Consider the following 57,671-nt stretch of genomic DNA (forward strand, 5'->3'; position numbering starts at 1 on the left):
TGCGCGGCAACTGTCCATTGGTACCGGTCAGGCGCAACGACAGGCTTTTGCGATTGAGCAGCACATCCTTGTCGAAGCCCTCGCCGCCCAGGATCAGCCAGGTGTCGTGAAGACCGTTGGCGCCGCGCCTCAAGCGGGTATGAAAGTAGCGCTCGGGTGCCTCATCGCGAAGCATTCCCCCTTTGTGGCGAAAGCTGCTGAAAGGCACGTAGTCCTGACGCACGCTGTCCTTCGTTCCAGAAACTCTGTCTACTGAGTAGATCTCTGTATGACCGTCCTGCAAGCGCATTGGGCGCAGCAGGTATTCATTCTGCAACGGGTCCAAGGTGAGTGGATCCGCCTCCAGTGCAAACAGATTGATCACGGGAACCGCGTGCAGACGAATGTGCTCCTGGGTGGGCGTAAACGTATGCGACCAGGCTTCACTGAGCACGACTTCAAGCTCGAACCAATGGGCGTCAGGTGGCAACTCGAGCGAATCGAGGCCACAGAGCGTGACGAACATGAATTTCTCACGGAACGTGAAGTACTCCAGCAACAGCTGATAGCCACTGAAAGCACTGTCGCCCTTGGGCCAAAGGCGATCATCGTCGGCAAACCCCTTTGGCTTGAAATGCCCCGCAAATGCCTTGCGTTGCGCCGCGCCTGGCAAACGCACATGCAGCGCCTGCACGCTCAACGTCAGCGCTTGGTGCAGCACGCTGGCAAGCGCTGCATCGGCATTCAGATACAAGGGTATATCCGCGAGGTCGAGTTGATCCCAGTTGGCCAGTGCTCCACGCGCGAAGCGCAGGCGTAGAATTGCACGCCCATCAGGTCCATGGTCAAGCCGCACGGTCTCCAGATTGAGCGGCCGAAGCGTCAGATCCTGAGTGGTGCAGTAGCGGCACCGGGTACGATGCTGCCCCACCGGCTGTGACAGCACTTGAAAACCCCTTGCGACCGCCTCGCAGCCTTTCATCTGACTGGCATCTGGCATCAGTTCGACGATGGCCAATGATGGGATGGTGCGCAGATAGTGGGGCCACAGCAGGCTGACCAGCCCCTCCGTCAGCTCGGGAAGGTCATCGTCCAATTTCTCACGCAGGCGCCCCATCAGGAACGCGAAGCCTTCGAACAAGCGCTCGACAAAGGGGTCTTCAGCGCCGGGCTTGTCCAGGTTGAGCTGCGCCGCTCGGTCCGGAAAAGCCTGGGCAAACTCCTTGCCCGCTTCGCGCAGGTAGCGCATTTCAGCGTCGAAGTAACGCAGGGTTAGGTTGTCCGTAGTCAAAACAGATTCCTGATCAAAGTGAATTAGCTGCACAGCACTGCAGCACGCACCGGGTCAATGGATACGAGTGCTGCCAGCTGCTGTTCCATCTGCCGCGCCAACGCAGGCCGGTCAGCGTCGTTGCGCTGGGCTTTCAAACGCAGCAGCTTGAGCAAGCGCGCCTTGACCTCGAACAGCAGGTCAGGCTCCCAGTCGGCAACTGTGTGGCGTTGCGCGGCAGCGTCCAGCTCAGTGAACAAATGAATGGCCAGTTCGGCCTTGCCGCACTGCTCGGCCACCCGCGCCATCAGCAAACGCAGTAACCAGCGCTGTCGCCCGGCCTGCACATCGGGGCGGCTCGCCAACCAGGCCAGCGCTTGCTCGACTCCATCGGCATCCGCTTGCGCCAATGCCTCAGGCTCCAAGGCGAGTATTTCGCATAAGGCCGTCGACGGTGCGGGGGCCGCTGCGGGCAGCCATCGTTCTGGGCGGTTACCGCTGACCTGCTGGTTGATCCACTCACGCGTGACTTCATCGGCAAATGGCGAGCCATCGCTCCAGCACAGCAGCTCAACGCCAGGCAGACGGTGCAGCAGCATGGCCAGATCGTGTTTGACGATATCCGCCCAGCTCTTGTGAGGCTCAGCCGACTTGCTCAAGGCCTGATGGAGGCACCATTGCAAATCCAGCCAGAAGTGGTTGACGCTTTCGGTATACATTTGCTCAGCCAAGTCGATAAGCTCGCGCCAGCTTTGCTGCAGGTGCAAGCGCTTGAGCTGCGCGCGATACTCGACGCGAGGCGGTTTCAGGCGGGTAATGCGCTGTGCATCATGCGGCGGCACCTGATGCACGGTGTCCCAGCGCAGGCTCTTCATCAGCCGATGTGCCGCCAACCACCCCTCCGGTTGATCACGCAGATAGCTGGCTAGCACTCGACCACTGTCCAGCAGATCTCGCCCGGACTTGATGGGTGTCGGGCTGGGGCCTGCCGCCCTACCCTCTACGGGTGAGTCACTACCCGTCTGAGGGACGATTGCATCAACGCCTCCCGACGCGGCGAGTCGAATGTCGAGGGCGCCGTACAAGGTATCCAGTCGTGGTCGCTGGTCTTCCGGCCACTGGCTGAAGCCGTGCTCCAACCACACCAAAGCAGCCACCGTTCGTTCGGTTTCAGCCTTGACCACCTGAGGGTACAGCGACAGGCTCGCCAGAACCCTGCTGCCAGCAAGCCACTCCAAGGCCATCCTGCGGCTATTGGGCCGCACCGGCAGGATATCGGTGGCATATCGCTCCAACAGCGCCGCCAGCAGATTCAGACCATCTGCCAAGCCAGCCTCCCCGTCCCTGTGCAAGCGGGCCCAGAGGTAGTAGGTGGCAACACGGAGGTCTTTGCAGCACTGCTGGAGCAGCTTCTGCGCCAGTTGCGCCACAAGGTCCACGTCCGCCCCGGAGAGCTTGTTGACCTCTTCGCGCATGCGCTGGAAATCGTCGTCGTAGCCCGGATCCTCTCCCACCGGTGCACCACCGCTGATCGGTGTTAGCCAAGACTCCCAGCATTCGCTGTGTTTACGGGCAATGACCACTGGCTCGCTTGTGGGCAAGCAGCTCTCTACCAGTCGTTTCAGGCTCATTGATAACCCCCATTTTGCGTGTACTGCGGGGTATCCCGGCCCTCTACCAGAAAGATCTCTCGCGGCAAGCTGAACCCGCGCAACTTGATCAGGGCCAGCGGCCCTTCGCCCAACTCCGTGCGCAAGTGCCAGGTCAGGCCCAGACCATCCGGCGCGCTCAGCACGACCCTAAAGCGGCTGTCGCCGTCCTCCAGCGCGGTGACATTGGCCTGCTCCAGCAGACGAATCAGCCCCCAGGTGCCCTGGTAATGCGCAAACAAGCGTTCGCCGGCATGGACGCTGCTCCACGTCAGGCTGATGCCGGGGTGATCCCCCTGCCCGGGCCAGCGAAAGCGTTGCCAGCTCTCTCGCTGGTTGAAGTAGTGATGCTTCTCCCCATTGAGTACGAAGACGGTCTGCACTACATCACGCACAGGTTTGCCTCGCAGCTCGAAGCTCACACCCATGCCGCCATCGGTATACAGCACATCGGCCAGCTGACTGAGCTGATTGATCGCTGTCAGAAAGTCCGGGTTGAAACGCAGCCCCTGGCTTCGCCGCGAGTCGGCCACCCAGCGGCTGCCTTCTTTGCGTAGAAGCCCCGTGAGCTGCTGAGCCAGAAACTGTTCGATCCGCCCGGAGTCGGCTCGGATCATCTGCCCCAACATGGGCAATGAAGCGTCACTGCTGGTGGCGGCGAAAGGGTAACGGCCACTGAAAGCGCTCTGCCACTCATCGACAATTGCGCGCTGCCACGCCCTGTTGAGGCCTGCCGACGAGGGCTGAAGAATCTGCTGCCAGGCCTGATCCAACGGCTGCACGAACAGCGTGTTGGCCGCTGGCCCCCAGTCGGCGCCCAGGCTAGCGGCGATCAGGTTGCCATAGGTCTGGGTGTCTGTCAGGTCCACGCTCTTCCCCTGGAACACCGTTTGCGCCAGTGTCTGGATCATTGCCTCAGGGTCGGGCGCAGTGACCAGTTGCTGCAGCTTCAAGCGCACAGCGGTAACCCGCGTCAGGTAAGTTTGCAGGCTCAGGCGGTCATTACCCGCTCGGCCATCAGCGTCCTTTCCCAGAAGCGAAAGCAATGGGCCAAAAGTAGGATCAAGTGGGCCACTCGGTGTTTGGGGCAGTTGATCGACGATCGGCGCTGCTTTTTGCCCTACTAACTTCTGTGCCGATTCGATCAGGGAATCGGCCAGGGCCTGGCCACGAGCTCCGGCTTGTCCCTGGTCGCTCAGCGTGTTCATCAAGGCGATCAGTGGTGACTGACGCACGTCACTGATCAGCGTCAACTGTGCAATCACATCGCTCAGGCCATGTCCCTGCTGCCAGCGCAGGCTGTTGAGAAAGGTCAGCCAGGCACTGCTGTAATCCTGGAAGTAGCGTCTGGTCAGCCGCTCCCTGAGTTGCTCGGGGCTCAGTTCCTTGGCGATCTCGTTAGGGTTGTCGCTGAGTACCCAGTCGATCTCTTCGCGCCGCGCCTGCGCCGCCTCTTCAATGGCTGCACGAACCTGCCCTTCCCACGCTTGGCGGGTGAATACACCGGGGACCTGTTCTGCACTGGTGAACAGGGCGCTTGCATCGGTGTCGCCGACCATTTGCTGTAAATCCAACGCCGGATAGTGGTTCGCCGCGGCGTCGAGGACCTGCTGGTACAGGCTGCTTTCAGCGTTTCGCTGACCCAGTTCGCGCAGCAGCACCTGGCGTGTTTGGGCAATCAACCTGAGGTCGGCCTTGATCGCCCAGTCCGTGTGCTCGGGCAGATGCTGGCCGTAGAACGTCCACAGTGCCGGTTCGGCAGAGCCCAAGGTCTGGGCCAGGAACGCGGCATCAGCCTTTTCCGGGCGCGCCAGCATCAGATAGGCTTTGAGGTAGTTGTACGACTGCTGCGCTTGCCTGGCGCGCTGAGGGCTCGCGGGAGGCAAGTTGACCAACGCGTTGAGCCGGTTTTCCAGCTCAGAGACGGCGGGGTCACGCAGCAGCTGGTTATTGGCCTGCGTATAAAGCGGCCATACCGCTTCACGCAGGTCATGCGACCGGTTCAGGCCGAAGCGCTGGTACCACGGTGTGCCGTGTTCTGATCGGTAGTCCAGGCGGGAAAGTTCGCGGACCAACGCGTCCAGAGCCTCTTTGGTGTCGGCGTTTGCTCCGGGCTGCTGCAACGCGCTGTACGCCACCGCGATCTGACCGACCTCGGCACGGTTGCAGGCAAACGACAACAGCATGCCGATGGCCCAGATAGAAGCCAGGCCCAACGCAGAAACGTAGGCGATTTTGGCTGGATGCCAGCCCAATCGCCGGGCTCGGGCGGAGCGATCGTTGAGGATCCCTGACCATGCTGGGTCTTCGGGCCAGTGATGGCCCACGCGAGGGTTGTTCTGGTGTCGCAGTGGTAAGCTGAACCACACTCCACGCAACCAAACGTCGCGTCGCCGGAACAGCGCAGACAATGCAGCGCACCATCCGGAGACACCGTCGGTCGCAACATCGCGTGATAATCGAAGCAGGAAATCATGATCAGAGTCTTTTTGAAGCTGCGATAGACCCTGCTCACGTAAGGGTCGTGCGAGCATGCCTAAGTTATCGGCGAGCCGCACTGGCGATAATGGTACCGGAAGCATGCAGCCTACCGCTCCGATTTCGCGGGCGTGCTGCGGCCACATACTGTCGCAGACCTGCCACACATGCAGCAGCAATTGGCGGCGCAGGGTTTTGGCCAGATTCTGCAAACGACGAACGCTATCGTTCATCGCGCTCACGTTATTGCTTTGGTCTTTGTTCAACACCCAGACCACCCCATTGAGCGCACGGTTGCGGCATAGGCCGTGCCACTGCAAAAGCAACGCGTCTTGCGGTTCACCTTGGATGCTGCCGGCCCACAGCAGCACGGTGTTTTGCCCTTCCAGCCAACGCTGCTCGCTCAACCCAGGGGCAATCGCCTCGATCTGCTCAGACTCACCGACCACCAACAACAGTTGAATTTTTCGCCGCCAGAAGAAGCCGTAGCTTCCATTCAAATGCGCCCTCAACTCGCGTACGCCAAATGGATCCTCAGCATTAGAAACCACGTTACTGCCAGTCGAACGAGTCCAGTTGACTCCAAGCCTTTGTCCCATCAGAGCAATAAAATCTCTCGCGCCCAACATTCGGATAGCCAATTCGCCGACGCCATCGAGAAAGAGAAATATCAAACAGCCGATCAACAACACTGCTGACCATTGCAAGCGTGCAGTCTCACTCCTCACCTGCACGGCGGGATTATCGACCCAGATCAATACCCCACCCGCAACGAGCAAACACAGGATCACCATCCAGACGCTGATTCTCTTCTTCACGATCAATCCCTATTTCAAGATCTCATGCAGGCCGGACAATAAAAATTTGAGCAGAGGCATCGTGTAGCAGGACAACCTGCGGACCGTCCTCTGCCTGGGCACATTCACTAGCAACGATTAATGCGACATTACCTACTGCACATCCAGGCAAACCAAACGAATCATCCAATCGATGACACCTGGCCACGTTAAAAGGGAAACGTGCTGCATTCACAGCGATACTTGTCTCACGTAAAACGTCACCAGGCACCTGAGCCTGCCAACTGAAGTACGTTTCTTCTCCGGCACGCAGTTGCCCCCAAAGAAATGCATCCGTAACCGCATCCTTGATAGAGCGACCAGCGCACTCAAGTTGGACAGGGCGATGAACGAGGGCGATCGAATCAATTTTTTGCGTGTTACACCACTGCGAAGAGCCCAACAACACAGCTGTCACGGTCTCGGCCTGTTCGGCAACGGGATTTAGAAAAAGATTAATTTCGACGGACACTAACAACTGATGTCGTTCCGGCGCATCCAACCAAGTATCCAGCCACATTACGCCATCATCGTCCATCGCAAAGACCACGCTATCAGTTAAACGGGGGTTGGTGGTAACTGCAGACCAAATAGACAGAAGCTCTTCATTGCAAAGCACATGGTTATGCCTGATACGAACATCCACAGCAAGACTGCGCGCCCCGATCTCTAAATCAGTCTCCAACCCACGTACAACTTGTTGTAAAAATCCACGTAAACGCTTAGCGTATTCGGACTTTGAGTGATTTTGTACCGACGGTTTTAACTGGCTCAACCGCATTGTCAAGGCTTGCCCTTCCAGATAAATAGGCTGGAGAGGCTTACTACCCAAACGCAGGGCCTGAGCAAGTTTATTATTACCCGCCCCGGAACAATAGGATACGGCCAATACGGCAACCGTACGCTGGCCGCGCCGAATGAGTGACCGCTCCAACTCATCGCGCCTCTCATTCCAACTCTCTATATAATCTCGATGCTTCTCGTACGCCAACAAGCGCAGTGCGTAGAACAATAACCCGGTAATCAAAACGCCTAATAATGCGCAGATCCAAAACCAAAATGATGTATGCCAACTGTCCACCCGCCAAAGCAGGACCATCAACCCGCCAACGACGAGCGAACAAAGCAAGATGACCACACCCCATCGCCAGTGCCGAGGTTGCCGGGGTAGCAATCGCCTCTCGGGTAATGAGTTCAGGTCAACTACCATCTCACAGCCTACCTGCTTGAGGAAGCGACGTGATTAACTCACAACCACAGGAACAGCAATGACCGTCTAAAGCAATGGGCCGACCTTTAACTTTTGAACCTGTATCCCCCTCTGCTATTTCATTCACGCCGTGCCCAGGTATTGGACAAAAAACAGCATCACCTACGCAAGCGACATCAAGCTGCATGAATTTCAATCCTCGGGTACCGGCAAGTACCTTGCCTTCCGAAGACAGTTTATCGCCAACACGAATAACTCCGCGCATATCAATAAGCACCCAATAATAAAATCACTACCCGCCTTTCAGGCAGCCCAAATTTAAATGCTCCTGAAATATTGAGCTCACTGCTACTCAATCCGACTGTCACTATTAACAACGCACCTAGCCGTTTTATCGCCCAACACAATCATTTTATGTTCAGATGCATAACCATGCGGGTTCTTAGGGGTTCTGTGCACATTCACTCCTCCTCCCCAGCTTGGATTGGCATATGCCTGACCACGTAGAACTTTTGTATCCCGGCTATAGTAGTCCTTGCTCACTGGTGTCTCCGGCCCCTGGGGGTCAATTTCAGGGGAGTACTGATAATAATTTTCGTCATACCAATCTTTAGCCCACTCCAGCCCATTATCCGACATGGCGTAAAGGCCCAACGGATTGGAAGGAAACCTGTCTACTGGCAAGGGCGTAAGTCCGTCCGTGCTCCATCCCATTTGTCTAGCAAAATCCCGACGATCTCGAGAAGTAGAAATGTTAATTCCTTTCGGCCCTCCCCCATATTTAGTAAAACCATCATTTGTCTGCCTATAGGTACCGTCATCAGTGGCCACCATCAAAAACTGACCGCGGCTGCGTGCCGCGTACTCCCACTGGGCTTCAGTGGGTAATGAGAAAGGAAGATTGGACACTTTAGCCAGCCAGTTGCAATAGCGGTCGGCCTCATACCAGTCCATATGCGCTGGCAAATTAGGTAAAGAATGAATATTCTTCCATTCCTCCTGTATTTCCTCATTCTCAAAAGAACGCAAATTAAGACCATTGCTTTTAAGATACATCTCAAACTCTTTATTTGAGATCTTAAATCTTGCAATAGAAAAGGTGCTCAACTTGACCTTATGTACTGGCCGACTGTCTTCATCACTATCATAAGACATTTGCTCCGGCCCATACTGCAAGCCATAATCCCCCATCAAGTATTCACCACCCTCAACGAACACCAAGTCCCTTTTGACTTCTTCGATAAAATGCTTCATCTCTATCGGCGTTATCCCGAGTTCCTTATGATCAACTCCGCTCGCCAACTGGTCACAGCCTGACAAACTCACAAAAACCAAACAAAATAGAGACACCTCAAAAATTTTCACGACCACTCCAATTAGATTTACATAAGCATGCCCGCACCACAAGGACCAAACTTGCAGCGTCGCGGGTAATTCGGATTACGACCAACGTTTAGCTTATAATAGACTGCAACATTCGTAGCGAGCGCGTCACCAGAAGAACTGAACTCGCTCAAACGATCATAAATTATGGCCAATTCGCTTCGCTCATATTTTATTTCATAGAATCCTCTATCTCGATCCTCCCCTAACTTAAGAAAATCAATCAGGCTTCGCTGATGCCGCTCGACGGCGTCTAACTCATCATATCCCTCTGATGGGCCATTCCCTCGCGCATTGACACGAGGCAATACTTTATGCCACTCCGGCTTGGTCTGAATACTAAGCACACAAAGCACCGCCTTTTTTTTTCGCTCGCCGTAGCGATCGAGAGACGCTATGTTTCCTGGATCAACATTATCCCCTTACCATGACGCGTTAGAAGGTAAAGCAATATGCCCTTAGCTTCGGGGGTGTAGCGCTACAGATACAACTGTCGGGTTATAAAATTTTTAGCTAACTGGTTCCGTCGTCTCGAAGCATCAAAACTCCTCTTCGTCTCATCAGCCAATTCACCAACCTGGTTTGAGAAATCATCTGCAATTTTTTCAATGGTGTAGCTGAAGGGCTGGCTCAGCCACTCTTCGCCTTTGAATGACAGGATATCGATTTCAGCGGCAAGGCCTTGGACTTCAAGCTGGTAGTGGTTATGAGAGGAGCTAATTATTGGTCTCATCATGACAGGCTCTTTCGCATAATTTTCATCAGAAAAGCTCGAGCTGACATCGGGTGCTTTTTTCAGCGAGGACCTGGCACTTCTTCCACGCGCTCAGCGACGTCATGCGATTCGAAAAACTTGACTGTCCGAATTTTTTCTAATTAGCTGCCAGTCGAAATACGTAATGTTTTTTGCGCTCTACTTGATTCACAGGCGCTGCTAGCTCCTCGCGAAGCTCGACACTCAGAGTGCCATTTTAGGTATTCGCCCTAAGGCTTAAGGTTGCCGGCAGCTGCAGACTCTCGTTTGTGAACAACCAAGCAAAAATTTTATATCACATTGCGCTGTCAAATGATTGAAACCACATGACCGACAGTATCAACCGGAACGGCTTTCTCGCTAACCATGGCGCATTTTTTTGTCCTGCGCCAGCCCCCTCTTCAAATAAGGAAATGTCCTACAAGCTTCAGGCGGAATGACAGATAGACTTCCATACCAGCACACCGATACCTCAATAAAACCATCTAATAGGAGCAACCTGAGGAACGACATCGCATTGATTTACATCAATAAATGGAATCTTTTTAACAAAACTTCCTACAGCATGTATTGGAAAGAATATCTCCAACGACGGTCGTAATTCGAAACTCCTAAACCCCAGCAGCAAAAGCACCAACGGACACAGGCACAACGAGCTCATCATGGTGGATGTTCACCAACCAAGATCCCAGCACAAGAAAGATTGCAAACCCAGCAATAGCCATCATAACCGCAAGCATCCACGCAAATATTGCGAACATATACAGCTTTATCCCGAACCAGGAAAAACAGGCGTTACTGCACAGCTGCAGAATATAAAGCCGTCAGAGCCACCCGCATTGACAAACTGCGCCCCCGCACCCAGCTCAATACTCTCCGAAGCAAGCGAAATCGCCAACCAAGGAGCTGCACTACCTGCTGACCTAAGCAATGAGTCCAAGTCATGAAAATATTTTTCATTGGCGCCATCCTCGCCTTAGGCTTGCTAACGCCATTCGCACTAAGCTGTCGTGACATTGATCAACTCCTGATCGCCATACATGCTCAACCGAGCATACATTTATAGGAGCCCATTCCAGCGCCTGCTGCCCCGACAACCCAACTTCCGAACCAGACTCACGCAAAAATTCCGGGCGATGAAGACAAGCTATCGGGTGTAATGACGGCGTGGGATTGCAGTTCCCTAACAGCAAGCCAGCCACTACTTCAGCAGTATCTCGCGATTCGTTCGGAGCAAATTGATATGCAACAACCAAGAGCAGACAATCATCATCAATTCCTAGATCAAGCCACTTATCAATAGCCACTAACCCCGCATCGACCCGTTCGAACCACTCAATTGCAAAACCATAATCGTCCCATTTTACTGATGAGAAATCACTATCCTGCCCCTCCAGACCTGAGTTTTGGCTTGCCAGAGAGATCGAATTCAGGCAGCTACTTACCAATATACGACTACTTACTTCAGATGAATTTTTGTATAATTGAAGCCAGACTTCATTTCCAGAACCACAGAACCCATCCGGACGCATTAAGCTCGAGTCGACCACCTGAAATATGGAGAGGTAATTTTTGTCACCGACGCGATGCAGCTCCCCCTCAAAATAGCCCCCCTTTTAATCCAACAGGAACGCCAACTAGATATTCGTCTCCGTTTTGGACCACCAACACTACTTGTCCGCCCTTGGCATCAACCCAACGAGTTTCGCCGGCGTACGCCCCGACCACGCAAAAGGCATGGAGAAAAAGCCCAATCAATCCCACAAGCTGCCTATTCATCAAGAACGTGCTCCGCATAACAGACCCCACTGAAGCGACGTGATCAACTCACAACCACAGGAACAGCAATGACCGTCTAAAGCAATGGGCCGACCTTTAACTTGTGAACCTGTATCCCCCTCTGCTATTTCATACACGCCGTGCCCAGGTATTGGACAAAAAACAGCATCACCTACACAAGCGACATCAAGCTGCATGAATTTCAATCCATGGGTGCCGGCAAGCACCATGCCTCCCGAAGACAGTTTGTCGCCAACACGAATAACTCCGCTCAAATCATTAAGCACCTAATAATAAAATCATTGCCGCCTTCCAGGCATCCTATATCTAAATGCTCCCTGAAATAGAGAGCTCGCCGCTACTCAATCCGATTGTGACTATCAACAACACACCGAGCCGTTTTATCGCCCAACACAATCATTTTATCTTCGGATGCATAACCATGCGGATTCTCAGGGGTTCTGTGCACATTCACTCCTCCTCCCCAGCTTGGATTGGCATATGCCTGACCACGTGTAACTTTTGTATCCCGGCCATAGTAGTCCTTGGTCACTGGTGTTTCCGGCCCCTGGGGGTCAATTTCAGGGGAGTACTGATAATAATTTTCGTCATACCAATCCTTAACCCACTCCAGCCCATTATCCGACATGGCATAAAGGCCCAACGGATTGGGGGGAAACCTGTCCACCGGCAAGGGCGTAAGCCCCTCCGTGCTCCACCCCATTTGTCTAGCAAAATCCCGACGATCTCGTGAAGTAGAAATGTTAATTCCTTTTGGTCCTCCCCCATATTTAGTAAAACCATCATTGGTCTGCTTATAAGTACCGTCATCAGTGGCCACCATCAAAAACTGCCCGCGGCTGCGTGCCGCGTACTCCCACTGGGCCTCCGTGGGTAATGAGAAAGGAAGATTGGACACTTTAGCCAGCCAGTTGCAATAGCGTTCGGCTTCATACCAGTCCATATGCGCTGGCAAATTAGGTAAAGAATTAATGTTCTTCCACTTCTCCTGTATCCCCCCCACTTCAAAAGAACGCAACTTAAGACCACTGCTCTTAAGATACATCTCAAACTCTTTATTTGAGATCTTAAATCTTGCAATAGAAAAGGCGCTCAACTTGACCTTATGTGCTGGCCGGCTGTCTCCATCACTATCATAAGACATTTGCTCCGGCCCATACTCTAAGCCATAATCCCCCATCAAATATTCACCTCCCTCAACAAACACCAAGTCCCTTTTTACTTCTTCGATAAAATGGTTCATCTCGATCGACGTTATCTCGAGCCCCTTATTATCTACTTCACTCGCCAACTGGTCACAGCCTGACAAACTCAAAAAAACCAGCAAAAATATAGACATTTTAAAAATTTTCACGATCACTCCAACTGAGCTTACTCAGACAACATCCGCATCACAAGGACCAAACTTGCAGCGTCGCGGGTAATTTGGATTAAGACCAACGCTTAGCTTATAATAAACCGTATCATTCATAGCGAGCGCATAACCAGAAGAACTAAACTCCTTCAACCGATCATAAATTATGGCTAATTCGCTTCGCTCATATTTTATCTCATAGAATTCTCTATCTCGATCCTTCCCTAACTTAAGAAAGTCTACCAAGCTTCGTTCATGCCGCTCGACGGCGTCCAGCTCAGCGTATCCTTCTGATGGGCCATTCCCTTCCGCATTGACACGAGACAATACTTTACGCCACTCCGGCTTGCTCTGAATACTTCTAAGCACACAAAGCACCGCCTCTTTTCGTTCGCCGTAGCGATCCAGAAACTCTATATTTCCTGGATCTACATTATCCCACTTACCATGACGCGTCAGGAGGTAAAGCAATATACCCTTAGCCTCAGGTGTGTGGCGCAACAGATCCAACTTTCGAGTGATAACATTTTTAGCTAACTGATTCCGTCGTCTCGAAGCATCAACACTTTTCTTCGTCTCATCAGCCAATTCATCAACCTGTTTTGTGAAATCATTTACGATTTTTTCAATCGGTTTTTTTGCGAATGAGTAATACTCATACACATCGCCTCCAAGGAGCTCCATCTGCATAACACAATACTTCGTATACACACTAAATGCATCAATATCCATGACTCTAAAAAAACCATAATCCCTTTGATTCAGTTGATAAATCAACCAAGCACCAAACTCTAGAAAAGTATTGCCATTCACTTCACAAACAAAACCACCTTTGGCACCTGCCCCTTTGCATAGAGAGGCTGCAAAATGAAAACAAAACTTCCCATTAATAAAAGTACAATGAAAACTCAATCCGGCACCCACCCCCGCTAACCCTGCAATACTGGGTCCTATTTTACAAAAATCGACGTACTCTCCACTGGTCTCCAGTATACCGCCATTTGTTTCCCCTGCCGCTGTCGGCTTTAACCATTGCAGTGATCCCGTCAGTGTTCCTTCCGCCCTCGCACCCGCAAAAGCTTCTGCCGAAAGTTTTATCCCTTCATCTTCACTGCTCATCTGCTTATGAAAATCGTAAGCTCGGCTTCTTCTTTCACTGAAACGTCTCAAACGACCAGGTTGACCCATGACGGTTTGCTGGTCACCACTCCTGACCACCTGGAATTGAGTCTCCACCTGAAGCGTCGCTCCAATAAATGCGGCCAAGCGAACGTTCAAACTCAGGCGCATCATCCCTAAATCAAACGGGACCTCGTTCTCATCAGAGGGATTAACTGTAAGCGCCCATCCGATGCGATCCGGGGCGTAAATTGAAAAGGACGCTATGCCGGCAGCCGCAGTCAAGCTGCCGCCACCCTCTCCTTTGATGGAGAATTGTTGCTTACGTGGATCAATTTCAACATTTGCTCCGAAATTGGAAACAAAGCGCATAAACTGTGCTCCGCCTTCAAAGTCAATATGATCCCCCCACTTTGCCTCACCTTGTGCGGCAGCATTCCAGCTATCCGCCCAGTCAAAAAGTGAACAATCCATACTCAGCGCCTCAGGATCAAAACCAAGGCCTGTCCATTTAACAACATCCTTCAGATCAATTTTTATTTTTGGCCAATTCAATCCGGCAAGTTGCCTCTTAAGCTTCTTGTCGTCTATACGTCGAATTTTTCCATCACTGCGTCGTTCAAAGATACTTTCAGCGCCGCCTTTTTTGTCACTACTTTTCAACGACACAGTATGGAGTTTTCTGCCATCCTTGCCTTCACTGTAGTAACCTTTTTTTACATAAACTACAGGCGCTCGTTTCTCACCCGCTTTTCTTTTAGCAGACTGACCACTAACAGGAATAAGCTCCACAACATCATTATATTTCATGTCTTGGGTAGAAAACTCACCAATTTTTTCTTTTAACTCTTTTCGCTTCAACTCCAATTTTTCCTCCGCTCGCACTACAGCATCATGAAATGACGCCTCAGGCGCTGCTGTGGTTTCTGCAGCAATTCCATATTTTTCAATTGCAACGGAGTAATTAATTTTTTCCTGATGAAAATCATTTACGCACTGCTGCATTTCCTTCCAATGCGCCTCAAACGCTGCAGCCTCACTATCAGCAATAAAGACCAACTCTTCGGCTTCCGGACAAAAATAACACTGCGCCGATTGATGATGAGCTACTACAACGGGTTTACTTTTGCAAATCCTATTCTCTGCTACTGAGATATCCGCACCGCTCATTTCCTATCACCCCGACGTTACTCAAAGAATAACTTTATGCTTTGAAGATCAACTCCATAGTGGGATTGTGTATAACCATTTCCATCTGTCATGCCTCTCAGCACGCTGCCATCAGCAGCTTCAATTCGATACCGTACATGAGGTTTTGGCTTGCCACTGACTTTATCTCTAACTTGAAAGCCACCTTGCATGGGATTGCTGTAAACGGGATCTTCCAGAATCATCGGTGCCAGGGCCTTCTCCAATGAGGCAGCGCCTCCCCAAGCGATATTGTCATTCTTGATATGCAGTTCACCCGGGGCGCCGATCTCAACAGATCCGTCTTTTATCTTGATATAGGCACCTCTGCTGACCAGAGTGATGCCGTGCTGCGCATTGAGAACGATCTCGCCGTTACTGCTATTTAAAGCAAGTTCCTTGTCCGCTTGTAACGTCATCGCATCGCTTTGTGCCTGAATGTCCACAGGGCCACGAGCCGCAATTAATCTGAGCCCTAACTTTTGAGCGAACAGACTGATTGCCTCACCTGCGGCCACGCTAAAACGTTTGAATAGGCTGAAGTCAGCACTGTCACCAGCCGTAGCTGTAATAGAGTTTTCTGCCGATAGTTGGATGTTTGCAGGTGTAACCATAGCTATCCCGGCAGGTGCCGAGGCAAGCAGTCCCGCATCTTTGAGCCGCGCCAAAGCCTCCCGTAGGCTCTGTTGGGCCTGATTATCAGCTGGCAATGCTCCCGACACAGCTGCGCTTTGCGCCAGTGCGTTCACCAATGCCAGAGCGTTATTGAGCTGAGCCAACGCTGCTCCCATCTCCAGCATTGTCCCTTGGGCTTGAGGCTGAGCATCAGCACTGATGAAGATGCCGCTGCCACCGCGCATGGCGACATGCCCATCAGTGCGCAGTTCTGCCCCCGCCCCTCGGGGTTTGCGCTCAGCGTCAACTACATGCCCCAGATTGAGCTGGCTCTTGCCACTGTGCTCGGTACTGAGCTTGATGTGTTCCTGCCCACGCGTATCGTCCATGCGCAACTTGTTGTTGGCCGGTGTCCGCAGCACGTTGCGTTTGTAGTTGCGCAGCGTCACGTGGTCGGGGTGTTCACTGTCGTGCAAGGCATGAGCGATGTAGGGCCGGTCTGGATCCCCTTGCTCGAACGCCACCGCCACTTCGGTACCGCAGATCAACGGCAAATGCAGGCCATGGGTGTCACCGGCGTAGGGGCGTGCCAGACGTAGCCAGACGCTTTCCTCGCCTGCTCGCCAGGTGTCCCGGTCGAACAGGAAGTTGACTCGGTAACGTCCCTCCATATCGATATGGCCGTAAGGATCGTTCTTCTGAGTACTGGTGACCCGCGCCGGCACCGTCCCGGAAATTTGTGGTTTGCCTTTGAAGTTCGGCCGAAAGCCTATCGATTCCGAGTAAGGAATCGCGTCGAACTTGGCCTCCAGGCTGCGATCGCGTGCTGCTTCGACGGTCATATGGGTAATGACCACCCCAGGTTCGAAGGCCTGTGGCGCGCCGCCAGAGACCGTCAACACGTGTCCTGGGGTAAGCGTCACGCTACTGCTGATGCCACTGCAACGCGTCTGGTCGTTGAGGTAGCGTTCATGATTCAGGCGCGCGTAGAAGTAGCCGCTTTCGCTGAGCAGATCCTCGTCCTGGTCAAGGGCATCGCCCAGCGCGGTGTACGGCTCGCCATAGTGGTAGCCCTCGCCATAAGTGGTGCTCGCACCACCGCTGTGGTCAACCTCGCCGTCCAGATAAGCGGCCGCCTCTCGGTGATGATAGGCACGCACGTTCACATGCTGCTCCACGACCTGATGTTCGACCTGCAGCGCCCACACGCCGTCCTGCGTATTACCGCTCAAACCCGACAACGGACGGTATGGCAACGTAACGCCGAACTGGTAATACCGTTGATGATCGTGAAACGTGACCACATCGATGGCGAGGCGATCATCGTGAGTGAAGCGGTACCAGATGCCGACCTCGGCCAGTAATCGGTCAATGAACACCAGATCGCTTTCACCGTACTGCATGACCTGTTCGCGCTTTGGATACTCGCGCGCCAGGTCGAACAAAAAGTGTTGCCCTTCGAACCGGTGGCGATTACGCAGGACACTTTCAACGATCTCCGGTACCGATTGATGCTGGTAGATCCGGTACTGCTTGCCCCGTCCGAGCAATGCCAGATGCGCTTCGAGCGTAACCTGGTAGCGCGCCTCATCGCGGGAGCCGGAGACGCGTTTGAAACCGGTGATCACGCCATGCAAGGTATGGGAAGCCGCGTTGACCATTAAATGCTGAGCGCTGGGATGTGACTTGCCCAGGTAGAAGCTCGCGTCCTTTGCAAGGATGTGCGCGGCCTCGATATCCTGCTCTGGAGAGGTGAACGCAATGGTGTAGCTGAAGGGCTGGCTCAGCCACTCTTCGCCTTTGAATGACAGGATATCGATTTCAGCGGCAAGGCCTTGGACTTCAAGCTGGTAGTGATTATGGGTCGAACCCGTTAGCGCGCTCGTCATGATCAAGCCCTCTGAGCAGCCAGCACTGCTGGCTGATGAGCATCTGCAAAGCTCAAGCTGATGCCAGTATCCTCGCAGTATCCAAGCGTCACGGCCTGGATGGGCTGGCCGAGCGCTTGCCGCTGGAGTAACTGCTGACTCAGCACCGGCAAAATCTGTTGATTGAGCAAACTATCGATGTTGCGGGCGCCGCTGTCGGGCAAAAGGCAGGCGTTGACCAGCGCATCGTAGAGCGATTCATCGATCTCACAGGGCAGGCCGTAATGACGCAGCAAGCGCTTGGCCACGTGATCGAGTTTGATGGCGACGATGCGCTTGAGTGCATTGGCCCCGAGTGGGCGGAAGATCAACGTCTGGAAGCGCGCCAACAGCGCAGGCTGGAAGTGCTCGCGTAACACGGGGCGCAATAATTCGTGCAGCGTCGTTTGCTCAATGTCTGGCTGGCGCTCGACACTGCTTTGCAGCAAGTCGCTGCCCAGATTCGACGTCATGAGGATGACCGTGTTGCGAAAGTCGATCTCCCTTCCTTCTGCGTCGCGCATGAAGCCGCGATCGAATACTTGATAGAACAGGTTGAGCACGTCGCGGTGGGCTTTCTCGACTTCGTCGAGCAACACAACGCTATAGGGACGCTGGCGGACGGCCTCGGTGAGTACGCCGCCTTGGCCGAAACCCACATAACCGGGTGGCGATCCCTTGAGTTGGCTGACGGTATGCGCCTCTTGGTACTCAGACATATTGAGCGTGATCAGCGACTTCTCACCACCGAACAGGCAATTGGCTAATGCATGTGCAGTCTCTGTCTTGCCAACGCCACTGGTGCCTACCAGCAGGAATGTACCCATCGGTGCCTTGTCGTCAGTAAGGCCTGTCCGAGCGGCGCGCAATCGTTGAGCGATTGCACGAAGCGCCAAGTCTTGCCCGATGACACGCTCGGCCAACTGATCTTCCAGGTTCAACAGGCTGGCCTGTTCGTCCTTCAGCAGACAGCCCAGAGGCACGCCCGTCCAGTCTGCGATCACCTCCGCCACGCTGCGGGCGCACACGTCGAGGGCCAGCAGGGGCCGACTCCCTTGTACGTCGCTGAGGTCTTGTTGAAGCTGAGCGCACGCAGCCGCATCGATCTGCTCGGCCTGACGAGCATTGAGCAGCTGGTGGGTCAGATCGAGCTCTTGCTGGTGCTGCACCGCCAATGCCCGTTGCTGACTTTCAAGTTGCCCCCGCTGTGCATCGATCTTGGCCAGGCGCGGCTCTGCCACCTTGCCAGCCAGCTGCGAGTCTTTTTCAATCGCCAAGCGCTCGGCGGCCAGCGCCGCCAGTTGCGTCTTCAACTGCACCAGTGCGTGGGGCTCACAATCCAGACTCATGCGAACTCGCGCACAGGCGGTATCAATGAGATCTACCGCTTTGTCAGGTAACCGGCGCCCGGTCAGAAAGCGTCGAGACAAGGTAACCGCCGCTTGCACTGCGGCGTCTTGAACATGCACGCCGTGAAAGCTGGCATAGCGTGCCTGGAGTCCTCGCAGCATCACACACGCATTGGCATCATCCGGCTCGTCGACCTTGATCATCTGGAAGCGCCGCTCCAGAGCTGCATCGCGCTCGAAGTACTGCTTGTATTCACTCCAGGAGGTAGCAGCAACAGTGCGCAACTCACCACGCGCCAACGCCGGCTTTAGCAGATTTGCCGCATCCGCACCGCCTGCCTGATTGCCTGCGCCAATCAACGTGTGCGCTTCATCGATAAAGAGCAGCACGGGCGTATCCGAGCATTGAACGGCGCCAATGACGTTCTTCAGGCGTTGCTCGAACTCACCTTTGACTCCTGCGCCCGCTTGCAGCAAGCCGAGGTCCAAGGTACGGATACGCACCGGCTTCAAGCTATCGGGTACATCCCCGCCGGCGATGCGCAAAGCCAGGCCCTCGACCAGCGCGGTTTTGCCAACCCCTGGATCGCCCACGAGGATGGGATTGTTCTTGCGCCGACGACTGAGTACATCGATCATCTGACGGATTTCATCGTCACGGCCAAATATCGGGTCAATCTGCCCTGCTGCTGCCTTGGCAGTCACGTCATGGCTGAACTGATCCAGTACAGCGACCGATGCTGCAGCACTGCCTGGGACGACCGCATCATTGGCCTTTCTTGGCTCTTCTGGCTGAGACATTGGAGACGGTTGAAGGCGACCCTCTTCGGAATGGCATTCAAGCAGCGTTTTGACTTGTTCGAATTGTGTAGGACCGACGCTCCATAACGGCCAAGCGGCTGCACACTTGAGTAAGTTGGGTGTTTCGAATAGCGCGGCCAGCAGGTGAACAGAACGCAACTGCTCACTGTCGAGATTCAGGGATGCCAACAGCCAGGCATCTGTGATCAGCTGCTGTACTTCACTGCTCAACTGAGGTTTACCAAGGGCACTGCGTGGCAGCGTATCGAAATGCTCGAGCAGCCCTTGCCAGATAGCATCTTTATCCCATTCATATCGGCGTGCAATGACGGCGAGATCACCCTCGCCTTGCTCAAACAGTTTCAACAGCCAATGCTCAACTGTGATATGACGGTGCCCACGTGCCTGGCATAGAGCCGCGGCCGCCGTAAGTGCTTGCGTACAATAGGCGTTAAGCCGACGTAGCAAGCGAGTGGGATCATGTGCCATACAGGGCATCCTTGTCGTCAATGACCAGCATGTGGCCACAGGTGCGAAGCGCATCTGTTTTATCTGAGGTGTACTCAGCTGAACGTCCGCGCACGGACGTTCAACCCAAGAGCCTGGAGGCCGTCAATGAAACGGAAGCGACGTTCCTTTATCATCCAGCCGCAGCGGCGCCAGGGCGTTCATTCCAGGAGTCCGAGTGGATGATGTTTCCATCCTTGAAAGCCCACGTGATTTTTTCGTAGCGCAGCTCGACCAACTCCAAGTGATTGTGTTTCTCTTTGGCGGGGTCTTTGACGTCATGCATTTTCGGCGCAACTTTTACGACCTTTACGTTTTCCAGCTTGGTATTGAAGTATTCAACCTCCTGGCCGGCATCGTTGATCCTGTACCATTTGAATTCCGCTACTTTAAGTGTTTGTCCAGTCGTCACAGCCTTGTAGAGATAAGGCGAAGAGCCGTCGATCTCTTTAGTGAATACGAACGGCGTATGAATGCGCGTACCGGTCAATTTGCCGGTGTTGTTATCAGTGGGGATATAAAGGGTGTGATCTTGACCGACCACTTCAATACTGCCCTCACGATCTTTTACATCCACCGAGCCTTTGATATCGGCTCCGCCATCGTCTTTCAGCCACAGATAAACAGGGATAGCCATTTAGAAGTTCCTCATTTCAAGCGTTGGGAGTCGCGGAGTGCGACAGGGGTTGCAATCCCGATGCCGTAGTCGAGGACTGACAAGCCCCCGCCTCCGGCACCAGGCGAATTTCGACTCGGCGATTGGCCGACCGTCCTTGTTCCGTGTCATTGCTTGCAACGGGCTCGCTTGCGCCCAAGCCTTGTACTGCGAAGCAGTTGCCCGGTATGTCACCCATGTGTTGAATCCAGTCATGAACCGCAGCGGCGCGTGCTCGCGACAAGCGCAGGTTCTGTTCATCACTACCGGTCGCATCCGTGTGGCCCGTGATCACGATTAGCCACCCTGGCTGGGCCTTGATCCCCGCAAACGCATTCACCAGGAACTTGGTCGACTCTGGCTTCAACTGCGCGCTGCCACTGTTGAACAGCGCCAAGCTGTCCAGACGAATCGTGCGCGGCTTGTCAGGGGGGCCTTGAGGCATCACCGGGATGCGGTGCCCGTTGATCGTAGCCAGCACTGAAGGCCGTAATCTTTCGCCTTGATAAAGCCCGATTCCCATCGACCACGGCTCTCCCTGGCGATAATAGTGATCCAGGCGATGTGCATCCCGGCGCAGGACTATCAGAGCTCCCTGACGCTGCGACCCTTTTTCCGCATCGGCGCTGCGCGAAGCGCTGGTGTAGCGCCGCAGATCATCGGTGACCTCACGCACCAAGAGCGTGTTCTGCCTCGCCGAGCTGATCAACGCGACGCAAGCCGCCAGTGCGAACAACCAGACCCCTATCACCACAGCCCTACTGCGCGGGCTGTGTTTGATTCTCCCGGGCAGCAAATGGAGCAATGCATCAGGAAAAGGCAACGACGCCTTGCCATGATCAGCCCCACCACTGAAGGACAGGCCTGTCCGCTCTGCTAGCCAGCGTTGCCAGAGGTCGTTGCCACGCGCCCCCTCAGGCCTGGGAACGAATGCAACCGCGACAGCTAATGCAGTTGCGATCCCGTGATAGGTATTTCGCAGGCGCATTTCCGGCAAGCACACTGCGTTCAGCCAACCGATGGCAGCGTTCAACTGCACCGTAATCCGTAGTCGATCAGCTTGGCGCTCGGGACCTTTGCCCCTGCGCTGCCATTCTGGCAGGCTCAGGCATTCACCCCCCTCTCGTACTCGCACACTCGACGCTTTAGCCTCCCAGCTGAACCAGGGCGAGGCCCCCATTGCACTCTGGAAATAGCTCACAACCAGCAGCGGCATAACCTGTTTGCCCGATATCGTGACCTGGTGGCGCAAGCTTTGTATCTGGCTCGCAAGCACTGCGCCGTCAGAATGGGCGCTGGGATTGACGAGCCACATGACGCTGAGCTGCCCGTGCCACTCTGGCCGCTCGAGCAAGAGATCGGCCACGGTTGCGGGCAACTGCAAAAGGTCGGGCACTGGCACATAACACCCCTCACCTGTAACCCGCAGCGCCAACTGTTCAGCAGACGAGGTTCCAAACAGTTCGGCCAAGAAATCGCCGACCACTAGAACTACGGGATGACGATAGGACCCAGCAGGCAGGCTTACAGAACCGATCCTTTGCTGCGCTGTACGTCTTCCTGCAGCACGCGAAATCCGCCGCCAAGCCAACACCACCAAAGCAGCGACTGCCAGAACAGCGAAGGCTTGAACTTCTACAGGCAGCGGCAACGTGGCAATTACCAACAAGGACAGTACACCGGCCCATAGCCAAAGCCTTTGTTTGTGTATCTGCGGCATTACGCTCACTCCTGCACCGGCAAGAGTGAGTCCACTGCCTGGCTTAACGCGTAATCCAGCCCCCACCAGGCACCCACTACCAGGGCAGCGGCCATGACGATGTGGATCAGAGGAGCGCGCAGCCATCCGAAGATAGGCATCCGCGGGCCAGTGCCTGACGGGATGACCAGCGAGTGGCTAATGCCCATAGGTGGCACCGCGGCAGAGATGGCGGTAGACAACTGCTGTCGCTCTGGGTGATTGACATCTCGGTAGCGGCCGAGAAAGCCGAGCATCAGTACCCGGTGAAAGACCGTGAGTACATGAGGGTGCACCGTCGCGTCACTTAGCGCAGCGCGCATATCTTCATAAAGCGATTCCCCCGCCTGGTGGCTGCTGAAGAACTTCGCCTGCAAGGTCTCCATCACCCAGCCCTCATGGGCTTGCCCCTCGGCGCAAGCAAGCACCGTCTCATCCAGCAGGGCACATTGCGCATGACTGATCAGCTCAATGCTACGGTGATCCATACCGCCCTGTTGAAGCATGGCTCGCACATGTTCTATATCAGCAACGCAACGTGACCACAGCGCTGGATTGGCGTGCGCCTCTTTACCGTGTCGCAGCTCGACCACCAACAGATAGGTGTCCTGTAGCAGTGCATCGATGTCCACTTCGGCTGCGATGGTCTTCTGCCTTGCACGATTCATGAGCGAAGCACCGCGAACAATTCGAGTTGGACATCCTGAAATACACTCGGGACATACACCGCACAGTTCCCATCGGCCAGCATGGCGCGACCTTTTGCATGGCTGAGGTCAACCGCGAAGTACTGATTCTCCAGGCGCAGCGGTATTGCGGCGGGCACGTGGCTCAAAGGTGTCAGAGGGACGCCATCGAGCGCAGCATTGACCAAGTGGTCGACATCATCCGGGCAGCCGATTTTGCAAAGCCGTGGGAACTGGCTTTGAACTTGAACGGCAGGCAGCCGGCAGCGGACCGACAAATAGAAGTCGGCACCTCCAGGTTCCCGCAGACGCGGATCGTTCAAAGCAACCTGCCAGCGGTTTGCGCTACGCGATTCCAGGACCAACGCCAACATACGAGACGGAAGACTTGCCTCTAGCAAGCTGTAAAGGATGCGCATCAACGGTGGGAAAACCGCCTCGAGATTCGCGTGCTGGTAGGCAGGAATGTCTTCCACGTGCTGGTCGAGCGAGAAGGTCATCAGGCCGCCAGCGAACTTCACCAGTTGCTGGTAAACCTGCTCGGGATGTCGACCAGGCTGCGCCTTCAGGTCAGCGAAAACAGGCTGGTACGTATTCAAGGCATTGAGCAACCAGAACAACGTGACATCCGCAACGGCGAAGTCGGCCATGCGCTCATTGCTCTCCCGTCGCATACCCATCAAGCGCTCACGCTTGGCGCACAGTTGGGTCAGCAGGTTGTCGAGTTGAAGCAGCAATCCAGCATGCGCATCAAACTTCAGCAATGGCGGGATGTAGGTAACGTCGACGGCCCATCCATCCTTGCTATCACGCAGCAAACGAGCCACCGGGCAAGTCAGGTAATCCGCGTTATCGTCATCAGCCAGACGCAAGCTCAACGCCTGTTCGAGCACGCTGATCGACTGCGACTCACCGGTGTAGAGATCCTTGATTTCACGCCATGTCTGGTGATACCGGATGGGCCGCTGCGCGCAGATCCCTTCGAACAGGCAGTTGTTACCATTGGCCTGCTCCAGTGGCAAAGCGAGCACAACCGTTACCGTCTGGATATCAGCGGGCATTACCCGAGAGAGGTCCAGGGCACTGGGCAGTCGATCCAACCGATCGGTGTCAATCAAAGTACCGTCCGGCAGACACAGCTGAAGCCGAGTAGCCATCAGCTTGCCCAACCTCAGTGCATCGGCATCGAATGCCACATTTCGGATGCCCCACGGATGGACCAAGGTCAGTGAGGCAATACTTTGATTGGCCCACGATTCATAGCGTGCCTGCTGTTGAAACTGCTGCGCAGACAACACCACGCCGGACGCCCATAGAGGTCGATCGATCTTCACGCCATAAACTCCTGCAACCGCCGTCAAGATGTTGCTTTGGGCATCTGCGAAACCAGTGAGAGATTGATGTCCATACCTTCAACCTGGAAATGCGGTACAGCGAACAACTTGACCCTGAAGAAGCCGGGATTGTCGTCGATGTCCTCGACAATCACCTTTGCTTCCCTCAGTGGATGCGAGGCTTGCAAATCATCTCCAGGGTCCGTCATCTCGGTAACCAATCCACTCACCCATCGATTGAGTTCCAACTCCAACAGGCGCCGGTCTTTGGTGGTGCCAATGTTCTCGCGCTGGATCAATTTCAAATAATGAGCAATACGCGAGAGCAGGAACACATAAGGCAGGCGCGCATTGATACGGCTATTCGCCGTGGCCTCGGCCGTGTCGTACAGCGCCGGCTTGTGGGCTGAGTTAGCAGAAAAGAAACAGGCGTAATCACGATTTTTGTAGTAGGACAGCGGGATCAAACCCATATTGGCAAATTCGAACTCCCGGGTTTCGGGGATCATCACTTCCGAAGGAATCTTGACTTGACTACCGGTTCCCATGTCGTACAAGTGGATCGGTAAGTTCGTGACTGCCCCTCCGGACTGCGGCCCTCGAATCTGCACGCACCAACCATTGGCGATGAAACTCTTGACCATGTTGGCCGCAAACGCGAATGTTGAATTTACCCACAGGTATTTGCTGTGGTCCGGCCCTTTGACGCGCTCTACGTAGTTGAAAGAACGCACGGGGTTCGTGTCGGGCCCATAAGGCAGGCGACCTAAGACACGGGGCATGGTCGGCCCGACGTAACGCGCGTCGTCACTTTGGGCAAAGGCGTGCCACTTGATGTACTCAGCGCGATCCATGTAGTTCCCGATGTCTTTGATCGCGGCAACTTCCTCCATGGTGCGCTTTCCGAAGAACGCCGGGCCAACCGAGCACAAGAACGGCATATGCGCGGCAGCGGCCACCTTGGAAACATTGCGCAGCAGCGCGATATCTTGCGGACCTCGTCCAAACTCGTAGTTCGAAACAGCGGCTGCGATCGGCTCACCACCAGGTGTATCGTATTCCTGGGTATAGGTGTGCAGATACAGCCCGCTTTGCGAAATTTCTGGCGCGTCCTCGAAGTCTTGCGCCAGATGGTCCTTACTGATATCGAGCAGCTCAATACGAACGTTTTGACGAAAGTCCGTCTGGTCAATCAACGACTTCGCGCCGCGCCAGAGTCCTTCGACCTTCTGGAAATCCGGGTGATGCATGACCGCGTCCAACTGCCCGCTGATCTGTGCATCAATCGAAGCGATGTGCGCATCGAGCAAGGCCCTGTCGAGTTTCTCCACCTTGGGAGAAACCTGCTTGAGGCGTTCCAGAAAGACACTCACTGACGCCGTCACACGCTCGTTGACGGTTGCCTCCGACAAGGCATCCACACTCTGGTAGACCTCAATACCGCCCATCTGATCAAGTGGCTCAAGGTTTATTCTTTCGAATAGCGCGTGATAGACGCTTTGCTGTTCTTCCACCTGCACAGCCGTGCCACGCGATTGCGCAGAAGATTGTTCTTCGGACATTGTTAGCTTCCCGCCTGTCGAGATGATGGTTTTCTAGTAGCCGCTTTGCGGTGCAAGAGCAGCGAGTTCCTTGCGGAGCTCGTTACTCAGCGCTTCATCTTTAAGAATGCGCTCCAGTTCGGCTCGGAACGTTGCATTGTCGAGAAGATTGGCCTTCAACTCACGCAGCAAGTTTCGCATCGCCAGCAGCGCACGCAACTGGGGAATCTGTCGAGCAACCTGCTCTGGCTCGAAGTCCCTCATGCGCTGAAAAGTCAGTTCGACCGGGGTCTCGGCACCGTCGCCCGACAGCGTATCTTCAACAACAAGCTTGAGACGCGGAGAAAGATCGGACAGCACGCTATCAAAATTTTGCTTGTTGATATTTACCTTCGGCCGCTCTGACAGCGGGCGCTGCTCCTTGCCATTGCTGTAGTCCCCCATCAGCATGAGTTTGAGCGGAAGTTCCACCTTGCGCTGAGCACCGCCCGTATGCAGATCAAGCTTGATGTTCACGCGTGCCTTGGGCACTTCGTTCTGAAAACTGTTTGACGCCATACCGCCTCCTGCGAATACCTGGCGGCAACCGACGTTATCTATAAACGCCGCCGCCCCCTGAACTATAGGATGAAACTTTGAATACGGGTATATGAACGCCAGTACAGCCGGAAGCCTTTCCCTCGACCACAATGACGGATCTTTTCAGGTGACGCCAGCCCTTTAGAGAAATAAGGAAGCTTCCTACAAGCTGCGCCCAAAAACGACCACAAAGTCCTCATGCCACCCCACCACCGCGTTTCAATAAAAGCAACTTGAACTGCATCGACGCATTGACCTAAATCAAAAAGTGGTCATTTCGACGATATATTCACTCGCAGAAAAAATAAACACAGTGTTTGCAATTGCACATTTGAAGTCAGAGACTTCCTCATTACGTGAGCAAGCCCAACTTACCGAGGTGTCCCTACTAGGCACCCGCATCAACCCGACCCGGCAACTAAACCGTTACTTAAAGTTATTGCGATCACGGTTACTTCTTCCAAGCTCGCCTCAATGACGAGTTGCCACTTCCAACGCGAAACTTGGCGCCAACCTGACCATTTTCCGACGTCAGGTACTGAACCTGCCCCGAAAATCGCGGTCTGTCCCTGACGGTCAAACAACCGACCAGTTCGCCGGCCCGTGGCTGCCTTCCCAGCCCCCGCGCCTATATTTCCCGTTCCAGCGAAGACCCGACATGCCTGAATCCCGCCCAGCCTCCCCCGCCTTCCCTGCCCTGCGCATCAGCCTGCTCGCCACCTTGCTGGCCCTCGCCGTCCCGGTCCATGCCGAACAAGCGCCCGCCAGCGACGCCCGCTGGGTCAGCGACAGCCTGAGCACCTACGTGCGCAGTGGTCCGACCGACGGTCACCGCATCGTCGGCACGCTCAAGTCCGGCCAACCGGTGACTCTGGTTGGCAGCCAAGGTAACTACAGCCAGGTGCGTGGACAGAACGGCGATCTGGTCTGGATTCTCACCAGCGACCTGCAATCGGTACCCGGCCAGAACGAGCGCCTGCCGCAACTCGACGCCCAGGTTGCCGAGCTTTCCGGACAGCTCAAGAACATCGACGACAGCTGGAAGAACCGCGTGCAGGGCATGCAGGAAACCTTGGACTCACGCAAGCAACTGATCGACGAACTGCAAGCGCGCAATCAGGCGCTGAACGAACAGCTTGACCAGAGCCAGTCGAGCTTGCGCGACACCCAGGCGCGGTTGGGCGACGAGAACAAGCAAGTGATGATGCGCTACATGGTCTACGGCGGCAGCATCGCTGGTGCCGGCCTGCTGGCAGGCTTGATCCTGCCGGCGCTGACCCGTGGACGTAAGAAGAACGACCGTTGGTTCTGAACGCTTAGCCAAGCCGGCATGACGGCTTCTTCGTGATCAAGCCGGGAAGAAGCCGCCGAGCCGACCCTCTACTTGCCGCGTGCCTTGTTGTAAATGGTCTTGGCCCGATCGGCCGACGCTTGGCATTTTTCCATGTCGCCTGCTTTCTGGCCGTCTTTGGCCTGCTTCAATAGCGCTTTGAAGTCATGCGCCATGCCGCCATGCAGCCCCGGACCATCGGCCTTGTGGATGTCTTCCAGCTCTTTGATCTTGGCCGCGCAGTTGCTCGCGGGATCGGCGTGAGCGGTGAAACTCAGTACAGACGCAATCACCAGCAGAGGCACATATTTCATGGGTTTCATGGAGCGTTCTCCTGGAAATCAAATGGATCGTGTTGGTGCATCGAGCTCAATGCAAACAGCAGCATAGCTGAGCCCAGCAAGCTCGCTGCCGGGCTATTGCCGCACGCCCTGCAATGCCTCCAGCACGCGCGCGGTGGCTTGTTCGATTGGCCCCTCCCGGCAAGCGATACCCAGCTGACGCCATAAACCTGGGCGCAGCGGGCGACGCACGATACGCCGGTCCAATTGCGCTGCCTCGCCCTCCTGGGGTAATAACGTGGCGCCGTAGCCCGCGCCGACCAGGCTTTTGATGGCATCGTTGTAGTTCAACTCGATGCGCGGCTCAGGGAACAACCCTGCCGCTGCGAACCACTCGCCCGTCACGCGCGACAGTTGCGTGCTGCTGTCATTGAGAATCAATGCACGCTGGCCGAGCCATGCCGGTGTGATCCTGGCGGGTGGCTGCCAATCGGCCGGCACGTAGGCAAGGATCGGATCGCGCCGCCAAGGCGTGAGGGCAATACCTTTACCCGCAACCTGGGGCAGCGCTACCAGGGCGATGTCCAACACGCCTTCGCGCAGGTGCGCCAACGACGCCTGGGAGGTGAGTACCTGCACCTGCACATCGATGCCGGGATGGGTAAGGCGCAGTTGCTCAAGCGCTTGTGGCAACAGATGCGCGATAGCGCCGGTCGACGCCCCCAGGCGCACGCGACCGCTGCGGCCCTCGACCTGGCTGCGGACCTCGTCCAGCGCCAGGTCGGCATCGGCCAGCAGGCGGCGCGCACGGGCCAGCAGGGTTTCACCGATAGCCGTGGGCCGCACCTGCTGGCGATTGCGGGTCAGAAGCGTGGCACCGACCCGCGACTCCAATTCCGCCACATGCAGGCTGATGGTTGGCGGCGCCAGATTGAGCTGGCGTGCCGCCTGGGCAAAGGAGCCCAGGTCGGCTATCGCCACCAACGTGCGCAGGCGGTCAAGGCTGAGTTCTCGCATTGGTGTGGCGTCCGGGGGTCGGGGATTGCATACGATTCAGAAAATATGAACGTGCGCTTCACGATATTCAAATTTTCTTTATATCGAAGGCAAGCGAGCATAGGTCACATCTCTACGAGCGGAATCGACAATGCATACCCCACTGGTTTTCATCGATGGCGACCAAGGCACCACCGGCCTGCAAATCCACGCTCGCCTGCACGGCCGCGAGGATGTACGCCTGCTCACCCTGCCTGCCGACGAGCGCAAGAACCCGCAGCGCCGCGCCGAGGCCATCAACAGTGCCGACATCGCCCTGCTGTGCCTGCCGGACGATGCTGCCCGGCAAGCTGTACAGGCCATCCACAATCCAGCGGTGCGGGTCATCGACGCCAGCTCTGCGCACCGCACCACGCCGGGCTGGGTCTACGGCCTGGCGGAACTCGACAGCGGCCAGGCCGAACGCATCGCCCAGGCCAAGCGTGTGAGCAATCCCGGCTGTTACCCGACCGGCGCCATCGCCCTGCTACGCCCGTTGATCCATGCAGGCCTGCTGCCGGCTGACTATCCATTGAGCATTCATGCCGTCTCCGGCTACTCAGGGGGCGGTCGCGCGGCGGTGGAGCGGCACGAAGGCTCGAGCGCGCAGCAGGCGCCACAATTGCAAATGTACGGCCTGGAACTGGCCCACAAGCACGTTCCGGAGATTCAGTTGCACAGCGGGCTGGCGGCGCGCCCGATGTTTCTGCCTGGCTACGCGGCGTATCGCCAGGGCATCGTGCTCAGCATCCCACTGCAACTGCGGCTGCTGCCTGGTCAAGCCAGCGCCGAACAGGTGCAGGCTTGCCTCGAACGGCACTACCAAGGTGCTCGCCATGTGCAGGTCATGCCCCTGCACCAGCACGGTCCAGCGGCACTGCTTGACCCTCAGGCCCTGAATGACAGCAATGACCTGCGCCTGGCGCTATTCGCCAACCCGGAGCACGGCCAGGTCGTGCTGACCGCCGTGTTCGACAACCTGGGCAAGGGCGCCTCGGGCGCGGCGGTGCAGAACCTCGACCTCATGCTCGCGGCGATGCGCGACTAAAAAGGGGTTAGACTGTGCCCCCCACGCCAGTCAGGTATGGGGTGATCCAACCGCAGCCGGAGTCCTTGCACCGATGTTCATTCTCAGCCGCCTCGACAGCGTGGTGCCCGAAACCTTCCAGAACCAGATCCGCGAACTGGTGATTCACAATGTCGGCGAATTGAGCAGCGTTGCCATCCAGGCGAACAACCCGCTCTACCCGCTGTACCAATACGGTGTGGGCATGGAAGTGCATCATTACCTGGACGCCATGGGCGCCAGCGGCGGCCTGGCAGTGGAGGTGCTGTTGGCCCTGGATGCCGACGCCCCGGATCAGTTGCTTGGTTTTGCCCTGGCATTGCCGGCGCAGGATAATCCCCAGGCCTGCGCCCTGGCGTTTCTGGCCGTGGCTGCAAGCCACCGTCGTCGAGGCATCGCCCGGGCATTGCTGGGCGATCTGCAGGCACGCTACGCCAGCGTCGAGCTCAATGCCTTTGCGCACCAGGTGGCGTGGTTCGAAAACATGGGCATGCAAGTGCTAGCTGCCAGCGGACCGCAAGTGCTGATGAGCAGCACCGGCCACGCCAGCGGCGCGCTGATCGGACGCGTGGACATCGCGCCGATCTACCAGAGCGCCGAAGTGCTGCAAATTCACACCTACCTGCTCAACCAGCAAGGTGAGGATGCCATGCTCGAAGCCGAGCAGCAGCGTGATGAAAGGCTCGATGCGCTGACCGCGCAAGCCAATGCCTGCGTTCAGGCGCGAAGGTCCGTGCAGTGAACCCGGTCAGGCGTGTACCCAACGCCTGTGCAGCGCGCGCGCCAGGGCATCGAGCATGAAGCCCAGCACACCGATCAGCAGCACCATGGCCATCAGCTCCGAGTAGGCCAGGCGATCGCGGGTATCGAGGATGAAATAACCTAGCCCAGCGCTGACACCGAGCATTTCACACGGCACCAGCACGATCCACAGGATGCCGATGGCCAGGCGCACACCGGTCAGCACATGGCCGATGACGCCAGGAACGATCACCTTGCATAGGGTTTCCCAGCGCGTGGCGCTCAGGCTGCGGCTGAGCTGCAGCCAACGCGGATCGAGCTGCCGCACGCCGGCTGCGGTGTTCAACAGGATCGGCCAGAGCGCCGCGAATGCCAGCAGGAAGTAGATCGGCTGGTCGCCCACGCCCATCAGCATCACCACCACCGGCATCCACGACAGCGGCGAGATCATCCGCAGAAACTGAAACGCCGGCGTGGTGGCCGCTTCCAGATGCCGATAACTGCCCACCAGCAGGCCCAGCGGCACGCCGATCAGCAACGCCAGCAGCAGGCCGACGAGAATACGCTTGAGGCTGACCCAGATATGCCCGTAGACCTCGGCCTGGCCGAGCAACTCGACCAGGCTTGCCAGGGTCGCCTGCGGCGCGAAGCGTGCCGATAGGCCGTCGGCCTCGCCGAACAGCTGCACCCCAGCCCACCACAGCAGCAACAAGCCCAGCAAACCGACAAGGCCAAGGCCTGCGTGTATCACGTGCGTGCGCATCAGACCGCAAACTCCTCGCTGCGCCGCAAGTCCTCGGCAATGCCGAACACCGACGGCCCGCCTACGGCGGCAATGGCGTTGCGCACGAAACGCTCATCCACCAAGTCGCGCGCGGCATGGGCCGGATCCAGACCTGCGAGAAACGCACTGTCACCCTCGATCAGCGTGTGCTTCAGTCGCTTGACCAGCTCCTCGGTGTAGCTGGGGTACGGATAGGGCTGGAAGTCGATGCGCTGTTCGTCCCACTGCTGGTGCACGATCGCGCCGCTGGCGAGATAAGCGGCGCGGTCCTCGGCGGGCGGGGCCAGGACTTTGCTGAGCACGGCCGGCTCATGCGGGGTGTATTTGTTCGGCCCGGCCTTGGACAGCAAAGCCGCCGCCTCTGCGCGGTGCTCGCGGGTCCATTGCTGTGCCTTGACGATGGCGTTGACCACCTTCTGTGACCACTCAGGGCGATTGTTCAGGTCATGCTCGTGCATGAATACCACGCAGCAGGCATGATTGCGCCAGACATCTCCGGTGAAGCGCTGAACCCGCCCGACCTTGAGGTTCTCGGCCAGGGCGTTGAACGGTTCGGCGACGATATAGCCGGCAATGCGTTTGCTCGCCAGCGCCGGCGGCATGTCCGACGGCGGTAGCACCAGCAGGTTGACCTCGTTGGCGGCCAACTGCGCGTTGGCCGCTTTGGACACCGGGGTCAGACCATTGTCGTTGAGCATCTGCTGCAGCACCACGTTGTGGATCGAATACCAGAACGGAATCGCCACGGTCTTGCCGCCGAGTTGCTTGATGTCGGCGATATCCGGGGCCACGGTCAGGCCGGAGCCGCCGACGTGGTTCCAGGCTACGACCTTGGCCGGCACCTTGCTGGCATAGCGCGCCCAAACGGTCATTGGCGACAGCAGGTGGATGACGTTGACCTGGCCTGAGATGAACGCTTCGATCACCTGTGCCCAGCTGCGCAGCAGAACCGGTCGCTCCGCCTTGATGCCCTCGGCCTCGAACAGTCCGTTGTTGTGCGCCACCAGCAACGGCGTGGCGTCGGTGATCGGCAGGTAGCCGATGCGCACCGGTGCGTCCGGCTCGGCGGCGGCGCGGGCCTGCAAGCTGGACAGTAGCGGCACGGCACCGGCGGCGGTGAGCATGGCGCTGAGCTTGAGAAAATCACGACGCGAGGTAGAGGAACAGCAGTCATCCATGCACATGTGCAGGCTCCAAAGGCAACGAGCAGGGGCGGGGCTCAGCGTTGCCGCTGGCCTGCCGCAGGGTTTTCAGAATGTCGATACGCAGCGCGCCGAGCTCCTCGACCCGCTGCGCCCGCGGTTGCGGCAGGTCGATGGACCATTGGCCGAGCACACGCGCCGGCTGATCGCCCAGCAACAGCACGCGGTCGGACAACAGCAGGGCTTCGTCGATATCGTGGGTAATCAGCACCGCAGCGGTGTTGTGAGTGGCGATCAACTGCAAAAGCAGTTGCTGCATGTCGGCACGGGTGACCTCATCCAGGGCACCGAAGGGCTCATCGAGCAGCAGCACTTGCGGCTGGCGTGCCAGGCAGCGGGCCAGTGCCGTGCGCTGGGCCATGCCGCCGGACAACTGGGCGGGATATTGGCCACGTGCGCGATCCAGGCCCACGGCGCTGATGGCATGGTCGATGCGGGCGCGACGTTCGGCCGGCGCCAGCTTGGGTTGCCGGGCGAAGTCCAGGCCGAAGGCGACGTTTTTCTCCAGGCTCAGCCAGGGCAGCAGGCTGGGGTCTTGAAAGGCCACCGCCAGGCGCGGGTGCGGGCCTTGCAGTGGCAGCCCATGCAGGCTCACGCTGCCGCTGCAGGGCTGTTGCAGGCCGGCCAGCACCCGCAGCAAGCTGGACTTGCCTACCCCACTGGGGCCAAGAATGCTCACCACCTCACCGGGCACCAATTGCAGATCGAACTGCGCCAGCACCGCTTGCCACCCCCCTTCACGCGGATAACCCAGGCTGATGCCCTGGGCATGCAGCAACGCCTGGCTCATGCGCTGGCAGCCTGGCGGTGCAGTTCGGCGCGGAGCTGGACCAGGCTAGGCGTGACGATCGGCACGAACGCCGACTCGCGCCAGCGTCGGGCGAAGCCTGCGCCGAACTCATCCAGGTAGGCCTTGCCGCCACTGGCCTGCAGTTCGAGCTGAACGGCATCGGCGGCGCTTTCGGCCAGGGTGATGCGCAGTTTGAACAGCGCCGCCGGCTGGCCTTCGAAGCGACCTTCGAGCAAGCCCTGCTTAAGCTCGGCCACGGTGTTTTCCAAACGCTCCTTGAGCACCTGGCGGTGCTCCTCAAGGAACGACAAGCGCCCATGCAGGTGCTCGTGGACTTCCTGCAGCGAGCGCCGCGCCAGGCCAATTGCCATACCGCACTGCAACGCCAGAAACGCAGGCCGCACCTTGGGCAGAAACTGGCGGGCATTGTCGTGCAACAGCCAGTCGCGGCCCAGTTCCACCTCATGGAACGCCAGCGCGGCGGTATTGCTCGATTGCAGCCCCATCAGCTGCAGGTCGTCGGAGCGCTCAAGGCCAGGGCTGGTGGAGGGGATGGCTGTGACGAACGGCGCCCCGCCGGCTTCGTCTTCGATCGCGGCGGCGACGACGAAGCCACTTTTGCGCAAGTTGGTCACCCAATGCAGGCGGCCGTCCAGGGTCCAGCCCGTTGCGCTTGGGCGAGCGCGCACTTGCAGCGACTCGATGCCCGAGAGGAATTTCATGGCATTTGACAGCCCGGTGGCACCGGCCAGCTCGCCGGTCAGCAGACCGGGCAGCAAGCGCTCGCGCAGGGTTTGATTGGGGCTTTGCAGCAGGTATTCGATGAACGCGCGCTGGCCCCAGCAGACGAACGCTGCGGCCAATGAACGGCTGGCGATGGCAGCGATGGCCTCGACCGCATGGGAGACCGCGCCGCCGCTGCCGCCCATGGCCGGATCCACGCCGATGCGCAGCAGCTGTGATTCGGCGATGTGCGCGAGCACCTGCTGCGGCTCGCACTGCCCCTGGTCGATGGCTTCGGCATGGGCATCCAGCCACTGACGAAATGCATTATCAAGCATGTCCCTACTCCTTGTTTGATCGCAGGCGCTACCGGCGCCAGGCCGACATCATGCGGTTGGCTGCCAGCGGTACTTGCTCAGCTCGTCATTGAGCGGCGTCTGGGCGAACACATTAGCAAAGTTGCACAAGGTTGCGAGGCTCACGCCCAGAATCACTTCCAAGGCGTTGCCCTCGGTGAAGCCGGCGTCGCGCAGTGCTTGATAAGTAGCGGCGCTGACATTGCCGCGGGTGGCGATGACTTCGCGGGTGAAGGCGGCCAGGGTTTCGTAGCGGGCGTCAGGCAATTGGCCACGTGCGCGCAGCGCCTCGACCACCTCAGCAGGCAACTTGGCCTTGTTCAGCGCAACGGCGGTGTGCCCGGCGACGCAGAAATCGCAGCCATGCTCGGTGGCAGCGATCAGCTGCACCACCTCACGCTCGGCCAGGGTGAGTTCGGACTTGCCGTTCAACGCCGATACCGTGACGTAGGTTTCCAACGCCGCTGGCGCATTGGCCAGCACGCCAAGCAAGTTGGGGATGAAACCGGAGTTCTTCTGCGCGCTTTCAAGGAATGGGCGAGCCGCTTCCGGGGCGCTCTGCAGAGTGTGTAGAGTAATGCGCGAGGTCATGGAGAGGTGTCCTTGAGTGAGAAGTGGCTATAGTCTGTTGGTTATAAGAACCGCTCTCCATATTCATCAGTCGCTTTTTCTTGCTCCTGAGTCTTTGCATTAGATGATTTCATCCAGCCATCTCGTCGATTGGTTATTAGAAAGCCTGGAGCTCGACACCAGTTTGTTTCACGTGGGCCGCTACTGCGGTGCCTGGCATGCCAGCACCCACGGCATGGGCCGTGCCAGCTTTCATCTGGTGGTTCAAGGACACTGCTGGCTGCATGTCGACGGCCACGATCAGCCCGAACGGTTGGAAGCTGGCGATGCGGTGTTTCTGTTGCGAGACCTGGGATATCGGCTTTCCAGCGATCAGGATCCCGCCACAGCCTGTGCACAGCCGCGGCAAACCATGCAGGCGCTGGCCCCCGCTGCAAGCGATGGCGTAGGCCTGGTGTGCGGTTTTTTCGACTTTCGCCCGGGCTTGTCGTCGCTGATCGTCGAGGGACTGGCCGACTGGATCGTGCTGCGCGCCAATGAGCCGGCCGGACATGCGGCCAGGACCCTGTTCGGCCTGATTCTGGACGAGTGCCAAGGCACTGCGTCCCAGACCTTGCTAGAGCGCCTGACGCACCTGCTGTTTCTTTACGTCCTGCGCCAGCAGGTGAATGCCGGCACGCCGCTGCGCGGGCTCGTGGCCCTGGCGCGCCAGCCTGGTTTCAGTGCCCTGCTGGAGCAGCTGATCGATCAGCCTGGACAGGCCTGGAGCCTGGAAACCATGGCGGCGCTGACCGGACTTTCGCGCTCGGCGTTCTTCAAGCGTTTCGTCGACTGCGCCGGGCAGTCGCCGGGCCAAGTGCTTCTGGCCCTGCGCATGCGCCATGCCCGTCGCTTGCTGCAAGCGGGCAACACGGTAGAGCAAGTCGGTGCGCAGGTCGGTTATCAATCGGTAGCTGCCTTCACCCGCGCCTTCGCCAAGGCCATTGGCGTGCAACCGGGGGCGTACCGACGCCAGCATGAACAGCGCTGAGGGGCAACTCAGGCCGGATCAGGCCGGTGTAAAGCAGATTACCTCGAGCGTATCTCCCTGCCCCAGTGTCCGTGCACCGCTCGCTGATCCAGCGACTGACCTGTTGCTTCAATTCGGCCGATAAGAATCGGCTAATTGCCATCGTTTAACGACCATTTCCTGACAGATCCATCAGAAAACGACGATTTACCAGGCATTGTTTTTACATTGAATGACTGGTCAATATTAGTGGCCATATGGCATCATCGAAATCAAAAACGCATTCGCGAGGGTGAGGCACACATCTAAATCCGCAGCGCATCGAGAGCTTGGCACCACCCCGGTGACCCGGCCTTTCGTCCATGCTCTTGACGCCTGCACGCCAACGTCAAGGAGCAATCGATGCACTTAAGGAATATGAAGATCGGCACCCGTGCCACCAGCGTGTTCGCCCTCTTGGGCCTGCTGGTCTTGGCCATGGGCCTGATCGCGCTCTATGAAACCCGGCAGATGGACGAAGCCACGGACGAAATCCGCGTGACCTGGATGCCCGCGGTGGTGTCGCTCAGCGAAATCAGCACCAACCTCGGCCGAGCCCGCGCCGTCACGTTGCGCGCCGCGCTCGATGAGAGCCCCAGCGAACGCGCGCGCAGCATCGACATGGTCAAGACCATCAACGATCAGCTCAAGGCCGGGCTCAAAGCCTACGATGACACGATCATCGACGCCGATGACCGTGCGTTGTTCACGACCTTCCAGGGTGCCTATCAGCAATACCTCGATTTGCAACTGCTGGTGCTGCAAGATATCGCGGCCGGCCGCATGCTCGAAGCCAAGCAACAGATCGGCGGACCCCTGTCGCAATACGCCGACACCATGATGAAAACCCTGGGCGCGCTGATCGCCTACAACGGCAAGGGCGCTGAAGATGCATCGCAACGCAGCAGCGATGTGGCCGACCAGGCCTTTACTGCGGTGCTGGTGGCACTGGCGGTGATCCTGCTGGCCCTGGCTGGCGTGGCGACCCTGCTTACACGCAGTATCGTGGTGCCGCTGGGCGAGGCCGTCGCCGTCGCGGAACGTGTGGCCACTGGCGACCTCACCCAGCAAATTCAAGCCACCGGTCGAGACGAACCAGCACTGCTGCTCGGCGCCTTGAATCGTATGCAGACCAGCCTGCGTGACACCATTCGGCAGATCGCTGCGTCTTCCGACCAACTGGCGTCGGCTTCCGAAGAGCTGCACAGCGTGACCGAGGACACCAGCCGTGGCCTGCATCAGCAAAGCGCGGAGATTGACCAGGCGGCCACCGCCGTCAACCAGATGACCGCGGCCGTCGAAGAGGTGGCCAACAATGCGGTGAGCACCGCGGACGCGTCCAAAGGCGCCGACCAGACCACCCGCGACGGTCGCGATCAGGTCAACCAGGCGCTGGCGTCCATCGAGCAATTGGTCAACGACGTGACCGGTACTTCGGTTGAGATTGAGCAGTTGGCCAACAATGCCAACGAGATCAGCCGGGTGCTGGATGTGATTGGCGCCATCGCCGGGCAAACCAACCTGCTGGCGCTCAACGCCGCCATCGAAGCGGCCCGCGCCGGCGAGGCCGGACGTGGCTTTGCCGTGGTTGCCGACGAGGTTCGCGCACTGGCCCACCGCACCCAACAGTCGACGGCCGAGATCGAGCAGATGATCGCCGGCATCCAGACCGGCACCGAACGCGCAGTTGCGGCGATGCACAACAGCCGCAGCCGCGCCAATGGCACCCTGGAAGTGGCACAAGGCGCGGGCGGTGCGCTGCAAGTGATCGCCGAGGCGATCGCCTCGATCAACCAGCGCAACCTGGTGATTGCCAGCGCTTCGGAGGAGCAGGCGCAGGTGGCCCGGGAAGTGGACCGTAACCTGGTGAACATTCGCGACCTGTCGATGCAGACCTCGGCCGGGGCCAACCAGACCAGCGCGGCGGCTCAGGACCTGTCGCGCCTGGCGGTAGACCTCAACGCCATGGTCGCGCAGTTCAAGGTCTGAGCAGAAACGATCGGGGCCGCAGCGCGGCCCCTTCGTACAGCTACCCGGCGCTCATTCGTTGACGCTGACCACCCGCCCTGCCTTGTCGGCAGCCTTGCCACGGGTCGCCAGGCAATAGTACAGCGGCACCGTCACCAGCAAACCGAACAACCACGACAAGTCAGCCCCTTCGACGAGGTTCGAATAAGGCCCGACATACAGCGAAGTGTTGGCGAACGGCAGCTGCACCAGGATGCCGCAGGCGTAGGCGATGATCGCGTGGTGATTGAAGCGGCCATAGATGCCGCCGTCGGCACGGAAGATCGAAGCGATGTCGTATTGGCCCTTCTTGATCAGATAGAAGTCGATCAGGTTGATCGAAGCCCACGGCACCAGGACCAGCAACAGCGCCAGAATCAGGCCGATGAACTGGCCGATGAAGTCCGCCGAGGCGTTCAGCGCCACCAGCGCGCAACCGACCAGGATGATCGAGGCGAGCACCACGCGGACCTTGACGCTCGGGGTCCACTCGGCGATGAAGGTCTGGATCGCCGTGACGATGGATAGCACCGCGCCATACAGGTTGAGCGCGTTGTGGCTGATGATGTTGAGCAGAAACAGCACCATCAGGATCGGACCCAGCCAGCCGGTAGCCTGCTTCACTGCGTCCATTGCATCAGTGCCCTGGGGGACGCACAAGACAGCGATGGCGCCAAAGCTGAAGCACAGGATAGTACCCAGCGTCGCGCCGAAATAGGTCGCCCAGAAAGGTTTGGCGATGCCTACTTCGCGCGGCAGGTACCGCGAATAGTCCGAGGTGTAGGGCGAGAAGCTGATCTGCCAGATGATGCCCAGCGATACCGTGGCGATGAAGCCCGACAGGTTGAAAGCGCCGCGGCTGAAGAAGTCGGCGGGCAGTTCCTGGACGAACATCATGATGAAGCCGGCCAAAAGCGCCGAGCCCATGACCCAGGTGCCGATGCGATTGAGGATATGGATGAAGCGGTAGCCGATCACGCCGATGGCCGTGGCGCTCAACGCGCCGATCACAATGGCACTGGGCATCGGCACGCCTGGGGCGATGCCGTGAATGGTCTTGCCCGCCAGCACGATGTTGGAAATGAAGAAGCCGACATAGATCAGCGCAGTGAAGAACACGATCAGCAAGGCGCCATAGCGGCCGAACTGGCCACGGCTCTGCACCATCTGCGGAATGCCCAGCTGCGGTCCCTGCGCAGAGGCCAGGGCGATGAACACGCCCCCGATCAGATGACCCATGACGATGGCGACCAGCCCCCACAGCAGGTTCAGCTGAAACACCTGGACCACCATGGCGCCGGTGACGATTGGCAGTGGCGCGATGTTGGTACTGAACCAGAGGGTGAACAGGTCGCGCGCCTTCCCATGGCGCTCGGCAGGTGGAACGTAATCGACCGTGTGATTCTCGACAAACTGGTGTTGCGACGACGGTTGGGACATAGGATTCAGCTCGAAAGGTCGTTTTTATCGTTGTAAGGAAACCGCATCTAGGCGGCCTCTCAGCTGCGGACCATATTATGGTATTCCAAGCTTTTGACAACACTGCTCCGCAGGAAAAAACCGCCACTGATCTGCTTTGAACGCCCCTGCGACAAACCGACTCACCGCTTAAAGCCACGGAATTCAGTGCTTACAGCCATTCATCGTGAAAAATCAGCGGTGAAAATTCTGCTTGCAAAATAGGTATTACGGTATACCATCAGACACATCAACGATAAAAACCGCGGACCACCGCAGCCTTTTCAGAGGTACCTTTGATGATCGACGCAACCGTCTACAAGCACGTCCTGGGCTCCTTTCCCTCCGGCGTTACCGTCATCACCACGCTGGACGACGACGGCTCGGTCGTCGGACTGACTGCCAGCGCTTTTTCCTCCCTGTCGATGGACCCTCCGCTGGTGCTGTTCTGCCCCAACTACAGCTCCGACTCCTACCCTGTACTGATCAAGCAAAAGCGCTTCGCCATCCATCTGCTTTCTGGTGAACAGCAGGCTGAAGCCTATGCTTTCGCAAAAAAAGGCAAGGACAAGGCCACGGGTATCGAGTGGACACTGAGCGCGCTGGGCAACCCGATCCTGGCTGGCGCCACCGCCGTCATCGAGTGCGAACTGTGGCGTGAATATGAAGGTGGCGACCACGCCATCATGGTCGGCAAGGTGCACAACCTGATCGTGCCCGAGCAGGCGCCACGGCCGATGATCTATTGCCGCGGCAAGATGGCCTGCCTGCCGGCCTTTGCCTGAAGCCCATTGTCAATCGAGACACCTGGTGCCGCCTGCACGGTACCAGACACTTTCAAGCGTTGAGGAAAAGCCCCATGAAATTTTCGTTGTTCGTGCACATGGAACGTTGGGATGAACAGGTCAGCCACCGCCAGCTGTTCGAAGACCTGACCGAACTGACCCTGATGGCCGAGAACGGTGGTTTCAGCACGGTATGGATCGGCGAACACCACGCCATGGAATACACCATCTCGCCAAGCCCGATGCCGCTGCTGGCGTACCTCGCCGCCCGCACCGAGAAGATCCGCCTGGGCGCCGGGACGATCATCGCCCCCTTCTGGAACCCCATCCGGGTGGCCGGCGAGTGCGCCCTGCTCGATGTAATCAGTAACGGCCGCATGGAAGTAGGCCTGGCCCGTGGCGCCTATCAATTCGAATTCGACCGCATGGCTGGCGGCATGCCGGCAACCGACGGCGGCAAGGCTCTGCGCGAGATGGTGCCGGTGGTGCGCAAGTTGTGGGAAGGCGATTACGCCCATGAAGGCGAGGTCTATAAATTCCCGACCTCGACGAGTGTGCCGAAGCCGTTCAACGCCACTCCACCGATGTGGATCGCCGCGCGCGATCCGGATTCGCACAACTTTGCCGTGGCCAACGGCTGCAATGTGATGGTCACGCCGCTGATGAAGGGCGACGAAGAAGTGCTGGATTTGAAAAACAAGTTCCAGGCCGCCTGCGACAACAACCCCGACGTGCCGCGCCCGCAACTGATGGTGCTGCGTCACACGCATGTGCACAGCCCGGCCGAGCCTGAAGGCTGGAAGGTCGGCGCCCAGGCGATTTCGCGCTTCTACCGCACCTTCGATGCCTGGTTCGGCAACAAGACCGTGCCGGTCAATGGCTTCCTCGAACCGAGTCCCGAGTCGAAGTTCGCTGAAGTGCCGGCGTTCCAGCTGGAGAACATCCGCAAGAACACCATGATTGGCACGCCCGAAGAAATCATCGCGCGGATCAAGTACTACCAGGAGCTGGGCGTCGACGAATTCAGCTTCTGGTGCGACAACAGCCTGCCGCACGCCGAGAAGAAAAAGTCGCTGGAGCTGTTCATCAAGGAAGTGGTGCCAGCGTTCGCGTGAGACGGTATCGCTCCAAAGCCCGCGCAAGCGGGCTTTTTTTTCGCTGCAAGGCGCGAATGCCAGGCGCCTGAAAAAGCCTTCGTCCTGGCTTGCAGCTCGCTGAGAGAGGCCCTTTCGTCTTTGCCGAGAGAGAAATTTTCGGCCACCTCTTGCACAACAAATATTATGGTATACCATCAGACAACAAGAGCTGATAACCCTCACCAGGAGCCATCCATGAGTTTCGAAATCCGCAAGATCGTCACCTACTCCGAAGAGACCCGCATCGAAGGCGGCAAGGCGACCGACAAGCCAGTGACCATGGTCGGCCTGGCTGTGGTCATCAAGAACCCTTGGGCTGGTCGCGGTTTCGTTGACGACCTCAAGCCGGAGATCCGTGCCAACTGCTCCGCGCTCGGTGCCTTGATGGTCGAACGCCTGACCGCCGCCATCGGCGGTGCCGACAAGATCGAAGCCTACGGCAAGGCTGCCGTGGTCGGTGCCGACGGCGAGATCGAACACGCCTCGGCCGTGATCCACACCCTGCGTTTCGGCAACCACTACCGTGAAGCGGTCCAGGCCAAGAGCTACCTGAGCTTCACCAACAAGCGCGGCGGCCCGGGTACCTCGATCCAGATCCCGATGATGCAGAAAGACGACGAAGGCCTGCGCTCGCACTACATCACCCTGGAAATGCAGATCGAAGACGCACCGCGTGCCGATGAAATCGTCGTCGTGCTCGGCGCTGCCGACGGCGGCCGTCTGCACCCGCGTATTGGCAACCGCTACATCGACCTGGAAGAACTGGCTGCCGAAAAAGCCAACGCTCAATAACAACAACCAAGACGGGCCGGGGCGTGGCGTGCTTACCCGCCGCGCCCGACCTTCAAGGAGCGCCCTTCATGATTCAGCCTGTCGCTGAACGTACACCCGCCGGCACCAGCTACCTGTCTGTCGGCCAGGGCCAACCCGTGGTACTGATCCACGGCGTGGGCCTGAACAAGGAAATGTGGGGCGGTCAGATCGTTGGCCTGGCCAGCGGCTACCGCGTCATCGCCTACGATATGCTCGGCCATGGCCAGAGCGCCCTGCCCGCCGCCGATATCGGCCTGGAGGGGTACGCCGCGCAGCTCGCCGAATTGCTCGACCACCTGCAGATCAGCCAAGCCAACGTGATTGGCTTCTCCATGGGCGGCCTGGTCGCACGGGCCTTTGCCCTGCACTATCCGCAGCGCCTGTCGGCCCTGGTGGTGCTCAACAGCGTGTTCAACCGCACCCCCGAGCAGAGCGCCGGGGTCATCGCCCGCGCCGCCCAGGCCGCCGAGCTCGGCCCCGATGCCAATGTCGATGCAGCCCTGGATCGCTGGTTCAGCCGCGAGTACAAGGCCGCCAACCCTGCCCAGGTCGCCGCCATTCGCCAGGTGCTGGCCAGCAACGACCCGCAGGGCTACCACACCACCTACTCGCTGTTCGCCACCCAGGACATGTATCGCGCCGCCGACCTTGGCAACATCCAGGTGCCGACGCTGATCGCCACCGGTGAACTCGATTCCGGCTCCACCCCGGCCATGACCCGCCAGCTCGCTGCCTGCATTCCTGGCGCGCGCAGTGTGGTCCTCGCCGAGCAAAGGCATATGATGCCCGTGGAAGCCCCGCGTGAAGTCAACAAGATGCTGCTGGACTTCCTCGCCCAAGCTCGCAGCCTTTCCGAATCTGCCAAGGGGATTGTTGCATGACCCTCGTTCGTTTCCAGATGTGCATCGATGGCCAGTGGCTCGATGCCCAGAGCGGCAAGACCTTCGATAGTCTCAATCCGGCCACGGCCCAGGCCTGGGCGCAACTGCCCGATGCCGACGAAGCCGATGTCGAGCTGGCCGTACAGGCTGCGCAGCGCGCCTTCGACAGCGCCCAATGGCGCAGCATCAGCGCGACTGCACGCGGCAAGCTGCTGCGCCGCCTGGGTGATCTGATTGCCGAGAACAAGGAACACCTGGCCCAGCTGGAGAGCCGCGACAACGGCAAGCTGATCCGCGAAACCCGCGGCCAGGTTGGCTACCTGCCAGAATTCTTCCATTACACCGCAGGCCTTGCCGACAAGCTCGAAGGCGGCACCCTGCCGCTGGACAAGCCTGATCTGTTCGCCTACACCGTGCACGAGCCGATCGGCGTGGTCGCCGGGATCATCCCGTGGAACAGCCCGCTGTACCTGACCGCGATCAAGCTGGCCCCTGCTCTGGCTGCAGGTAACACCATCGTGCTCAAGCCATCCGAGCACGCCTCGGCTACCATTCTCGAGCTGGCCCGCCTGGCCCTGGAAGCCGGCTTCCCGCCTGGGGTGGTCAACGTGGTGACTGGCTACGGTCCAAGTACCGGTGCTGCGCTCACCCGCCACCCATTGGTACGCAAGATCGCCTTCACCGGCGGCGCCGCCACCGCCCGTCACGTGGTGCGCAGCAGTGCCGAGAACTTCGCCAAGCTGTCGCTGGAACTGGGCGGCAAGTCGCCGAACATCATCTTTGCCGATGCCGACCTGGACAGCGCCATCAACGGCGCGGTAGCGGGCATCTACGCCGCCTCCGGGCAAAGCTGCGTGGCCGGCTCGCGCCTGCTGGTGCAGGATGAGATCTTCGATGAGTTCGTCGAGCGCCTGATCGCCCGCGCCAAGCGCATCCGCATCGGTAGCCCGCAAGACGACGCCAGCGAAATGGGCCCGATGGCCACGGCCCAGCAACTGGCCGTGGTCGAAGGGCTGGTCGCAGCGGCCAAGGCCGAAGGTGCCAAGCTGCACATGGGCGGCAAGCGTGCCGAGGTCGAGGGCGACGGCTGGTTCTACGAGCCGACGCTGTTCGAATGCGACAGCAATTCGATGACCATCATGCAGGAAGAAGTCTTCGGCCCGGTCGCCGCGGTGATCCGCTTCAAGACCGAAGAGCAGGCCCTGGCCATTGCCAACGACTCGCAGTTCGGTCTGGCCGCCGGTATCTGGACCCGCGACCTGGGCCGCGCCCACCGCCTGGCCCGCGACGTGCGTTCCGGGATCATATGGGTCAACACCTACCGCGCCGTGTCGGCCATGGCGCCGATCGGTGGCTTCAAGAACAGCGGCTACGGCCGTGAAAGCGGCATCGATTCGGTGCTGGCCTATACCGAGCTGAAGACCGTGTGGATCAACCTGTCCACCGCGCCGATGCCCGACCCGTTTGTGATGCGTTGAGAGGTAGCACGAGATGATCGAACCAGGCATCTACAAAGACGTGATGGGCTCGTTCCCGTCCGGCGTCACCGTGGTCACCACCCTGGATGCCGACGGCGGCATCGTCGGCATCACCGCCAGCGCGTTCAGCGCTCTGTCGATCGACCCGGCGCTGGTGCTGTTCTGCCCCAACTACGCCTCCGACACCTACCCGATCCTGCGTGACAGCAAGCAGTTCGCCATTCACCTGTTGTCGGCCGAGCAAACCGCCGAAGCCTACGCCTTTGCCGGCAAGGGCAAGGACAAGGCCAAGGGCGTGGAGTGGCACCTGAGCGAGCTGGGCAACCCGTTGCTGGCCAAGGCCACCGCGATCATCGAATGCGAGCTGTGGCGCGAGTACGACGGTGGCGATCATGCGATCATCGTCGGCGCCGTGAAGAACCTGGTGCTGCCGGCCGAGCCGGTGACGCCGATGGTCTACCACAAAGGCAAGCTGGGCGCCCTGCCCCCGTTGGGCTGACGGCACCCACCCACCTTTTTTGGGGGCTGCGCACATCGTCTCACCCTCGGTTGCGGCCCCTGTTTTATTGCGGAGTACTGCGCATGAGCAACGAGAAGTACGACAAAGGCCTGGAGATTCGCACTCAGGTGCTGGGCGAGGACTACGTCAACCGTTCGATTCAGAACGCCGACGACTTCACCAAGCCGCTGCAGGAGCTGGTTACCGAATACTGCTGGGGTCATGTCTGGGGCCGTGAAGGCTTGTCGCTCAAAGAGCGCAGCATGATAAACTTGGCCATGATTTCCGCGCTCAACCGGCCCCACGAGCTCAAGCTGCATATTCGCGGCGCCTTGCGCAATGGCCTGAGCCGTGAGCAAATTCGCGAGATCCTGCTCCAGGTCGGCATTTATTGCGGCGTACCGGCGGCGGTGGACAGTTTCCGCCTGGCCCGCGAAGCGTTCGCCGAAGCCGATGCGGAGTCAACCCGTTAACAGCGGGCTGTTCGAACCCACGCAAGGAGCACCCGCGGTTCGTGGTGTTGCATGACGTGGGCGCAGACAGCCTCATTCAGAGCGCCTTCGATGAAACGCCAGCCCCTCGACGACAGCTTCAAGGTCAACCGCAACCCCGTTACCCTGCGTGAAATCGTGCTCGACAAGCTGCGCGGCGCGATCATGAATTTCCACCTGCTGCCAGGCGACCGCCTGGTCGAGCGCGACCTCTGCGACCGCCTCGGCGTCAGCCGTACGTCGGTGCGCGAGGCCTTGCGCCATCTGGAGTCCGAAGGGCTGGTGGAATTCGCCGACGCCAAGGGCCCGCGGGTGGCCATCATCACCCTGGAAGATGCCCGCGATATCTACGAATTGCGCTGCGTGCTCGAAGGCTTGATCGTCCAGCTGTTCACCCTCAACGCCAAAGCCAAGGACATCCGTGCCCTGGAACGCGCCCTTGAAGTCAACCGCGAAGCGCTTGAAGAAGGCGAACTGCAACAGGTGCTGGATTCGGTGCAAGGCTTCTACGACGTGTTGCTCGAAGGCTCGGGCAACCAGGTGGCGGCGCAGCAGCTGCGCCAGCTGCAAGCACGCATCAGCTACCTGCGCGCCACCTCGGTGTCGCAGCAGAACCGTCGCGGTGCCAGCAACCGGGAAATGGAAAAGATGGTCGAGGCGATCAAAGGTGGCGACCCGCTGGTAGCGCACCAGGCCTCGGTCGACCATGTGCGTGCCGCCGCCAAGGTCGCGCTCGATTACCTGCGCCAGAAGCAGGATGACAACCCCAAGGTGCGCGACATGGTCGAGCCTTTGGCCCTGAAGGATCCACGCATCTGAACCCCGCATAGGCCCTGACATGCCCAACGTCCCGCGCTACTGCCCGCACTGCACCACGCAACTGGCCCGGGGCGTGCCGCCTGGCGATACCCACGAACGCCTGCACTGCACCGGCTGCGGTTACGTGCACTACATCAACCCGAAGATCATCGCTGGCTGCATCATCGAGCGCGACGGCAAGTACCTGCTGTGCCAGCGCGCCATCGCCCCGCGCCCAGGCACCTGGACGCTGCCGGCCGGGTTCATGGAAGCCGGTGAAACCACCGAGCAGGCGGCCCTGCGCGAGGTCTGGGAAGAAAGCGGGGTGCGCGGCGACATCGTCTCGCCCTACTCGATCTTCAGCGTGCCGACGATCAGCGAGGTGTACATCATCTTCCGCGCCGTGGTCATCGAAGAAACCGGGCAATACGGCCCGGAAACCTCCGCTTACAAATTCTTCGAACCGGATGAAATCCCCTGGGACGAAATCTATTATCCAGCGATCCGGCAGATTCTCGAACGCTATATCCTCGAGCGCCAGGCTGGGGTATACGGCATTTACATGGGCAATGACGACACCGGCAAGGTGCACTTCATGCGTTGATCCGGGCCATCGCCTGATTGGCCAGTCATCGCTGCGTCAGTGAGCGCACAAATGTCTCGCCAAGCTGCCATTCTCGGTGCACCCTTAACGCATTTTTGGGTAGGGGCTGGTTGGGCACATGGCTAAATGGCTAGACGGCGGCGGCATGATGGCTGAGCTCATCCGCAACCATGACTGGGACGCAACGTCCTTGGGCCCGCTCGACGCTTGGCCCGATCCATTGAAAACCACCGTGGCCCAGTGCCTGGCCTCGCGCTTTCCGCAGGCGGTGCTATGGGGACCGAAGCTGCTGACGTTCCACAACGATGCCTTCCTGCCGATCCTGGGGCAGAAACCCTCGGCCCTGGGCAAACCCTTCAGCGAGGTCTGGGCCGAGGCCTGGGACGATATCGGTGCCATGGCGGACCGCGCCATGGCCGGCGAAGCGGTGTTCATCGAGGATTTTCCGCTGATGATCTCCCGTAACGGCGCACCCGAGCGGGCCTACTTCACGTTCTGCTACAGCCCCATACGCGACCACCAAGGCACCATCGTCGGCATGGTCGATACCGTTGTCGAGACTACTCACGGCGTAGTGGTCAACCAGCGCCTGAAGTTTCTCGATGACCTCAACCGCACCGTCACCGATGCCACCGACCCCGATCGGATACTTGCCATCACCACCGGCATGATGGTCGAGCACCTGCAATTGTCGAGCTGCGCCTATGCGGTCATGGAACCGGATCAGGACGGCTTCGTGATCTGTGGCGATGCGGTGGCGCCAGGCTCGCAGCGACTGCTCGGCCGCTATTCGCTGCATGATTTCGGTCGCCTGGCGGTGAGCCGTCTACGCAGCGGCCTGCCCTTGGTGATCAACGACAACCTGCGCGAATTGGCCCCTGAAGAGGCCGCCACGTTCCAGGCCATCGGCATCACTGCGACCATCTGCATGCCGTTGATCAAGGGAGGCCGGCTGACCGCGCTGATGGCCATCCATGACAAGGCGCCGCGGCACTGGACGCAGTACGAACAGGCATTGATCAGTGAGGTGACGGAACGGTCGTGGGCGCACATTCAGCGCGTCCAAGCCCATGCCGAGGTGCGTGCGGCGATGGCGGCGCTGGAAGCGCTCAACGCCAACCTGGAGCATCGCGTCGAAGAACGCACCAGCCAGTTGCTGCACACCGAAGCGGTGCTGCGTCAAACCCAGAAGCTCGAGGCCATCGGCCAGTTGACCGGCGGTGTGGCCCACGACTTCAACAACCTGCTGACCATCATCCGTTCATCCCTGCACTTTCTGCAGCGCCCTGCCCTCGATCAGCAGCGCCGCGAACGTTACTTCAAAACCATTGCCGATTCCGTCGACCGGGGCGCCAAGCTGACCGCTCAGCTGCTGGCCTTCGCCCGGCGCCAGGCCCTTAGCCCACAGTTGTTCGAAGCCGGTTCCAGGCTCGAGGCCATGGCCGACATGCTCGACACGGCCACCGGTGCGCGGGTGCAGGTAGAACTGCAACTGCCGGCAGCGCCCTGCTACATCCGCGCTGACCTGAGCCAACTGGAAACCGCGGTCATCAACCTCATGCTCAATGGCCGTGACGCCATGGGCGGCGAAGGCACCTTGCGCCTGTGCCTGCTGGCCGACCAGCAGATGCCAGGCCAACCCGGCACCTTCGCCGCGATCACCGTGCGTGACAGCGGTGTCGGCATCGCTCCAGAGCTGCTGGAGCGTATCTTCGATCCGTTCTTCACCACCAAGGCACCCGGCGAGGGCACCGGGCTGGGCCTGTCCCAGGTGTTCGGTTTCGCCAAGCAGTCGGGCGGCGATGTCAAGGTCAGTAGCGTGCCTGGGCAAGGTACGTGCTTCACCCTGTATCTGCCTGAGGAGTCCGCACCGCCGACGGAATCAGCGGCAGACCTTGAGCCCACGGATGCGCCGCCGCCACGCTTCACCCGGCCACGGCGCATCTTGATCGTCGAGGATAATCCGGACGTCGGCAGCTTCACCGCGCAGATCCTGGAAGACCACGGCTACTGCATCAGCTGGGCCAGCTCGGGCGAAGACGCGCTCGCGCATCTGGAACACGCTGACGAAGCCTTCGATGCGGTGTTTTCCGATGTGGTGATGCCCGGCATGGGCGGTTTGGCCTTGGCCAAGGCATTGCGCGAGCAGCATCCTCACCTGCCGGTCATTCTCACGTCCGGGTATAGCGAGGCGTTCGCCGAAGGCGGGCATCTGGGCTACGGTTTTCTGGCCAAGCCGTATTCGGCCACCCAGCTGTGCCAGATGCTGGCCAAGCTGCTCAGTTGATCAGTGGGCTGAGGCCAGCAGCTGCGCCACGCTCTGGGCCAGTTCGGCCTGGCGAAACGGCTTGCGCAAGACCTCGAAACCATTGAGTTCGCGCGGCGTCAGGTTGGCATAGCCGGTAATGATCAGCACCGGAAGTTCTGCACGCTGTGCGCGCATCTGCTGTGCCAGGCGCACCCCGGTCATTTCAGCCATGACATGATCGGTCACCAGCACATCCGGCAGCCAGCCTTGGCTGACCAGGTGCAGCGCGGCCGCCGCGTTACCGGCCTCAGTCACTTCGTATCCCAGGTCGCGCAACTGCGAAGCGGTGGCTTGGCGCACCAGCTCCTCGTCATCGACCAGCAACACCCGACACGCACGCTCGGCATGCGGCGCATCGGCCAAATCGGCATGCTTGCAGGTTACCGCGGCATTGCTGGCAGGCAGCCACAAGGTCGCAGTAGTACCAAGTCCGGGCTGTGAGTCGATGGCAAAACCTCCGCCGGACTGCACCGCCAGCCCTTGGACCATCGGCAAGCCCAGACCAGTACCCTTGCCCACGCCCTTGGTCGAATAGAACGGTTCAAGGCAACGCCGCAGTTGTTCTTCGCTCATGCCGCAGCCGCGGTCGCGCACCTGAATCCACAGCAACTGATCAGCAACGATATCGGCCGGCCGCACCGGGCCTTCGCCCTCGCGGCCAGCGGCGATTTCCAGGGTGCCGCCCTCGGGCATGGCATCGCGGGCATTGACCGCCAGATTCAGCAAGGCCAATTCCAGTTGATGGGGGTCCGCTATGACCGCCGGCAGCGTCGGGTCGATGTGCGTCTGCACCGCAATCGCCGGGCCCAGCGAGCGCGCCATCAGCTCGCGCATATCAGCGACCAAGGCGGCAAGTGACACCGGCTGGGGCTTGAGGGTCTGGCGCCTGGCGAAACTGAGCAACCGACCGACCAGATTGCGCGCGCGCTCCGCCGCTTGTAACCCACCGTCGATCAAGCGCGGCGCGCGTTCAGTCTGGGGATGTCGATGCAGCAGCTCGAACGAGGCGATGATCGGCGTCAGCATGTTGTTCAGGTCGTGGGCGATGCCGCCGGTCAACTGGCCGATCATTTCCAGCTTATGCGCCTCGTGCAGTTGCAGCATGGCCGCTTCACGTTCGGCCAAGGCAGCGGCCACTCGCTCTTCCAGACTTTGATTGAGCAGGTGCAAGGCCCGCTCGGCGCGCGCGTGGGTGATGGCCGCCCACGCCTGCTTGGCGGTTTCCTCGATCAGCTGGCATTCGTCTTCGAAGCACTGGCGGGGCGTATTGAAGTGCACCCCAAGCATCGCTTCCAGCCGCCCGGCGCGCACCACCGGTGCGTGAAGAACGGTGTTGACGCCGTCGCGCTGGTTTTCGTAGATCTCCTGCACCAGTTGACCCGCCGCCAGCTGTTCGCGCAGGGAGGCGCCGAATGTGGCGTAGTCGTGCTGGCCGACCAGCGAAGGCAGACCGTCTACCCAATTGTGCGCCACGCGAAAGCCGCGGCCGTTGCCTTCATCTTCGCCAAAGCAGACCCGCGCCGCCCCCAGCTCCTTGGCCAGGCGCTGCACGGCGTAGGCTTCGATTCGATCCGCTTCGCCCAAACCCGGTAGCGTCTGGCCCAGCTCCAGCAAAAACGCCTGGCGCTGTTGGAAGCGTACTCGGTCGGTGGTCTCGGCGACCAGGCACAGCACTCCGCCGACGCTGCCATCGGCCTCGCGCACGGCGGAATAGGACACATCGAAGTAAACGGTTTCGCCCAAGCCTCGGCGCTCAATGTAGAACGGTCGATCCTTGGCCGAGAACGTCTCGCCCGTCTCGCGCACAGCGCGCAACAGCGGTTCGAGATCGTCCCACAGTTCGCTCCAATAGGTTTGCGCAGGCTGGCCCAAGGCGTGCGGGTGCTTCAGGCCGATGGTCGGCGCATAGGCGTCGTTGTAAAGCGCGACGTACGCCTCTCCCCAGAACAGCACGAATTGCGCCTGGGCAGGCAGCAACGTGGCCATCACCGCCTGCAGGTGCGGCGACCAGCCCTGCGGCGCCCCCAGAGGCGAGCTGCTCCAGTCTAGCGATTGCAGCAAGCTGCCGACGTGGCCACCGTTTAGCAGAAAGTGCGCTGGCGGATGGGCAGGTTTTTTGGAATTTTGCTGAAGCGGTGTCATGTCTGGGAAATCCCGGGCACGTGGTGATCCATCTGTTGATAGGAGACCAACTCCAAACAGATTGTTCCGCCGAATTATGCTGGATGATCAACGGTGTATCCATTCAGCGCCGTGACACGGTGTCGATCCTGTGGATCAGGCCCGAATCCATACATCACCTGATCGCAGAGGCTGGCGGTTCGCTGCACCCTTTCCAGGCGCACCGCACCTTGCTGGCGCAGCAGGCGTCGCTGCTACACGTGCCGCCTGCTCTACCACGGGGCCTGCGTCCGGCTGGCACTGCCCTTGCACAGAGCTACCGCTTAAACTTTTGTCAGCCTTAGGTTTTTTAAGGTTTATGGGTACATATTTACTAATTTCTCGTTATCCGCGTGCGCCGCATCATCCCTCCAACAAGAACGCGTGGCCCTTCGCCGGCACGCACCTGGGCAGCACCCGATGCCCCACCTTGCCTTGGAGTCAATCATGACCAGTGCAGCCAATTCGGCACCCCTCATAGAAAAACACACGATCGGCTACGTACCGCCGGAAGATCGCCATGGAAAGGTCAGGGATTTGTTCACATTGTGGTTCGGCGGCAATATCGCACCGCTGCCGATCGTCACTGGCGCCTTGGGCGTGCAGCTGTTTCACTTGAACCTGCTGTGGGGCATCGTCGCCATTCTGGTCGGCCATTTGCTCGGCGGCGTGCTGATGGCACTGCACTCGGCCCAAGGCCCGCAGATGGGCATCCCGCAGATGATCCAGAGCCGCGCCCAGTTCGGTACCCTCGGCGCACTGCTGGTGGTGGTGATCGCCGGGGTCATGTACATCGGCTTCTTCGCCTCCAACATCGTGCTCGCGGGCAAGTCGCTGCATGGCGTGGTCGACGCCGTGCCAGTACCGGTCGGTATCGTCATCGGCGCGCTGGGGTCGGGGATCATCGGCATCATTGGCTACCGGTTCATCCATGTGCTCAACCGTATCGGCACCTGGGTACTGGGCATCGGTATCGTCGTCGGCTTTGGCTACATCTTTACCCACGTGCAGAGCCACGACTTCCTCAGCCGTGGCAGTTTCAACCTCGCCGGCTGGCTGGCGACGGTGTCGCTGGCTGCGCTCTGGCAGATCGCCTTCGCGCCCTATGTATCGGACTACTCGCGCTACCTGCCGGCCGATGTGAAGGTCAGCTCGACGTTCTGGACCACCTACCTGGGCTCTGCCTTGGGTTCGAGTCTGTCATTCATCTTCGGCGCGGTGGCCGTGCTGGCGATTCCGGCCGGCATGGATACCATGGACGCCGTCAAGCTCGCCACCGGCACGCTCGGCCCGCTGATGCTGGTGCTGTTCCTGCTCAGCGTGATCAGCCACAACGCGCTCAACCTGTACGGCGCGGTGCTGTCGATCATCACCCTGGTACAGACCTTCGCCTACCGCTGGATCCCTACGGCCAGAAGCCGTGCAGTGCTGTCGCTGATCGTGCTGGCGGCCTGCTGCGTGGTGGCGGTATTCGCCTCGGCCGACTTCATCGGCCACTTCGTCGACATGGTGCTGGTGCTGCTGGTGGTGTTGGTGCCATGGACCGCGATCAACCTGATCGATTTCTACGCCATTCATAAAGGCGACTACGACATCCAATCCATTTTCAAGGTCGATGGTGGCATCTACGGGCGGTACAACCCGCAAGCACTGATCGCCTATGGGGTGGGGATCGTGGTGCAGATACCGTTCATGAACACGCCGCTGTATGTCGGGCCGATCTCGGCGCATATCAATGGCGCTGATCTTTCCTGGTTGGTGGGCCTGGCCGTCACCTCGCCGCTGTACTGGTGGCTGGCCAGTCGTGACAGCGCATATCGTCGTCGGCAGACCAGCGCCAAGCTGGCAATGGGTCACTGAGGCCAGGGACGAAGCAGCATTGCACGCAGCGCCAGGCCGAGGCGCACGCGGCACCACAGTGCTATAACGTAACGTTTAAGTTTATACTGCGCCGGCCTATCCAAGCCGGTGGGTATGAATACGTCGCGTATGCCCTCCACGCCAGGCGAGGGACCGAAACCTGTGGATCACGAATATGAGTGCAGCACTTCCCGACATCTGCGTCACCGATACCGCACCGACCCTTGGGCCTCTGGCCTGGGTCGGCATGCAGGGCATCGACCTTGCCGTCACGCTCAGCGAGCCGGGCTATCACCGCGAGCTGCATGCCAAGGCCGATGTGCAAGTCGACCTGCCCGCCGCGCATGTCAAAGGCATCCATATGTCGCGGCTGTATCGGCTCCTGGACAGTTGGGCAGATGCAGCGCCCCTTGCACCTGCGCAGGTGCATGGCCTGTTGCGCGAGATGGTTGCCAGCCACCAGGATTGTGACAGCCAGAGCGCGAGGCTGTGCCTGGTGTTCGACTTGCTCGTACGCCGCCCGGCATTGGTCACCCAAGGGCTGTCGGGCTGGAAAGCCTACCGCGTGCAGCTGGACGCCACCCTGCGCGCGGGGGCGTTGGCGCTCAGCGTCGAATGCCTGATCGGCTATTCATCGACCTGCCCTTGTTCAGCGGCGCTGTCGCGTCAGCTGGTCGAGGCGCGTTTTCGCCAAGCATTCACCGAACCGTCTCAGCTCGATTCCGATCGCGTCGCCGACTGGCTGGCCGCCAACGCTTCACTGGCAACACCTCACAGCCAGCGCAGCGAAGCCCGGGTGCGGGTAGCGGTCGAGCCTGAAGCACCCAGCCTGGGGCTACTGGGGTTGATCGAAACGGTGGAAAGCGCCTTGGGCACGCCAGTCCAGACCGCGGTCAAGCGGGCCGATGAACAAGCCTTCGCCGCGCTCAACGGCCAGAATCTGATGTTCGTGGAGGACGCTGCGCGGCGCATCCGCGCAGCGCTTGACGGCAGGCGCGACGTGCAGGTTCACGTTCGCCATCTGGAAAGCCTGCACCCGCATGACGCGGCGGCTTGGGCATGACCGTTGGCCCGCAGGCGCGTTGCCTGCGGCTCAGACGCCTTCTGGCGCCAGGCTACGGTCGAACATGAAGGCCCGTTCGCCGGGCGGCGTGTATTGGTACAACTGCTGCGGCCTGCCCAGCCTCGGCTGATGCTTCTCGCCAGTGTCACGTACCCACCCCAGTTCGCGCAGGCGCTCGAGCCGCTTGCGCAGCGAAGTGGCATTGACCGCCTGGCCCAAGCACGCCTGTACCGCGCCCAGCGCCTCCAGCACGGTGAATGTGTCCGCCAGCAGGTACAGCGGCAGGCTGCTGTAGACGGTCTTCGCCGCCAAGCGCTCACGCGCGCGTTCGACCAACAGGTTGTGATCGAACGGCAATAGCAATTTGCGCGTCACCAGGCTGTCCAGGTCAACGAACGTTAGTTGCTCGTGCTCTACAGTCGAGCTCGGATCGAGCAGTGCCAGGTAATAGGTGCTCAGCGACCAGCCGCGCGGGTCGCGAAACGCATTACCTTCGGTGCCCACCTGTTCGAAGTAGCGCGGCACGAACTGGGCCTTTTCCCGCAGCGCGCGCTCAGCGGCCGCTTCAAGGTTGTTATCGGGCGTGCTGCCATTGACGATCACGCCCGGCAGCGCCCACTGCCCCAGGTGCGGCTCGCGCGCGCGGCGATGCAGAAGCACTTGCAGATGCTGGGCATCAGGCGCAAGGCGCAGGGCGACGATGTCGACACTGGCCAGGACTTCGGCTCTACTCAACAGACCCACTCCTTTTCAAATCACGCAATAATCCACCAGGTCTGCTAAGTAAGGCAAATAAAGAACCCATTTTAGTTCGGTATTGACACACTTACGACACCAGGTGGATTATGTTACCAGATCCAGCCAGGAGAATTGCAGATGAAAATCGCCAGCTTCGATGTCGACGCCCAAAACGGCTTCACCGGCAACGCGCCGCACGAGCTGCCTGTTCCGCAGGGCGAGGAAATTACCCCCGACCTCAATGCCATGGCCCTGCGCGCCGACCTGCGCCTGGGCAGCAAGGACGCTCACCCTGCCAACGCCGCCTGGGTGGTTGGCGACCCTGGGCAAATGCTGCAGCCCTTGCAACTGGCCAACGCCGACCTGACCTGGGTGAGCCACTGCGTGCCCGGCACACCGGGCTTCGAATTGCTGCCAGGCCTGCCCGCCCCTATCGACTACGACTACTTCGTGTGGAAAGGCGTCGAACCCGATCTGCACCCCTACGGCGCCTGCTACCACGACCTGGCCGAGCGACGCTCCACCGGCGTCATCGAATACCTCACGGTGCAGCAGGTGGGCGCGGTGATCGTCGGTGGCCTGGCGTTGGATTACTGCGTCAAGACCACCGCCCAGCAGCTGCGCCGGGCCGGCTTTCAGGTGCTGCTGTACTTGCCCGCCTGCCGTGCACTGACCCAATCGGGTGCAATCGAAGCCTGCGGCGCCCTGGCCGCCGAAGGGGTGATCCTGTGCGGTGACGAGGCCGCACTTGACCATCAGCTCGCCCTGATCAAGGAGGACCGCCCATGAGCGAGAGCGTATTTGCCCCGCGTATCATCCAGAACCTGCTGGACACCGACTTCTACAAGCTGACCATGATGCAAGCGGTGCTGCACAACTATCCCAACGCCGAGGTGGAATGGGAGTTTCGCTGCCGCAACAGTGAAGACCTGGCACCCTACCTGGCGGAAATCCGTTACCAGATCGAGCAATTGGCTGAAGTCAGCGTAACCCACGACCAGCTCGCCTATCTGGAAAAAATCCCCTTTCTCAAACCCGATTTCATCCGGTTCCTCAGCTTGTTCCGCTTCAACCTGCGCTATCTGCAGGTCGGCCTGGACGATGCCGGGCAACTGGCGATTCGCATCCGCGGCCCTTGGTTGCACGTGATCCTCTATGAAATCCCGCTGCTGGCGATCATCAGCGAAGTCCGCAACCGCTACCGTTACCGCGAGGTGGTGCTCGAGCAGGTCGGCGAGCGGCTGTACCAGAAGCTCGACTGGCTCAAGCGCGAAGCCAGTGCCGAGGAGCTCGCCGGTTTCCAGCTTGCCGATTTTGGCACCCGGCGGCGTTTTTCCTACCGGGTGCAAGAAGAAGTGGTGAACATCCTCAAGCACGATTTCCCCGGTCGCTTCGTCGGCACCAGCAATGTCCACCTCGCCCGCGAGCTGGAACTCAAGCCGCTGGGCACCATGGCCCACGAATGGTTCATGGCTCACCAGCAGCTCGGCCCGCGCCTGGTCGACAGCCAGGCTGCGGCGTTGGAATGCTGGGTCCGCGAATACCGCGGGCTGCTCGGCATCGCCTTGACCGATTGCATCACCATGGATGCGTTTCTGGGCGACTTCGACCTGTACTTCGCCAAGCTGTTCGACGGCTTGCGCCACGACTCGGGCGACCCCCTGGCCTGGGCGCGCAAGGCCATCGCGCACTATGAGCGGCTGGGCATCGACCCGCAGAGCAAGACGCTGATCTTCTCCGACGGCCTGGACTTTGCCAAGGCGCTGGAGCTGTACCGGGCCTTGCACACGCAGATCAACGTGAGTTTCGGCATCGGCACGCGGCTGACCTGTGACATTCCAGGCGTGGAGCCGATGAACATGGTGATCAAGATGACCGCCTGCAACGGCGCCCCGGTGGCGAAAATCTCCGACAGTCCGGGCAAGACCCAATGC

47 protein-coding genes and 1 pseudogene (2 of these 48 only partly in view) are annotated in these 57,671 nt (G+C 59.0%); 19 read left to right on the plus strand and 29 right to left on the minus strand.

Going from position 1 to position 57,671, the window contains the following annotated elements:
* The 19 genes from tssF to tssB all read right to left on the minus strand — a co-directional run.
* Positions 1-1,270, minus strand: the 5' portion of a protein-coding gene (tssF, locus tag ACLEJW_RS04080; protein WP_440777021.1) for a type VI secretion system baseplate subunit TssF. Its footprint begins 500 nt before the window's first position; only the first 1,270 of its 1,770 coding nucleotides appear in the window; its start codon is at positions 1,268-1,270; its stop codon lies off the left edge, out of view.
* Positions 1,271-1,293: 23 nt separating this feature from the next.
* On the minus strand, positions 1,294-2,880 hold the full coding sequence (gene tssA, locus ACLEJW_RS04085; RefSeq protein WP_440777022.1) for a type VI secretion system protein TssA: 1,587 nt from the start codon (positions 2,878-2,880) through the stop codon (positions 1,294-1,296).
* Positions 2,877-6,170 (minus strand): ImcF-related family protein, encoded by a 3,294-nt coding sequence (locus ACLEJW_RS04090; protein ID WP_313294936.1) that lies wholly within the window; start codon positions 6,168-6,170, stop codon positions 2,877-2,879. Before ACLEJW_RS04090 ends, tssA begins: the two co-directional genes overlap by 4 nt.
* 46 nt (positions 6,171-6,216) lie before the next feature.
* The gene (locus tag ACLEJW_RS04095) at positions 6,217-7,350 is read right to left on the minus strand and encodes a hypothetical protein (protein WP_313294841.1); all 1,134 of its coding nucleotides are present in this window, start codon (positions 7,348-7,350) and stop codon (positions 6,217-6,219) included.
* Between the two features lie 73 nt (positions 7,351-7,423).
* Entirely contained in the window at positions 7,424-7,687 is a 264-nt protein-coding gene (locus ACLEJW_RS04100) for a PAAR domain-containing protein (protein WP_440777023.1), read from the minus strand.
* An 83-nt stretch (positions 7,688-7,770) separates the two neighbouring features.
* Positions 7,771-8,787 carry a formylglycine-generating enzyme family protein gene (locus ACLEJW_RS04105; protein ID WP_440777024.1) on the minus strand — a complete coding sequence of 339 codons (1,017 nt, stop codon included), beginning with the start codon at positions 8,785-8,787 and terminating at the stop codon, positions 7,771-7,773.
* Positions 8,788-9,283: 496 nt separating this feature from the next.
* On the minus strand, positions 9,284-9,541 hold the full coding sequence (locus ACLEJW_RS04110) for a hypothetical protein (RefSeq protein ID WP_313294838.1): 258 nt from the start codon (positions 9,539-9,541) through the stop codon (positions 9,284-9,286).
* A 974-nt stretch (positions 9,542-10,515) separates the two neighbouring features.
* The gene (locus tag ACLEJW_RS04115) at positions 10,516-11,091 is read right to left on the minus strand and encodes a hypothetical protein (RefSeq protein WP_313294837.1); all 576 of its coding nucleotides are present in this window, start codon (positions 11,089-11,091) and stop codon (positions 10,516-10,518) included.
* A 246-nt stretch (positions 11,092-11,337) separates the two neighbouring features.
* Entirely contained in the window at positions 11,338-11,625 is a 288-nt protein-coding gene (locus ACLEJW_RS04120) for a PAAR domain-containing protein (protein ID WP_313294836.1), read from the minus strand.
* 71 nt (positions 11,626-11,696) lie between these two features.
* Positions 11,697-12,713 carry a formylglycine-generating enzyme family protein gene (locus tag ACLEJW_RS04125; protein WP_313294835.1) on the minus strand — a complete coding sequence of 339 codons (1,017 nt, stop codon included), beginning with the start codon at positions 12,711-12,713 and terminating at the stop codon, positions 11,697-11,699.
* A 21-nt stretch (positions 12,714-12,734) separates the two neighbouring features.
* The gene (locus ACLEJW_RS04130) at positions 12,735-15,002 is read right to left on the minus strand and encodes a hypothetical protein (protein ID WP_440777025.1); all 2,268 of its coding nucleotides are present in this window, start codon (positions 15,000-15,002) and stop codon (positions 12,735-12,737) included.
* A gap of 17 nt (positions 15,003-15,019) precedes the next feature.
* Positions 15,020-17,527 (minus strand): type VI secretion system Vgr family protein, encoded by a 2,508-nt coding sequence (locus ACLEJW_RS04135; RefSeq protein ID WP_440777205.1) that lies wholly within the window; start codon positions 17,525-17,527, stop codon positions 15,020-15,022.
* Positions 17,527-20,181, minus strand: a complete 2,655-nt coding sequence (gene tssH, locus ACLEJW_RS04140; protein WP_313294832.1) for a type VI secretion system ATPase TssH — start codon at positions 20,179-20,181, stop codon at positions 17,527-17,529. The genes ACLEJW_RS04135 and tssH overlap by 1 nt, the downstream gene beginning before the upstream one ends.
* 151 nt (positions 20,182-20,332) lie before the next feature.
* On the minus strand, positions 20,333-20,836 hold the full coding sequence (locus ACLEJW_RS04145) for an Hcp family type VI secretion system effector (RefSeq protein WP_145186821.1): 504 nt from the start codon (positions 20,834-20,836) through the stop codon (positions 20,333-20,335).
* 16 nt (positions 20,837-20,852) lie between these two features.
* Positions 20,853-22,574: an OmpA family protein gene (locus ACLEJW_RS04150; RefSeq protein WP_313294830.1), complete on the minus strand. Its 1,722-nt coding sequence runs from the start codon at positions 22,572-22,574 to the stop codon at positions 20,853-20,855.
* 5 nt (positions 22,575-22,579) lie between these two features.
* Positions 22,580-23,260, minus strand: coding sequence for a type VI secretion system protein TssL, short form (tssL, locus tag ACLEJW_RS04155; protein WP_313294828.1), 681 nt, complete (start codon positions 23,258-23,260; stop codon positions 22,580-22,582).
* On the minus strand, positions 23,257-24,612 hold the full coding sequence (tssK, locus tag ACLEJW_RS04160; RefSeq protein WP_313294827.1) for a type VI secretion system baseplate subunit TssK: 1,356 nt from the start codon (positions 24,610-24,612) through the stop codon (positions 23,257-23,259). The genes tssL and tssK overlap by 4 nt, the downstream gene beginning before the upstream one ends.
* Positions 24,613-24,635: 23 nt before the next feature.
* The gene (gene tssC / locus ACLEJW_RS04165; RefSeq protein ID WP_440777026.1) at positions 24,636-26,174 is read right to left on the minus strand and encodes a type VI secretion system contractile sheath large subunit; all 1,539 of its coding nucleotides are present in this window, start codon (positions 26,172-26,174) and stop codon (positions 24,636-24,638) included.
* A 33-nt stretch (positions 26,175-26,207) separates the two neighbouring features.
* A complete protein-coding gene (tssB, locus tag ACLEJW_RS04170; RefSeq protein ID WP_313455360.1) occupies positions 26,208-26,711 on the minus strand; it encodes a type VI secretion system contractile sheath small subunit in 504 nt (167 codons plus the stop codon).
* A gap of 679 nt (positions 26,712-27,390) precedes the next feature.
* Between tssB and ACLEJW_RS04175 the strand changes: the two genes are divergently transcribed.
* Entirely contained in the window at positions 27,391-28,044 is a 654-nt protein-coding gene (locus ACLEJW_RS04175; RefSeq protein WP_313294822.1) for a TIGR04211 family SH3 domain-containing protein, read from the plus strand.
* Positions 28,045-28,112: 68 nt separating this feature from the next.
* Here the strand turns inward: ACLEJW_RS04175 and ACLEJW_RS04180 are convergent, their stop codons facing one another.
* Both ACLEJW_RS04180 and ACLEJW_RS04185 read right to left on the minus strand, forming a co-directional pair.
* A complete protein-coding gene (locus ACLEJW_RS04180; RefSeq protein WP_145186841.1) occupies positions 28,113-28,385 on the minus strand; it encodes a hypothetical protein in 273 nt (90 codons plus the stop codon).
* Positions 28,386-28,478: 93 nt separating this feature from the next.
* Positions 28,479-29,360, minus strand: a complete 882-nt coding sequence (locus tag ACLEJW_RS04185; RefSeq protein ID WP_440777027.1) for a LysR family transcriptional regulator — start codon at positions 29,358-29,360, stop codon at positions 28,479-28,481.
* Positions 29,361-29,490: 130 nt separating this feature from the next.
* Here ACLEJW_RS04185 and argC point away from each other — a divergent pair, with 130 nt between their 5' ends.
* Both argC and ACLEJW_RS04195 read left to right on the plus strand, forming a co-directional pair.
* Positions 29,491-30,426, plus strand: coding sequence for an N-acetyl-gamma-glutamyl-phosphate reductase (gene argC, locus ACLEJW_RS04190; protein WP_440777028.1), 936 nt, complete (start codon positions 29,491-29,493; stop codon positions 30,424-30,426).
* Positions 30,427-30,499: 73 nt separating this feature from the next.
* On the plus strand, positions 30,500-31,186 hold the full coding sequence (locus ACLEJW_RS04195) for a GNAT family N-acetyltransferase (RefSeq protein ID WP_313294814.1): 687 nt from the start codon (positions 30,500-30,502) through the stop codon (positions 31,184-31,186).
* A 6-nt stretch (positions 31,187-31,192) separates the two neighbouring features.
* Here ACLEJW_RS04195 and ACLEJW_RS04200 read toward each other — a convergent pair whose 3' ends face one another.
* The 5 genes and pseudogenes from ACLEJW_RS04200 to ACLEJW_RS04220 form a co-directional block, all read right to left on the minus strand.
* Positions 31,193-31,948, minus strand: a complete 756-nt coding sequence (locus tag ACLEJW_RS04200) for an ABC transporter permease (RefSeq protein WP_145186854.1) — start codon at positions 31,946-31,948, stop codon at positions 31,193-31,195.
* The gene (locus ACLEJW_RS04205; protein WP_145186857.1) at positions 31,948-33,153 is read right to left on the minus strand and encodes an ABC transporter substrate-binding protein; all 1,206 of its coding nucleotides are present in this window, start codon (positions 33,151-33,153) and stop codon (positions 31,948-31,950) included. The genes ACLEJW_RS04200 and ACLEJW_RS04205 overlap by 1 nt, the downstream gene beginning before the upstream one ends.
* Positions 33,140-33,961 carry an ABC transporter ATP-binding protein gene (locus ACLEJW_RS04210; RefSeq protein WP_145186860.1) on the minus strand — a complete coding sequence of 274 codons (822 nt, stop codon included), beginning with the start codon at positions 33,959-33,961 and terminating at the stop codon, positions 33,140-33,142. The genes ACLEJW_RS04205 and ACLEJW_RS04210 overlap by 14 nt, the downstream gene beginning before the upstream one ends.
* A pseudogene (locus ACLEJW_RS04215) lies at positions 33,958-35,028 on the minus strand (acyl-CoA dehydrogenase family protein); the annotation flags it as partial. The pseudogene ACLEJW_RS04215 and the gene ACLEJW_RS04210, both read right to left, overlap by 4 nt.
* Positions 35,029-35,070: 42 nt before the next feature.
* Positions 35,071-35,631: a carboxymuconolactone decarboxylase family protein gene (locus tag ACLEJW_RS04220; protein ID WP_313294813.1), complete on the minus strand. Its 561-nt coding sequence runs from the start codon at positions 35,629-35,631 to the stop codon at positions 35,071-35,073.
* A 103-nt stretch (positions 35,632-35,734) separates the two neighbouring features.
* Between ACLEJW_RS04220 and ACLEJW_RS04225 the strand changes: the two genes are divergently transcribed.
* Positions 35,735-36,640, plus strand: coding sequence for an AraC family transcriptional regulator (locus ACLEJW_RS04225; RefSeq protein ID WP_313294812.1), 906 nt, complete (start codon positions 35,735-35,737; stop codon positions 36,638-36,640).
* Positions 36,641-37,036: 396 nt separating this feature from the next.
* Positions 37,037-38,647 carry a methyl-accepting chemotaxis protein gene (locus tag ACLEJW_RS04230; protein ID WP_440777206.1) on the plus strand — a complete coding sequence of 537 codons (1,611 nt, stop codon included), beginning with the start codon at positions 37,037-37,039 and terminating at the stop codon, positions 38,645-38,647.
* Between the two features lie 51 nt (positions 38,648-38,698).
* Here the strand turns inward: ACLEJW_RS04230 and ACLEJW_RS04235 are convergent, their stop codons facing one another.
* On the minus strand, positions 38,699-40,105 hold the full coding sequence (locus tag ACLEJW_RS04235) for a purine-cytosine permease family protein (RefSeq protein WP_145186874.1): 1,407 nt from the start codon (positions 40,103-40,105) through the stop codon (positions 38,699-38,701).
* Between the two features lie 317 nt (positions 40,106-40,422).
* Here ACLEJW_RS04235 and ACLEJW_RS04240 point away from each other — a divergent pair, with 317 nt between their 5' ends.
* The 10 genes from ACLEJW_RS04240 to ACLEJW_RS04285 all read left to right on the plus strand — a co-directional run bounded on the left by ACLEJW_RS04240 (position 40,423) and on the right by ACLEJW_RS04285 (position 49,895).
* Entirely contained in the window at positions 40,423-40,908 is a 486-nt protein-coding gene (locus tag ACLEJW_RS04240) for a flavin reductase family protein (protein ID WP_440777029.1), read from the plus strand.
* A gap of 74 nt (positions 40,909-40,982) precedes the next feature.
* Positions 40,983-42,023 (plus strand): LLM class flavin-dependent oxidoreductase, encoded by a 1,041-nt coding sequence (locus ACLEJW_RS04245; protein WP_313645526.1) that lies wholly within the window; start codon positions 40,983-40,985, stop codon positions 42,021-42,023.
* A 216-nt stretch (positions 42,024-42,239) separates the two neighbouring features.
* Positions 42,240-42,836 carry an amino acid synthesis family protein gene (locus tag ACLEJW_RS04250; protein WP_313294808.1) on the plus strand — a complete coding sequence of 199 codons (597 nt, stop codon included), beginning with the start codon at positions 42,240-42,242 and terminating at the stop codon, positions 42,834-42,836.
* 68 nt (positions 42,837-42,904) lie between these two features.
* Positions 42,905-43,738, plus strand: a complete 834-nt coding sequence (locus ACLEJW_RS04255; RefSeq protein WP_145186887.1) for an alpha/beta fold hydrolase — start codon at positions 42,905-42,907, stop codon at positions 43,736-43,738.
* A complete protein-coding gene (locus ACLEJW_RS04260; RefSeq protein WP_440777030.1) occupies positions 43,735-45,216 on the plus strand; it encodes an aldehyde dehydrogenase in 1,482 nt (493 codons plus the stop codon). The genes ACLEJW_RS04255 and ACLEJW_RS04260 overlap by 4 nt, the downstream gene beginning before the upstream one ends.
* 13 nt (positions 45,217-45,229) lie before the next feature.
* Complete coding sequence (locus ACLEJW_RS04265; RefSeq protein WP_145186893.1) at positions 45,230-45,715, plus strand: flavin reductase family protein; 486 nt, start codon at positions 45,230-45,232, stop codon at positions 45,713-45,715.
* An 83-nt stretch (positions 45,716-45,798) separates the two neighbouring features.
* On the plus strand, positions 45,799-46,188 hold the full coding sequence (locus ACLEJW_RS04270; RefSeq protein ID WP_145186896.1) for a carboxymuconolactone decarboxylase family protein: 390 nt from the start codon (positions 45,799-45,801) through the stop codon (positions 46,186-46,188).
* A 90-nt stretch (positions 46,189-46,278) separates the two neighbouring features.
* Complete coding sequence (locus ACLEJW_RS04275; RefSeq protein ID WP_145186899.1) at positions 46,279-47,025, plus strand: GntR family transcriptional regulator; 747 nt, start codon at positions 46,279-46,281, stop codon at positions 47,023-47,025.
* A 19-nt stretch (positions 47,026-47,044) separates the two neighbouring features.
* Positions 47,045-47,608 (plus strand): NUDIX hydrolase, encoded by a 564-nt coding sequence (locus tag ACLEJW_RS04280; RefSeq protein WP_145186902.1) that lies wholly within the window; start codon positions 47,045-47,047, stop codon positions 47,606-47,608.
* A gap of 118 nt (positions 47,609-47,726) precedes the next feature.
* A complete protein-coding gene (locus tag ACLEJW_RS04285; RefSeq protein ID WP_440777031.1) occupies positions 47,727-49,895 on the plus strand; it encodes an ATP-binding protein in 2,169 nt (722 codons plus the stop codon).
* Here the strand turns inward: ACLEJW_RS04285 and ACLEJW_RS04290 are convergent, their stop codons facing one another.
* On the minus strand, positions 49,896-52,058 hold the full coding sequence (locus ACLEJW_RS04290; RefSeq protein ID WP_313455378.1) for a response regulator: 2,163 nt from the start codon (positions 52,056-52,058) through the stop codon (positions 49,896-49,898). It lies immediately after the preceding gene.
* A 465-nt stretch (positions 52,059-52,523) separates the two neighbouring features.
* On the opposite strand from ACLEJW_RS04290, the gene ACLEJW_RS04295 reads away from it, so the two are divergent.
* Complete coding sequence (locus ACLEJW_RS04295) at positions 52,524-53,936, plus strand: purine-cytosine permease family protein (RefSeq protein ID WP_145186911.1); 1,413 nt, start codon at positions 52,524-52,526, stop codon at positions 53,934-53,936.
* A 175-nt stretch (positions 53,937-54,111) separates the two neighbouring features.
* The gene (gene folE2, locus ACLEJW_RS04300; RefSeq protein ID WP_313455380.1) at positions 54,112-54,999 is read left to right on the plus strand and encodes a GTP cyclohydrolase FolE2; all 888 of its coding nucleotides are present in this window, start codon (positions 54,112-54,114) and stop codon (positions 54,997-54,999) included.
* A 30-nt stretch (positions 55,000-55,029) separates the two neighbouring features.
* On the opposite strand, the gene ACLEJW_RS04305 is transcribed toward folE2, so the two are convergent.
* Complete coding sequence (locus ACLEJW_RS04305) at positions 55,030-55,734, minus strand: NUDIX hydrolase (RefSeq protein WP_313455382.1); 705 nt, start codon at positions 55,732-55,734, stop codon at positions 55,030-55,032.
* Positions 55,735-55,875: 141 nt separating this feature from the next.
* Between ACLEJW_RS04305 and ACLEJW_RS04310 the strand changes: the two genes are divergently transcribed.
* Complete coding sequence (locus tag ACLEJW_RS04310; RefSeq protein WP_313302785.1) at positions 55,876-56,526, plus strand: nicotinamidase; 651 nt, start codon at positions 55,876-55,878, stop codon at positions 56,524-56,526.
* Positions 56,523-57,671 carry the 5' portion of a nicotinate phosphoribosyltransferase gene (pncB, locus tag ACLEJW_RS04315; protein WP_145186922.1) on the plus strand. The gene runs 66 nt beyond the window's last position, so 1,149 of the gene's 1,215 nt are visible here — the first part of the coding sequence; the start codon lies at positions 56,523-56,525; the stop codon falls past the right edge of the window. Before ACLEJW_RS04310 ends, pncB begins: the two co-directional genes overlap by 4 nt.

It is taken from the genome of Pseudomonas sp. SMSB3, assembly GCF_052041965.1.
GTDB lineage: Bacteria > Pseudomonadota > Gammaproteobacteria > Pseudomonadales > Pseudomonadaceae > Aquipseudomonas.

Coding starts and splice junctions, on each gene's coding strand:
- tssA (WP_440777022.1), bottom strand. CDS start 2,880: ATGAGCCTGAAACGACTGGTAGAGAGCTGCTTGCCCACAAGCGAGCCA.
- ACLEJW_RS04090 (WP_313294936.1), bottom strand. CDS start 6,170: ATGGTGATCCTGTGTTTGCTCGTTGCGGGTGGGGTATTGATCTGGGTC.
- ACLEJW_RS04100 (WP_440777023.1), bottom strand. CDS start 7,687: ATGCGCGGAGTTATTCGTGTTGGCGATAAACTGTCTTCGGAAGGCAAG.
- ACLEJW_RS04110 (WP_313294838.1), bottom strand. CDS start 9,541: ATGATGAGACCAATAATTAGCTCCTCTCATAACCACTACCAGCTTGAA.
- ACLEJW_RS04115 (WP_313294837.1), bottom strand. CDS start 11,091: ATGCGTCCGGATGGGTTCTGTGGTTCTGGAAATGAAGTCTGGCTTCAA.
- ACLEJW_RS04130 (WP_440777025.1), bottom strand. CDS start 15,002: ATGAGCGGTGCGGATATCTCAGTAGCAGAGAATAGGATTTGCAAAAGT.
- tssH (WP_313294832.1), bottom strand. CDS start 20,181: ATGGCACATGATCCCACTCGCTTGCTACGTCGGCTTAACGCCTATTGT.
- ACLEJW_RS04145 (WP_145186821.1), bottom strand. CDS start 20,836: ATGGCTATCCCTGTTTATCTGTGGCTGAAAGACGATGGCGGAGCCGAT.
- ACLEJW_RS04150 (WP_313294830.1), bottom strand. CDS start 22,574: ATGCCGCAGATACACAAACAAAGGCTTTGGCTATGGGCCGGTGTACTG.
- tssL (WP_313294828.1), bottom strand. CDS start 23,260: ATGAATCGTGCAAGGCAGAAGACCATCGCAGCCGAAGTGGACATCGAT.
- tssC (WP_440777026.1), bottom strand. CDS start 26,174: ATGTCCGAAGAACAATCTTCTGCGCAATCGCGTGGCACGGCTGTGCAG.
- tssB (WP_313455360.1), bottom strand. CDS start 26,711: ATGGCGTCAAACAGTTTTCAGAACGAAGTGCCCAAGGCACGCGTGAAC.
- ACLEJW_RS04175 (WP_313294822.1), top strand. CDS start 27,391: ATGCCTGAATCCCGCCCAGCCTCCCCCGCCTTCCCTGCCCTGCGCATC.
- ACLEJW_RS04180 (WP_145186841.1), bottom strand. CDS start 28,385: ATGAAACCCATGAAATATGTGCCTCTGCTGGTGATTGCGTCTGTACTG.
- ACLEJW_RS04185 (WP_440777027.1), bottom strand. CDS start 29,360: ATGCGAGAACTCAGCCTTGACCGCCTGCGCACGTTGGTGGCGATAGCC.
- argC (WP_440777028.1), top strand. CDS start 29,491: ATGCATACCCCACTGGTTTTCATCGATGGCGACCAAGGCACCACCGGC.
- ACLEJW_RS04195 (WP_313294814.1), top strand. CDS start 30,500: ATGTTCATTCTCAGCCGCCTCGACAGCGTGGTGCCCGAAACCTTCCAG.
- ACLEJW_RS04200 (WP_145186854.1), bottom strand. CDS start 31,948: ATGCGCACGCACGTGATACACGCAGGCCTTGGCCTTGTCGGTTTGCTG.
- ACLEJW_RS04205 (WP_145186857.1), bottom strand. CDS start 33,153: ATGTGCATGGATGACTGCTGTTCCTCTACCTCGCGTCGTGATTTTCTC.
- ACLEJW_RS04210 (WP_145186860.1), bottom strand. CDS start 33,961: ATGAGCCAGGCGTTGCTGCATGCCCAGGGCATCAGCCTGGGTTATCCG.
- ACLEJW_RS04220 (WP_313294813.1), bottom strand. CDS start 35,631: ATGACCTCGCGCATTACTCTACACACTCTGCAGAGCGCCCCGGAAGCG.
- ACLEJW_RS04225 (WP_313294812.1), top strand. CDS start 35,735: ATGATTTCATCCAGCCATCTCGTCGATTGGTTATTAGAAAGCCTGGAG.
- ACLEJW_RS04230 (WP_440777206.1), top strand. CDS start 37,037: ATGAAGATCGGCACCCGTGCCACCAGCGTGTTCGCCCTCTTGGGCCTG.
- ACLEJW_RS04235 (WP_145186874.1), bottom strand. CDS start 40,105: ATGTCCCAACCGTCGTCGCAACACCAGTTTGTCGAGAATCACACGGTC.
- ACLEJW_RS04240 (WP_440777029.1), top strand. CDS start 40,423: ATGATCGACGCAACCGTCTACAAGCACGTCCTGGGCTCCTTTCCCTCC.
- ACLEJW_RS04245 (WP_313645526.1), top strand. CDS start 40,983: ATGAAATTTTCGTTGTTCGTGCACATGGAACGTTGGGATGAACAGGTC.
- ACLEJW_RS04250 (WP_313294808.1), top strand. CDS start 42,240: ATGAGTTTCGAAATCCGCAAGATCGTCACCTACTCCGAAGAGACCCGC.
- ACLEJW_RS04255 (WP_145186887.1), top strand. CDS start 42,905: ATGATTCAGCCTGTCGCTGAACGTACACCCGCCGGCACCAGCTACCTG.
- ACLEJW_RS04260 (WP_440777030.1), top strand. CDS start 43,735: ATGACCCTCGTTCGTTTCCAGATGTGCATCGATGGCCAGTGGCTCGAT.
- ACLEJW_RS04265 (WP_145186893.1), top strand. CDS start 45,230: ATGATCGAACCAGGCATCTACAAAGACGTGATGGGCTCGTTCCCGTCC.
- ACLEJW_RS04270 (WP_145186896.1), top strand. CDS start 45,799: ATGAGCAACGAGAAGTACGACAAAGGCCTGGAGATTCGCACTCAGGTG.
- ACLEJW_RS04275 (WP_145186899.1), top strand. CDS start 46,279: ATGAAACGCCAGCCCCTCGACGACAGCTTCAAGGTCAACCGCAACCCC.
- ACLEJW_RS04280 (WP_145186902.1), top strand. CDS start 47,045: ATGCCCAACGTCCCGCGCTACTGCCCGCACTGCACCACGCAACTGGCC.
- ACLEJW_RS04285 (WP_440777031.1), top strand. CDS start 47,727: ATGGCTAAATGGCTAGACGGCGGCGGCATGATGGCTGAGCTCATCCGC.
- ACLEJW_RS04290 (WP_313455378.1), bottom strand. CDS start 52,058: ATGACACCGCTTCAGCAAAATTCCAAAAAACCTGCCCATCCGCCAGCG.
- ACLEJW_RS04295 (WP_145186911.1), top strand. CDS start 52,524: ATGACCAGTGCAGCCAATTCGGCACCCCTCATAGAAAAACACACGATC.
- folE2 (WP_313455380.1), top strand. CDS start 54,112: ATGAGTGCAGCACTTCCCGACATCTGCGTCACCGATACCGCACCGACC.
- ACLEJW_RS04310 (WP_313302785.1), top strand. CDS start 55,876: ATGAAAATCGCCAGCTTCGATGTCGACGCCCAAAACGGCTTCACCGGC.